General features: G+C 63.5%; 50 protein-coding genes and 3 pseudogenes (1 of these 53 cut by a window edge). 23 read left to right on the top strand and 30 right to left on the bottom strand.

Translation table 11 applies throughout. From position 1 onward, the window contains the following. Both NCT32_RS27045 and NCT32_RS27040 read left to right on the top strand, forming a co-directional pair. Positions 1 to 357: the 3' portion of a 3-isopropylmalate dehydratase gene (locus NCT32_RS27045; RefSeq protein ID WP_061118633.1), read on the top strand. It extends 147 nt beyond the left edge of the window; only the last 357 of its 504 coding nucleotides appear in the window; the start codon falls outside the window, past its left edge; it ends in the stop codon at positions 355 to 357. A 4-nt stretch (positions 358 to 361) separates the two neighbouring features. After that, positions 362 to 1,213 (top strand): oxaloacetate decarboxylase, encoded by an 852-nt coding sequence (locus NCT32_RS27040; protein WP_061118632.1) that lies wholly within the window; start codon positions 362 to 364, stop codon positions 1,211 to 1,213. Between the two features lie 72 nt (positions 1,214 to 1,285). Here NCT32_RS27040 and NCT32_RS27035 read toward each other — a convergent pair whose 3' ends face one another. Genes NCT32_RS27035 through NCT32_RS27020 form a run of 4 tightly spaced genes read right to left on the bottom strand, consistent with a single transcriptional unit; the run spans position 1,286 to position 5,602 of the window. Further along, positions 1,286 to 2,650: a short-chain fatty acid transporter gene (locus NCT32_RS27035; protein ID WP_061118631.1), complete on the bottom strand. Its 1,365-nt coding sequence runs from the start codon at positions 2,648 to 2,650 to the stop codon at positions 1,286 to 1,288. A gap of 27 nt (positions 2,651 to 2,677) precedes the next feature. Beyond that, positions 2,678 to 3,487: an amidohydrolase gene (locus NCT32_RS27030; RefSeq protein ID WP_250490642.1), complete on the bottom strand. Its 810-nt coding sequence runs from the start codon at positions 3,485 to 3,487 to the stop codon at positions 2,678 to 2,680. A 16-nt stretch (positions 3,488 to 3,503) separates the two neighbouring features. Further along, on the bottom strand, positions 3,504 to 4,694 hold the full coding sequence (locus tag NCT32_RS27025) for a CaiB/BaiF CoA-transferase family protein (protein WP_061118629.1): 1,191 nt from the start codon (positions 4,692 to 4,694) through the stop codon (positions 3,504 to 3,506). 14 nt (positions 4,695 to 4,708) lie between these two features. Beyond that, positions 4,709 to 5,602, bottom strand: coding sequence for a CoA ester lyase (locus tag NCT32_RS27020; protein WP_061118628.1), 894 nt, complete (start codon positions 5,600 to 5,602; stop codon positions 4,709 to 4,711). Positions 5,603 to 5,701: 99 nt separating this feature from the next. Here NCT32_RS27020 and NCT32_RS27015 point away from each other — a divergent pair, with 99 nt between their 5' ends. From NCT32_RS27015 to NCT32_RS26990, 6 genes are all read left to right on the top strand, one after another. Further along, a complete protein-coding gene (locus tag NCT32_RS27015; protein WP_250490641.1) occupies positions 5,702 to 6,592 on the top strand; it encodes a LysR substrate-binding domain-containing protein in 891 nt (296 codons plus the stop codon). Between the two features lie 347 nt (positions 6,593 to 6,939). Beyond that, the gene (locus NCT32_RS27010; protein WP_061118626.1) at positions 6,940 to 7,872 is read left to right on the top strand and encodes an MBL fold metallo-hydrolase; all 933 of its coding nucleotides are present in this window, start codon (positions 6,940 to 6,942) and stop codon (positions 7,870 to 7,872) included. A gap of 230 nt (positions 7,873 to 8,102) precedes the next feature. Beyond that, on the top strand, positions 8,103 to 9,548 hold the full coding sequence (locus tag NCT32_RS27005; RefSeq protein ID WP_061118625.1) for a DEAD/DEAH box helicase: 1,446 nt from the start codon (positions 8,103 to 8,105) through the stop codon (positions 9,546 to 9,548). 297 nt (positions 9,549 to 9,845) lie between these two features. Next, positions 9,846 to 10,559, top strand: a complete 714-nt coding sequence (locus NCT32_RS27000; RefSeq protein WP_061118624.1) for a phosphatase PAP2 family protein — start codon at positions 9,846 to 9,848, stop codon at positions 10,557 to 10,559. A 774-nt stretch (positions 10,560 to 11,333) separates the two neighbouring features. After that, complete coding sequence (locus NCT32_RS26995) at positions 11,334 to 17,366, top strand: HAMP domain-containing protein (RefSeq protein WP_250490640.1); 6,033 nt, start codon at positions 11,334 to 11,336, stop codon at positions 17,364 to 17,366. 11 nt (positions 17,367 to 17,377) lie between these two features. Then, positions 17,378 to 19,540 (top strand): response regulator, encoded by a 2,163-nt coding sequence (locus NCT32_RS26990; protein WP_061118623.1) that lies wholly within the window; start codon positions 17,378 to 17,380, stop codon positions 19,538 to 19,540. A gap of 49 nt (positions 19,541 to 19,589) precedes the next feature. Here NCT32_RS26990 and NCT32_RS26985 read toward each other — a convergent pair whose 3' ends face one another. From NCT32_RS26985 to NCT32_RS26940, 10 genes are all read right to left on the bottom strand, one after another. Further along, entirely contained in the window at positions 19,590 to 19,775 is a 186-nt protein-coding gene (locus NCT32_RS26985; protein ID WP_061118622.1) for a hypothetical protein, read from the bottom strand. 83 nt (positions 19,776 to 19,858) lie between these two features. Beyond that, positions 19,859 to 20,890, bottom strand: coding sequence for a LacI family DNA-binding transcriptional regulator (locus NCT32_RS26980; RefSeq protein ID WP_061118621.1), 1,032 nt, complete (start codon positions 20,888 to 20,890; stop codon positions 19,859 to 19,861). Continuing rightward, positions 20,887 to 21,999, bottom strand: a complete 1,113-nt coding sequence (locus NCT32_RS26975; RefSeq protein WP_061118620.1) for a glycerol dehydrogenase — start codon at positions 21,997 to 21,999, stop codon at positions 20,887 to 20,889. The genes NCT32_RS26980 and NCT32_RS26975 overlap by 4 nt, the downstream gene beginning before the upstream one ends. Further along, positions 21,996 to 22,757: an SDR family NAD(P)-dependent oxidoreductase gene (locus NCT32_RS26970; protein WP_061118619.1), complete on the bottom strand. Its 762-nt coding sequence runs from the start codon at positions 22,755 to 22,757 to the stop codon at positions 21,996 to 21,998. Before NCT32_RS26970 ends, NCT32_RS26975 begins: the two co-directional genes overlap by 4 nt. A gap of 1 nt (position 22,758) precedes the next feature. Continuing rightward, positions 22,759 to 23,769, bottom strand: a complete 1,011-nt coding sequence (locus NCT32_RS26965; protein WP_250490639.1) for an NAD(P)H-quinone oxidoreductase — start codon at positions 23,767 to 23,769, stop codon at positions 22,759 to 22,761. Positions 23,770 to 23,774: 5 nt separating this feature from the next. Next, positions 23,775 to 24,311: a 2,4'-dihydroxyacetophenone dioxygenase family protein gene (locus NCT32_RS26960; protein ID WP_061118618.1), complete on the bottom strand. Its 537-nt coding sequence runs from the start codon at positions 24,309 to 24,311 to the stop codon at positions 23,775 to 23,777. A 45-nt stretch (positions 24,312 to 24,356) separates the two neighbouring features. Further along, the gene (locus NCT32_RS26955) at positions 24,357 to 25,061 is read right to left on the bottom strand and encodes an ABC transporter ATP-binding protein (RefSeq protein WP_061118617.1); all 705 of its coding nucleotides are present in this window, start codon (positions 25,059 to 25,061) and stop codon (positions 24,357 to 24,359) included. Continuing rightward, positions 25,045 to 26,829, bottom strand: a complete 1,785-nt coding sequence (locus tag NCT32_RS26950) for a branched-chain amino acid ABC transporter ATP-binding protein/permease (protein ID WP_061118616.1) — start codon at positions 26,827 to 26,829, stop codon at positions 25,045 to 25,047. The genes NCT32_RS26955 and NCT32_RS26950 overlap by 17 nt, the downstream gene beginning before the upstream one ends. 18 nt (positions 26,830 to 26,847) lie before the next feature. Next, entirely contained in the window at positions 26,848 to 27,720 is an 873-nt protein-coding gene (locus tag NCT32_RS26945) for a branched-chain amino acid ABC transporter permease (RefSeq protein ID WP_061118615.1), read from the bottom strand. Between the two features lie 94 nt (positions 27,721 to 27,814). Continuing rightward, positions 27,815 to 29,032 (bottom strand): ABC transporter substrate-binding protein, encoded by a 1,218-nt coding sequence (locus NCT32_RS26940; RefSeq protein WP_061118614.1) that lies wholly within the window; start codon positions 29,030 to 29,032, stop codon positions 27,815 to 27,817. A gap of 361 nt (positions 29,033 to 29,393) precedes the next feature. Between NCT32_RS26940 and NCT32_RS26935 the strand changes: the two genes are divergently transcribed. The 6 genes from NCT32_RS26935 to NCT32_RS26910 all read left to right on the top strand — a co-directional run bounded on the left by NCT32_RS26935 (position 29,394) and on the right by NCT32_RS26910 (position 36,627). Then, positions 29,394 to 30,155 (top strand): enoyl-CoA hydratase/isomerase family protein, encoded by a 762-nt coding sequence (locus NCT32_RS26935; RefSeq protein ID WP_061118613.1) that lies wholly within the window; start codon positions 29,394 to 29,396, stop codon positions 30,153 to 30,155. 68 nt (positions 30,156 to 30,223) lie between these two features. Further along, positions 30,224 to 31,285: an ABC transporter substrate-binding protein gene (locus NCT32_RS26930; RefSeq protein WP_061118612.1), complete on the top strand. Its 1,062-nt coding sequence runs from the start codon at positions 30,224 to 30,226 to the stop codon at positions 31,283 to 31,285. Positions 31,286 to 31,295: 10 nt separating this feature from the next. After that, positions 31,296 to 32,357 (top strand): ABC transporter ATP-binding protein, encoded by a 1,062-nt coding sequence (locus tag NCT32_RS26925; protein WP_061118736.1) that lies wholly within the window; start codon positions 31,296 to 31,298, stop codon positions 32,355 to 32,357. Positions 32,358 to 32,366: 9 nt separating this feature from the next. Continuing rightward, positions 32,367 to 34,148 (top strand): ABC transporter permease subunit, encoded by a 1,782-nt coding sequence (locus NCT32_RS26920; RefSeq protein WP_061118611.1) that lies wholly within the window; start codon positions 32,367 to 32,369, stop codon positions 34,146 to 34,148. Positions 34,149 to 34,175: 27 nt separating this feature from the next. Continuing rightward, positions 34,176 to 35,717 (top strand): AMP-binding protein, encoded by a 1,542-nt coding sequence (locus NCT32_RS26915; protein ID WP_061118610.1) that lies wholly within the window; start codon positions 34,176 to 34,178, stop codon positions 35,715 to 35,717. A gap of 67 nt (positions 35,718 to 35,784) precedes the next feature. Next, positions 35,785 to 36,627, top strand: coding sequence for an IclR family transcriptional regulator (locus NCT32_RS26910; protein WP_061118609.1), 843 nt, complete (start codon positions 35,785 to 35,787; stop codon positions 36,625 to 36,627). 22 nt (positions 36,628 to 36,649) lie between these two features. Here NCT32_RS26910 and NCT32_RS26905 read toward each other — a convergent pair whose 3' ends face one another. From NCT32_RS26905 to NCT32_RS26855, 13 genes and pseudogenes are all read right to left on the bottom strand, one after another. Beyond that, a complete protein-coding gene (locus tag NCT32_RS26905) occupies positions 36,650 to 37,348 on the bottom strand; it encodes a hypothetical protein (protein ID WP_061118608.1) in 699 nt (232 codons plus the stop codon). Positions 37,349 to 37,746: 398 nt separating this feature from the next. After that, positions 37,747 to 38,484, bottom strand: coding sequence for an arsenical resistance protein ArsH (arsH, locus tag NCT32_RS26900; RefSeq protein ID WP_143756347.1), 738 nt, complete (start codon positions 38,482 to 38,484; stop codon positions 37,747 to 37,749). Continuing rightward, positions 38,462 to 38,584: a hypothetical protein gene (locus NCT32_RS37315; RefSeq protein WP_284508558.1), complete on the bottom strand. Its 123-nt coding sequence runs from the start codon at positions 38,582 to 38,584 to the stop codon at positions 38,462 to 38,464. The genes arsH and NCT32_RS37315 overlap by 23 nt, the downstream gene beginning before the upstream one ends. A gap of 19 nt (positions 38,585 to 38,603) precedes the next feature. Further along, positions 38,604 to 39,674, bottom strand: coding sequence for an ACR3 family arsenite efflux transporter (arsB, locus tag NCT32_RS26895; RefSeq protein WP_061118607.1), 1,071 nt, complete (start codon positions 39,672 to 39,674; stop codon positions 38,604 to 38,606). A gap of 23 nt (positions 39,675 to 39,697) precedes the next feature. After that, positions 39,698 to 39,961 (bottom strand): hypothetical protein, encoded by a 264-nt coding sequence (locus tag NCT32_RS26890; protein WP_409241444.1) that lies wholly within the window; start codon positions 39,959 to 39,961, stop codon positions 39,698 to 39,700. Beyond that, positions 39,935 to 40,009 (bottom strand): annotated as a pseudogene (locus tag NCT32_RS37665) (arsenate reductase ArsC); the annotation flags it as partial. The gene NCT32_RS26890 and the pseudogene NCT32_RS37665, both read right to left, overlap by 27 nt. A 28-nt stretch (positions 40,010 to 40,037) precedes the next feature. Next, positions 40,038 to 40,520 (bottom strand): ArsI/CadI family heavy metal resistance metalloenzyme, encoded by a 483-nt coding sequence (locus NCT32_RS26885; RefSeq protein ID WP_061118605.1) that lies wholly within the window; start codon positions 40,518 to 40,520, stop codon positions 40,038 to 40,040. Next, complete coding sequence (locus NCT32_RS26880) at positions 40,517 to 40,852, bottom strand: helix-turn-helix transcriptional regulator (protein ID WP_061118604.1); 336 nt, start codon at positions 40,850 to 40,852, stop codon at positions 40,517 to 40,519. The genes NCT32_RS26885 and NCT32_RS26880 overlap by 4 nt, the downstream gene beginning before the upstream one ends. Before the next feature lie 266 nt (positions 40,853 to 41,118). Next, complete coding sequence (locus tag NCT32_RS26875) at positions 41,119 to 41,529, bottom strand: response regulator (RefSeq protein WP_086961132.1); 411 nt, start codon at positions 41,527 to 41,529, stop codon at positions 41,119 to 41,121. 233 nt (positions 41,530 to 41,762) lie between these two features. Continuing rightward, positions 41,763 to 43,076: an MFS transporter gene (locus tag NCT32_RS26870; RefSeq protein ID WP_061118601.1), complete on the bottom strand. Its 1,314-nt coding sequence runs from the start codon at positions 43,074 to 43,076 to the stop codon at positions 41,763 to 41,765. Further along, the gene (locus tag NCT32_RS26865; protein WP_061118600.1) at positions 43,073 to 43,615 is read right to left on the bottom strand and encodes a GAF domain-containing protein; all 543 of its coding nucleotides are present in this window, start codon (positions 43,613 to 43,615) and stop codon (positions 43,073 to 43,075) included. Before NCT32_RS26865 ends, NCT32_RS26870 begins: the two co-directional genes overlap by 4 nt. Before the next feature lie 23 nt (positions 43,616 to 43,638). Next, the gene (locus NCT32_RS26860) at positions 43,639 to 45,048 is read right to left on the bottom strand and encodes an MFS transporter (RefSeq protein WP_061118599.1); all 1,410 of its coding nucleotides are present in this window, start codon (positions 45,046 to 45,048) and stop codon (positions 43,639 to 43,641) included. A gap of 27 nt (positions 45,049 to 45,075) precedes the next feature. Further along, entirely contained in the window at positions 45,076 to 46,860 is a 1,785-nt protein-coding gene (locus NCT32_RS26855; RefSeq protein ID WP_061118598.1) for a gamma-glutamyltransferase family protein, read from the bottom strand. A gap of 183 nt (positions 46,861 to 47,043) precedes the next feature. On the opposite strand from NCT32_RS26855, the gene NCT32_RS26850 reads away from it, so the two are divergent. Both NCT32_RS26850 and NCT32_RS26845 read left to right on the top strand, forming a co-directional pair. Continuing rightward, on the top strand, positions 47,044 to 47,700 hold the full coding sequence (locus tag NCT32_RS26850) for a FadR/GntR family transcriptional regulator (RefSeq protein WP_061118597.1): 657 nt from the start codon (positions 47,044 to 47,046) through the stop codon (positions 47,698 to 47,700). A 303-nt stretch (positions 47,701 to 48,003) separates the two neighbouring features. Further along, positions 48,004 to 48,216: an integrase core domain-containing protein gene (locus NCT32_RS26845; protein WP_409241543.1), complete on the top strand. Its 213-nt coding sequence runs from the start codon at positions 48,004 to 48,006 to the stop codon at positions 48,214 to 48,216. Between the two features lie 191 nt (positions 48,217 to 48,407). Here the strand turns inward: NCT32_RS26845 and NCT32_RS37660 are convergent. Beyond that, positions 48,408 to 48,510: pseudogene (locus tag NCT32_RS37660) on the bottom strand (transposase); the annotation flags it as partial. 50 nt (positions 48,511 to 48,560) lie between these two features. Then, positions 48,561 to 49,469, bottom strand: a complete 909-nt coding sequence (locus NCT32_RS26840; protein WP_061118595.1) for a LysR substrate-binding domain-containing protein — start codon at positions 49,467 to 49,469, stop codon at positions 48,561 to 48,563. Positions 49,470 to 49,618: 149 nt separating this feature from the next. Here NCT32_RS26840 and NCT32_RS26835 point away from each other — a divergent pair, with 149 nt between their 5' ends. The 7 genes from NCT32_RS26835 (at position 49,619) to NCT32_RS26805 (ending at position 56,358) form a co-directional block, all read left to right on the top strand. Beyond that, positions 49,619 to 50,944: an FAD-binding oxidoreductase gene (locus NCT32_RS26835; protein WP_061118594.1), complete on the top strand. Its 1,326-nt coding sequence runs from the start codon at positions 49,619 to 49,621 to the stop codon at positions 50,942 to 50,944. Between the two features lie 52 nt (positions 50,945 to 50,996). Next, a complete protein-coding gene (locus tag NCT32_RS26830) occupies positions 50,997 to 51,722 on the top strand; it encodes an amino acid ABC transporter ATP-binding protein (RefSeq protein ID WP_061118593.1) in 726 nt (241 codons plus the stop codon). A gap of 33 nt (positions 51,723 to 51,755) precedes the next feature. Further along, positions 51,756 to 52,568, top strand: a complete 813-nt coding sequence (locus NCT32_RS26825; RefSeq protein WP_061118592.1) for an ABC transporter substrate-binding protein — start codon at positions 51,756 to 51,758, stop codon at positions 52,566 to 52,568. 54 nt (positions 52,569 to 52,622) lie between these two features. Beyond that, positions 52,623 to 53,420: an amino acid ABC transporter permease gene (locus NCT32_RS26820; protein WP_061118591.1), complete on the top strand. Its 798-nt coding sequence runs from the start codon at positions 52,623 to 52,625 to the stop codon at positions 53,418 to 53,420. Between the two features lie 23 nt (positions 53,421 to 53,443). Beyond that, entirely contained in the window at positions 53,444 to 54,784 is a 1,341-nt protein-coding gene (locus tag NCT32_RS26815) for an FAD-binding oxidoreductase (protein WP_061118590.1), read from the top strand. Between the two features lie 18 nt (positions 54,785 to 54,802). Beyond that, complete coding sequence (locus tag NCT32_RS26810; RefSeq protein WP_250490638.1) at positions 54,803 to 55,498, top strand: SDR family NAD(P)-dependent oxidoreductase; 696 nt, start codon at positions 54,803 to 54,805, stop codon at positions 55,496 to 55,498. A 602-nt stretch (positions 55,499 to 56,100) separates the two neighbouring features. Next, a complete protein-coding gene (locus NCT32_RS26805; RefSeq protein WP_143756346.1) occupies positions 56,101 to 56,358 on the top strand; it encodes a hypothetical protein in 258 nt (85 codons plus the stop codon). Positions 56,359 to 56,433: 75 nt separating this feature from the next. Here NCT32_RS26805 and NCT32_RS26800 read toward each other — a convergent pair. Then, a pseudogene (locus NCT32_RS26800) lies at positions 56,434 to 57,071 on the bottom strand (DNA-methyltransferase); the annotation flags it as partial. Between the last annotated feature and the right edge of the window lie 170 nt (positions 57,072 to 57,241).

The raw sequence follows: 57,241 nt of genomic DNA, 5'->3' as shown, positions 1-57,241 counted from the left end.
AACGTGCTACCCGGCGACGTCATCGTGGCGGGGCCGAACTTCGGCATCGGTTCGTCGCGCGAGCAGGCGCCGGCCGCGCTCGTGCGGCTCGGCGTGCGCGCGGTGATCGCGCCCGCGTTCAGCGGCTTGTTCTTTCGCAACGCGTTCAACGTGGGACTCGTGCTGCTCACGTGCGCAGAGGCTGAAGCGATGGAAGAGGGTGAGCGCATAGCCATCGATCCGCTGCACGGGCGCATTACGCGCGCCGGCGGCGCAACGCTCGTCTGCGAGCCTTTGCCTTCGTTCCTGCTCGACATGGCCGAGGCAGGCGGGCTTTTCAATTTGCTGAAGCAGCGCTACAGCGTCAAGGAGCGATGAACGCATGACTCTCGCTGAACAACTCGCGCACGGAACCGTCCTCGCGCCCGGCGTCTACGACGCGCTTTCCGCGCTGATCGCCGAGCAGGCCGGTTTCGATGCGCTGTATCTGTCGGGCGCGTCGATCGCCTATACGAAGCTGGGACGCTCCGACGTGGGTCTTACGACCTTCACCGAAGTCGCGGATACGCTCGCGCGCATCACCGAGCGGGTGTCGCTGCCGGTCATCGTGGATGCCGACACGGGCTTTGGGAATGCGCTGAACGTCAAGCGCACGGTTCGTGGCTTCGAACGCGCGGGCGCCGCGATGATTCAGCTTGAAGATCAGACCTTCCCGAAGCGCTGCGGTCATCTGGACGGCAAGAGCGTGATTCCCGTCGCGGAGATGTGCGGCAAACTGCGCGCCGCGCTCGATGCGCGTGAACGCAGCGACACGCTCATTCTGGCTCGCACGGACGCGCTCGCGGTGGAGGGTCTCGATACCGCGCTCGAACGCGCCGAACGTTATCTGGAAACGGGCGTCGATGCGCTATTCATCGAAGCGCTGCGCTCGGCCGAGCAGATGGATGCGGCTTGTGCGCGCTTCGCCTCACGCGTGCCGCTGCTCGCCAATATGGTCGAAGGGGGCAAGACGCCGGTGCAGAGCGCCGATGCGCTGGCGGCACGCGGCTTTCGCATCGTGATCTTTCCGGGCGGCGCGGCGCGCGCGGTCGCGCATGCGCTGCAAGGCTTCTACGGCAGCCTGCGCGAGCATCGCACGAGTGCGCCGTGGAAAGAGCGCATGGCCGACTTCGACGAGATCAACGCGATCATCGGCACGCCGGAACTGATGGACGAAGCGCGGCGCTACGCGTAGTCGAAGCGTTGCGCCGGCGTCAGCGCGAGTCAGCGCAGCCACGCGCCGCCGATGCGCACCGTTCATCGCGCTTCAGACGAAGATCAGCAAGGCCGCGCCGTAGACGATCAGGCCGACGGCGAACGTCATCACCGTGAAGCCGAGTACACGCTGCACGCCGACGCCCGCCATCGCGACGACGGGCGCGGCCCAGAACGGCTGCATCATGTTCGAGACCTGCTCGCCCATCGCGACGGCCATCGTCGTCGCGGGCACCGAGGCGTGCAGCGCGACCGCGGCAGGCACGACGAACGGACCTTGCACGGCCCAGTGTCCGCCGCCGCTCGGAATGAAGAAAGTGACGATGAGCGAGCACACGTAGCTCCAGAACGGCAGCGTGTGCGCGTTGGAAATGGCGATGAAGAAGTGCGAGATCACGTCGGGCAGGCCGGTCGCATCCATCATGCCCATGATGCCGCCGTAGAGCGGGTACTGAAGCATCATCGAGCCGGTCTGCTTCGCCGCGTTCCTGATCGCGTCCGCATAGGCGAGCGGATAGCCGTGAAGGATCACACCGGCGATGAACATCACGAAGATCACTGCATTCACGCCGGAAAACGCGATGTGCTGGAACTGCGTGAGGACGATCAACGCAATGCCCGCAGCGCCGATGAACGCGCTGCCGATCCACGAATGCTCGATCCAGCGCGCGAAGCTCAGCTTGCCGTCGGGACGCTTGCGGATCGGCTCGTCGGGATGCCGGGCGGTGTCGAGCACGACGGCGTCTTCATCGCGCGGCTTGAGCCAGGCGAGCACGAAAGGCATGGCGAAGAGCATCACGAGCGTCGGCACGAGATTGAAGCGCGTGAACACCGTCTCGCCGAAGGGCAGCACGGCGCCCGTCAGCTTTTGCACGACATTCATCGAACTGCCCGGCGTCGATTGCGCGAGCGCGATGGAACTCGAAATGCCGCTCGCCCACACGACCCAGCCGGAGAAGCCCGCCGCGACGATCCACGCGAAGTCGACGCGCATGCGCTTGGCCACTTCGCGCGCCAGCAAGGCGGCGACGACGAGGCCCATGCCCCAGTTGAAGAACGATGTCACCGCGACGAGCACGAAGGTAAGCGCGCCCGCCTGCGCGGGCGTGCGCGCGATCGACACGAGCGCCTTGAACACGCGCTGCACGGGCGGCGCGTGCGCGAACGCATGGCCCGTGACGAGCACGAGCGTGATCTGGAACGCGAACGTGAAAATGTCGAAGAAGCCCTTGTACCAGCCGCCGATCATTTTGGGCACGGAAGCATGTGGCGCGAAGATCAGCGACAGCACCGCGACGATCGCGGTGATCAGTATCGCGAGCACGAAAGGATCGGGGATGACGCGCTCGAAGAGCCGGATGGTCGCTTCGGTGAAGCGTGTCTTGCGCACGGGCGTCGGTGCGGCGGCGGATTTCATGCGGTGTCTCCTGAAGTCTTTGTTCTTTTAGATTGCGAAGCCGTAGAGCACGGCGGGATTCGTGACGAGGATGCGTTCGCGTGCCGCATCGTCTTCGGCCCATTCGGCGAGCAGGTCGAGCAGGAACGCATCGTCGGGCTTGTGGGTCTCCGTCACGTGCGGCCAGTCGCTTCCCCACACGAGGCGCTCGGGCACGGCTTGCACCCATGCGCGGGCCATCGGCGTAATGTCGTCGTAGCGGTTGCCGAGGCCTGCCGCCGAGTCGAGATAAGGACCGGAGAGCTTGATCCAGGCGCGGCCCGCATCGGCGAGACGGCGCACGATGCCGAATGCCGCGTGCCGCACGCCGTCTTTCGACGGCAGGCGCGCGCGATGATCGAAGACCATCTTCGCGGGCAGGCGATGCAGCAGCGCTTCGTGCTCGACGATCTGCTCCGCGGTCCAGTGCAGCTGCACATGCCAGCCGAGTTCCGCGACGCGCCGTGCGAGCGGCTCGACCATGTCGAAGCCGACTGCCGCGTTCTGCGCCGTATAGAGCGTGAAGCGGATGCCGCGAATGCCGCCCTTGTTCAGCGCATCCAGTTCGTCGTCGGTGACGTCGGGATCGAGCACCGCGACGCCGCGCGCATTGTCGATGCCGAGCTGACGGATCGCGTCGACGGTGACGGCATTGTCCGTGCCGTACACACGCGGCGTGACGATCACGACGCGCTGCGTGCCGAGCTTCGACTGCACCTGGCGGTACGCGGCGACATCGGCATGCTCGACGAAGACCTGGGAATCGCCCGGCTTCAGGAACGCGCGGTCATAGATATGAATGTGGGAATCGCATTTCATTACGAAGAGTCTCCGCTCAAAGCACTGCGCGCTTCGTACGCAGCGCTTCGATTGCTGCATCGCTCAAGCCGGCTTCGCGCAGCAGCGCATCGCTGTGCTGGCCGAAAGCGGGCGCGGCGAACGGCTCGGGCAGGGGCGTCGAAGTGAAGCGCACCGGATGCTTGAATCCGCGATACGCGCCCACGCCCGGATAGTCGAAGCGCGCGACCATGTCCTCGGCGAGCACTTGCTGATCGTCGAACATGTCTTCGACGCTGCGCGCGGCCGCGCACGGAACGGCATCGCCGAAAAGCGCTTCCCATTCGAGCGCCGTGCGTTGCGCGAGCGCGGCGTGCAGCTTCGGCACGATCTCATCGCGATGCACCGCGCGCTTGCGCACCGTGTCGTAACGTTCGTCGGCCGCGAGCGCATCGAGACCGGTCAGCGCGCACAGCGACTTCCAGAAATGCGGCGTGTTCGCGGAGAGATAGAGATACCCTTCGCGCGTCGGATGAATGCCGGTGATCCCGCCCGAGCGCATGTCGCGGCCGACGTCCTTCGGCTCGCCGTCCGCCCAGATCATGCGCGCCGATTGCATCGTGAGCGCGCTGCGCAGCAGCGACACGCCGACGTATTGCCCTTCGCCCGTCTTTTCGCGCGCGAACAGCGCCGACGACACCCCCGATGCGACGAGCGCCGCCGCGTAGTAATCGACGACCGAGCCGTAAAGCACTTCGGGAGGACCGCCGGCCGCACCTTGCAGCGTGCACATGCCGGTCATCGTTTGCAGCACCTGGTCGTAGCCCGCCTTGTCCTTGTTCGGACCGGTTTCGCCATAGCCCGTCACCGCGCAATAGACGAGGCGCGGATTGATCGCGCGCAGCTGCTCGTACGCGATGCCGAGCCGCGCGGGCACGCTCGGTCGAAAGTTGTGGACGAGCACGTCGGCCTCTTTCACGAGTGCGATCAGCACGTCGAGCGCGTCCGCCTGCTTGAGGTCGAGCACGAGCCCGCGCTTGCTGCGATTCACGCCGAGAAACGCGCGGCTTTCGCCTTCGAGCGTCGAGGGATACTTGCGCAGGTTATCGCCCGCGGGCGGTTCGATCTTGATGACTTCCGCGCCCTGATCCGCGAGCAGCGTGCAGCCGTAAGGACCGGCGATATAGGCGCTCAGATCGAGCACGCGCACGCCCGCCAGCGGCCCGCCGCGTTCGACGTTCTGTTCCATGAAACCTTCTCCTTTCAGATTCTTGCCGAGGCGCGCTGAGCTTCAGAGAGCAGACCCAGCCGCACGGCATCCGCGACGAGCACGCGTGCCCGCTCGACAAAGGGCGGGTCGATCATCTTTCCGTCGACGAGATACGCGCCGATGCCTTTCGCATCCGCCTCGCGTGCGGCTTCGACCACGCGCACCGCATGCGCGATGTCGTCATCGGATGGACGGAACACGTCGTTCGCCATCGCGATCTGGCTCGGATGAATACAGCTCTTGCCGATGAAACCGAATGCGCGCGCCATCCGCGCCTCGGCGCGAAAGCCGTCGCTGTCCTTGATGTCGGCGAACGCGGTGTCGTAGGCGAAGACGTCGGCTTCGCCTGCCGCGATGCGCAGCGCGAACATCGCCTGCTGGATCGCGGCCGTTTCGCGACGCGCGATCGAAAGCGGCTCGAACAGGTCGCCCAGGCCGAGTTGCAAGCCCGCGACGCGCGGATGCGCGAGCGCCAGTTCCGCGGCAATGTGCAATGCGCGCGGCGACTCGACGTTGAGCAGCAGGCCGATCGGCGTGGTGACGCCGTTCGCGCGCTCGGCGGCTTCGAGGGCCGCGGCGGCCGCCAGCACGTCGTCGGGATGCTCGGGCTTCGGCAGATTGATCAGGGACACGCCGTTGCGCGCGACGGCGTCGATATCGGCGGCGAAGTGCGGCGTCGATAGCGCATTGACGCGCACGATGAGCGTCTTGTCGCTCGCGAGGGCGTCGTCGGTGGCGAGCAGCGCGCGCAAATCGGCGCGCGCCTGCGGTTTGCGCTCGTGCGAAACAGCGTCTTCCAGATCGAACGAGAGGGCGTCGGCGGCGCTCGCGAGCGCCTTGGCGAAGAGTTCCGGGCGCGAGGCCGGCACGAAGAGCTTGCTTCTCATGTGTCTCCCTTCATTTTTCGATATGCCGCCCAGTCTACGGATGCTCACGTTTTAGATAAACTATCTACAGCTATCTTTAAAGATAAGTAAATCTATCCGATGGACACGGCATTTCTCTCCAATCTGCTGCTCGTCGTCGATACGGGATCGATGGCGGAGGCCGCGCGCCGCGTCGGCGTGACGCCGGCGGCGATCGCGCAGCAGATGTCGGCGCTCGAGCGCGAACTGGGCATCGCGCTCTTCGTGCGCTCCGGCCGCACCGTGATGCCGACCGAGGCGGGGCATCGCGTGATCGAGCGGGCGCGGGGTCTCGTCGCGGATTTCGCGGATCTGAAGGCGCATGCGCTCGAAGGCGAGGCGACGGGTGAACTGCGCATCGGCACGATCACGACGGCGCTTCTGAGCCTGCTGCCCGATGTGCTGGCCAATTTCGCGCGCGAATTCCCGCGCGCGAAGTTGCTGATTCGCGCGGGCACCTCGATGGAGCTTTACGACACGCTGCAACGCGGCGATCTCGATGTCGCCATCTGCCTGCATCCCGCGTTCGCGCTGCCCAAGGCATACGACTGGCATCTGCTGCGCGAGGAGCCGCTCGTCGTGCTCGCGCCGGCGCGGCTTGCGCACGAAGACCCGCACGAACTGCTGCGGCGCGAGCCGTTCATCCGCTATGACCGCACGCTCGGCGGCGGCAAGCAGGCGGATCGGTACTTGCAGGCCGCACGCATCGTGCCGCACGAGCTTTTCGAGCTGAACGCGCTGATGGCGATTGCGATGATGGTCGATCGCGGCCTCGGCGTGTCGCTGGTGCCGGACATCGTCTCGCCGGTGACGTCGGCGCTTTCCGTCGCGCGGCTCGCGTTGCCGGTTCGGACGGAACCGCGCCGCTTCGGCATGGTGTGGCAAAGGGCATCGCCGCGAGCGCGCCTGATTCAGGGCTTGTTGCAATGCGCGGATGAGGCGGTCGCGGCGAGCCTTGCGCGCGGCGAGTAGCGAAGCGATCGGCACCCTTTCTCCCATAGAGCGAACCATGCCGATCGCGCGGGCGCTGCACGACGATGGCCCGCACCGGATGCTCGTTGGTGAGGAGGCGAGACTCATGACCGCGTGAGGCCGTCGACAAAGCCGAGGCCGGCGCCGTCGTACCGGTCCTCGTTGATTGTTGCCGGTGGGACAACATCCTGTACGCAATCGCGATGCTACTGGCGATCTTCTCTCGTGAGTAGCATCTGTCACGCGGTCGGTCGAATCACGGGCAAACCGAAGCGTCAGATGCGTGACCGTGCTCGTGAGCCGGCCGCCCAGTGCGGCTTACCCACCGAAGGAAACGGAGTACTGAAATGAGAGAAACAACCCGCAACGTCCGGCCGGTTACCGCCAGCTTTGGCAAGGAAGGTTCTGGCGAACTCGTGCCGTCGCGCTACGCCGTGCGCGTGGGCGACGTCGACGTCGTCATGATCAGCGACGGCATTCTGCCGCTGCCCACCTCCACCATGTCCACTAACGCGAGCGAAGCTGACCGCAATGATTGGTTCGACGGTCGTTTCCTGCAACGTGACACGTTCGACTGGGCGTTGAATATTGCGCTCGTGCGCAGCGGAGAACGCGTAATCCTGATCGACTCAGGCGTGGGTGACGGTTTCGAATACTTCACGCGTGCCGGTCGATCGGTCATGCGCCTGGAATCGGCCGGCATCGACCTGGCAGCGATCACCGATATCGTGATTACGCATATGCACATGGATCACGTCGGTGGGCTGAACGTCGACGGAGTCAAGGCCAGGCTGAACCCCGAAGTGCGCATCCACGTGTCGGCTGCGGAAGTGGAATTCTGGAAGAATCCGGACTTCACCAGGACAGTGATGCCGGAAACGGTGCCCCCCGCGCTTCGCAAGGCTGCCGCGAAGTTCATGGAGCGATACAGCGAAAACATCGTGCAGTTCAATCAGACCGTCGAGGTCGCGGCGGGCGTGAAGGCGCGCGTGACGGGTGGGCACACACCGGGACACTGCGTCGTGGACGTCGCATCAGGCGGAGAAAGGCTGACTTTCGTAGGCGACGCGATCTTCGAAGTCGGTTTCGACCATCCCGATTGGCAGAATGGCTTCGAGCACGATCCCGAAGTGGCCGCGGACGTACGGGTGGCGCTGCTGGACGAAGCCGCTAAAACGGGCGCTCTGCTGGCTGCTGCACATATCGCGTTCCCGTCCATCGGTCACGTCGCAAAGAACGGTGACGGCTTTCGTTTCATACCGGTGCAGTGGGACTACTGATGCGTGCCGGAATTTCATTAGCGCTGGTATAGATTGCCCTGACGGAAGGATCGTTTCACCGCGCGTGTTTCGGGCCTGGAGAATGGCTTCCTTCCGTCGATGACGAGGTTCAAGTTCAGTTCGAGACAGAGTCTGGCCAAGCAACAGAGGCGTCCCTGGCGTCGATCGGCCTGCGCGGCGCGATCAACGCGGTAACCGCTAAAATTGCGGTTTTATCCCGGAATACGTGCATGTCTTTTGCCTCGCTTGGCCTGATCGATCCGTTGCTGCGCAATTTGCAGCGCCTCAATTACCAGACACCTACGCCGGTGCAGGTCAAGGCGATTCCTCTTGTGCTCAGTGGCAAGGACGTCATGGCGGCGGCACAGACCGGCACTGGCAAGACGGCGGGTTTCGCGTTGCCGCTTTTGCAACGGCTGATGCAACATGGCCCGGCGGTGTCCAGCAACCGCGCGCGCGTTCTGGTTCTGGTGCCCACGCGTGAGCTGGCCGAACAAGTGCTGCAAAGCTTTATCGAGTACGGCAAAGACCTCGACTTACGATTTCTGTCCGCCTACGGCGGTGTGAGTATCAACCCGCAGATGATGAAGTTGCGCAAAGGCGTGGATGTGCTCGTTGCCACGCCGGGCCGTTTGCTAGATCTCAATCGCCAGAACGCCGTGCAGTTTGATGAAGTACAAACGCTGGTGCTGGATGAAGCCGACCGCATGCTAGATTTGGGCTTTGCGCGCGAACTCGACGCCGTCTTTGCTGCCTTGCCCGCTCGGCGACAGACCCTGCTGTTCTCCGCCACGTTTTCCGATGATGTTCGCGCCATCGCGGCGAGCATTCTGCGCAGCCCCGTCAATATCAGCGTCAGCCCGCCCAATGCCGCGGCCGGCAACATCGAGCAATGGGTGGTGCCGGTCGATAAGCGGAACAAACCTGAACTCTTCATGCACCTTGTGGCTGAGAACAAGTGGGAGCACGCGCTGGTGTTCGTCAAAACACGCAATGGCGTGGATTACCTGGCGGCCATGCTGGATGAAGCGGGCTATGCGGTCGACACCATTCACGGCGACAAACCGCAACCCGCGCGCCTGCGTGCCCTGGAGCGCTTCAAGACGGGCGAAGTGAATATGCTGGTCGCCACCGACGTGGCCGCGCGCGGGCTGGATATCGACGACCTGCCGCTGGTGATCAACGTCGATCTGCCGATCGTGGCCCAAGACTATGTGCATCGTATTGGGCGTACTGGCCGTGCGGGCGCAAGCGGCGTGGCGGTGTCCCTCGTGTGTGCCGATGAAGCGCCGCAACTGGCTGCGATTGAAGCGTTGATTCGGCAAACACTGCCGCGCGAAGAAGAGCCGGGCTTTGAAGCCGAACACCGCGTGCCGCAAACCAGCGCGACGGGCCAGATCATCAAGAAACCCAAAAAACCCAAGAAGCCCAAAGTGCCGCAAGCTGCGCCGGGCGCCATGCAAAAGCTCACCAAAAAAACGCGCCCGCAAAGCGGCGAGGACAAACGCAAGCCTGCCGCGCAGCGCGCTGTGGCCGGCGGAACAGGCACAAGCCTGTCCAGCGCTAATCCATTCAGCGCACAAAAGCGACGCAGCAAACCTGCCAGCAAGCCAGTGGCGGGTTCAACTACGCCGGCCGGCAAGCCCGCTTGCGGCCGCAGCAAACGCCAACCTTGATGCGCCGGGATGAGAAACGCCGGCTCTGGGACAACCGACTTGCCGACCTATCCGATGAGCAAGGGCGGTTATCGCCCGTTTGAGCCATCGAATGGGTCCAGTAAGGCGAGACACCGACCCGGTGTAATCCCAACGAAAGGCGCCGTTGCCTGGCGCGCCATTAGAAGCGCTCGGACGCTCGCTTGAACGCATCGCCAGCACAATCCTCTGATTTATGCGAGGTATTCAACGTACGATTGCACCGCCGCAAACGTACGCTTTAATACTAACGACATATTTCTGACGGAGAAGCGAGGCATGACCGCTTTTGATACGGCAGTTCAAACCTGGGTTGTCCATATCGCGGCATCGTCCTTCGTGTTCACTCACACGGTTCACGCGATCGCTGATTTCAACTTCACCAAAGGCGTCGTCCCGCTAGCCATTCTCTGTGCCATGTGGTTCCAGCCGGGAGAAGCACAGCAATGGCGCCGTGAGACTGTCGTCGCGATCCTATGCGCCGGGCTCTTGGCATTCTTGCTCGGCCGCTTGTTCGCGCTGACGCTGCCGTTTCGACTCCGTCCGCTTTACGACCCCTCCATTCATTTGTCGTTTCCGTTGGCCGACAAGACCGGTGAAGGCATGCGCCTGTGGAGTTCGTTTCCCAGCGACCATGCCTCGCTCTGGATGGCAATAGCCGTCGGCATTTTCCTGGTCTGGCGATGGATCGGTGTGCTCGCGATTGTGCATTGCGTGTTCTTCGTGTGTCTGCCTCGCGTTTATCTGGGGTTGCATTATCCGACTGACGTCATCGGAGGGGCGGCCATCGGCGCCGTCTGCGCATGGCTGCTCTCGCGCGCGCCGATACGCACCCGCTTTGCGCCGTTCTTCGTGCGATTCATGGAATATCGGCCGGCCGCGGGTTACATGCTTGCCTTTCTGTTCTTTTTCGAACTCGCGACGATGTTCGATGAACCGCGCTATCTCGCGACGTTGATCATCAAGCAGTTACACCAGGGCGGCTTCCATTGAGCCCGAGCGCGCATGCCGTCTCGTGTCGTCGCAATCACCGCAGAGCAGGAAATCAAAGTATCGATGGCACGATGGCGACGCGTCGCACACGACGCTGATTCTTCTGAGCGGGGCTGAGGACGGCCTATATTCGTCAAAGGGCGTCGTGAACGCCTTTTGCCGATATCTTGATCCGCTCCGACCTGTTTGGCACGTCGCCCATATCCGGGCCCGGACAACCGGCCGCCGACGAGTTTGCCAACGTGCAGCTTTAGAAACGTTAAAGCCCACGACAGAAGTATTCGACCGCTTCTACATCCTCTGTCCAAACGGCTGTCAAGTCAGTCGGTCGTCGCTTCGCATGCGTTAAGGGCGCTGCGAGTAGTTGTGCCTTCAACGGCCGCCGATACAGATATCCTTGCGCGAACGGTACTCCAACCGACTCCGACCCGGCGCACCTGTGATTGGAAAATCGCCGGTCGATCCTCCGATGGTCGAAGGGAAAGCGCGTGAGCGGTTCAAGGTGACTTTTGTCGTGGCCGAGATCATCGATGGCGCCGGCTCCGAAGTAAATGCATACTCTCTTGCGACGTGGTAACTAATACCGTTCCGCCATCGAACTGAGCGCGTTTCGTCTCAGTAATTGGATGCGCCGTCGCTTTCAGCATCGCTTAATGTGTATTGATATAGCATCGCGCGCGAACGCAAACGGGCGACCTGCTGAAGCCGAAACTCGGTTTCCTACAACTCCAGCCTGATGCGCTACAAGAGCAAGCCAGCCTACAAGGGAATCGTATGAACACCATATCGGAAGAGGCAAACACGCTGACGGACCGCGAAGTCCAACTCATGCTGCGGACGGTCGCCGCCTTGCGGGAAGGCGAACCCGTTCAGAAGTTGCCTGCCGATTGGACCGGTGCAAAAGGACAGCTAGCCGTCGAGCTGAACATGCTGGCCGACCAATGTGTGCGTCAAGGGCTGGCGCTCGGACGCGCAACCGGACACACCGCGGCAAGCCTGGGTGCCGCGGGCCGCGTTGATGAAGAAGGGTTGAGCGGTTTCTGGCTGCAACAGGCGCGTGAAGCCAACGCGCTGCTCGAGGCGACCGATACCGCGCACGCACGTACTCGGGACATTCACACGGCGCTCATCGCGCTGAGAAAGGGAGAAGGGGCGTCGCTCGCCGCCGACTGGACCGGCTTGCACGGCAAGCTTGCGGATGTCTTCAATGACGTCGTCGACCAGAACATCCGCATGTCGGATGAGCTCGCGCGACTCAGCCAGGCAGTCGGCAAGGAAGGCCGCATCTACGAGCGCGCCACACTGCCCGATCCCCGGGGCTTCTGGCGCCGATCGATCGACTCGGTGAATTCCCTCATCGTCGATCTCGTTCACCCCACGAGCGAGGTGGCGCGCGTGATCGGCGCCGTAGCGCAAGGCGATCTCAGCAAAAGCATGGCCCTCGAAGCCGACGGACGTGCGCTCGAAGGCGAATTCCTGCGCACGGCGAAGATCATCAACCGGATGGTGGAGCAGCTCGGCACCTTTGCCGCAGAGGTCACGCGTGTGGCGCGAGAGGTCGGCACGGAAGGCAAGCTCGGCGGTCAGGCAGACGTGCAGGACGTGGCCGGGACATGGAAAGACCTGACCGATTCCGTCAATTTCATGGCCGGCAATCTGACGAGCCAGGTCAGAAACATCGCGGAAGTCACGAAGGCGGTCGCCGCCGGCGACTTGTCGAAGAAGATCACCGTGGACGTCAAGGGCGAGATTCTCGAACTGAAGAACACCATCAACACGATGGTCGATCAGTTGCGGTCCTTCGCTTCCGAAGTGACGCGCGTGGCGCGCGAGGTCGGCACCGAAGGGAAGCTCGGCGGTCAGGCGGACGTCAAGGGCGTCGCGGGCACGTGGAAAGACCTGACCGACAACGTCAACTTCATGGCGGGCAATCTGACGAGCCAGGTTCGCAATATTGCAGAAGTCACGACGGCCGTGGCGGCCGGCGACCTGTCGAAGAAGATCACCGTGGACGTCAAGGGCGAAATTCTCGAGCTGAAGAACACCATCAACACGATGGTCGATCAGTTGCGCTCGTTCGCGTCAGAAGTGACGCGCGTGGCGCGCGAAGTGGGCACCGAAGGAAAGCTCGGCGGTCAGGCCGACGTGAAAGGCGTCGCCGGAACGTGGAAGGATCTCACCGATTCGGTGAACTCGATGGGCAGCAACCTGACCGCGCAGGTGCGCAACATTGCGGACGTGACAACGGCAGTCGCGGCCGGCGATCTTTCGAAGAAGATCACCGTCGACGTGAAGGGCGAAATCCTCGAGCTCAAGAACACGATCAACACCATGGTCGATCAATTGAGTTCCTTCGCCTCGGAAGTGACGCGCGTGGCCCGCGAAGTCGGGACCGAAGGCAAGCTGGGCGGCCAGGCCGACGTGCAGGGCGTCGCGGGAACGTGGAAGGACCTGACTGATTCGGTGAATTCGATGGGCGGCAACCTGACGGCACAGGTGCGCAACATCGCAGAGGTGACGACGGCGGTTGCCGCGGGCGATCTCTCGAAGAAAATCACCGTGGACGTCAAGGGCGAGATTCTCGAACTGAAGAACACCATCAACACGATGGTCGATCAGTTGCGTTCGTTCGCCTCGGAGGTCACGCGCGTTGCACGCGAGGTCGGCACCGAAGGCAAGCTGGGCGGCCAGGCCGATGTGCAAGGCGTAGCGGGAACGTGGAAGGATCTGACCGACTCGGTCAACTCGATGGGCAGCAATCTGACCGCGCAGGTGCGCAACATCGCCGATGTGACGACGGCAGTGGCGGCGGGCGATCTTTCCAAGAAGATCACCGTCGATGTGAAGGGCGAAATCCTCGAGCTCAAGAACACGATCAACACCATGGTCGACCAGTTGCGCTCGTTTGCTTCGGAAGTGACGCGAGTGGCTCGCGAGGTCGGCACTGAAGGCAAGCTGGGAGGACAGGCCGACGTGCAGGGCGTCGCCGGAACCTGGAAAGATCTCACCGATAACGTCAATTTCATGGCCGGCAACCTGACCAGTCAGGTCCGCAACATCGCGGACGTGACGAAGGCGGTAGCGGCGGGTGATCTGTCGAAGAAAATCACCGTGGACGTCAAGGGCGAGATTCTCGAACTGAAGAACACGATCAACACCATGGTCGATCAGCTCAGTTCCTTCGCATCCGAAGTGACGCGAGTCGCGCGCGAAGTCGGCACGTTGGGCAAGCTCGGCGGACAGGCGGATGTGCAGGGCGTCGCCGGCACATGGAAGGATTTGACCGATTCCGTCAACTTCATGGCAGGCAATCTGACGAGCCAGGTCCGCAACATCGCCGACGTGACGAAAGCGGTGGCGGCAGGCGATCTGTCCAAGAAGATCACCGTGGACGTCAAGGGCGAGATCCTCGAACTGAAGAACACCATCAACACGATGGTCGATCAGCTGCGTTCGTTTGCGTCCGAGGTGACGCGTGTGGCGCGCGAGGTCGGCACCGAGGGCAAGCTCGGCGGTCAGGCGGACGTGCAGGGCGTCGCGGGCACGTGGAAGGACCTGACAGACAACGTCAACTTCATGGCGGGCAACCTGACGAGCCAGGTTCGCGGCATCGCGCGAGTCGTGACCGCCGTGGCGAACGGCGATTTGGGCCGCAAGCTCACGGTGGAGGCAAAGGGCGAAATCGCGGCGCTCGCCGACACGATCAACAGCATGACGGACACGCTCGCCACGTTCGCCGACCAGGTGACGACCGTCGCGCGCGAAGTGGGTGTCGAAGGCAAGCTCGGCGGACAAGCCAAGGTGCCTGGCGCTGCGGGCACGTGGAAAGGGCTGACGGAAAACGTGAATCAGCTTGCGGCGAATCTGACGACGCAGGTTCGCGCAATCGCCGAGGTGGCGACGGCGGTGACGCAAGGCGACCTGACTCGTTCGATCACCGTCGAGGCGCTTGGCGAAGTCGCGGCGCTCAAGGACACCATCAACGAGATGATTCGCAACCTGAAGGACACGACCGAGCTCAACACGGAGCAGGATTGGCTCAAGACGAATCTGGCGAAGTTCAGCCGCATGCTGCAGGGGCAGAAGGACCTGGTCACCGTCGGCCAGCTCATTTTGTCCGAGCTTGCGCCAGTCGTCGGCGTGCAACAAGCCGAATTCTTCGTATTCGACATGGTCGATGAGGCCGCTTCGCTGAGGCTCGTGGCGAGCTACGCGTCCGAAGGCCATCGCTCGCACGGCAAGCAGGTTCAGCTGGGTGAGGGGCTCGTCGGTCAGTGCGCGTTCGAGAAGCGCAAGATTCTGCTCGCGCCGTCGGCGTCCACCGACTACCGGATCGAATCGGGTCTGCTGAGCGCCGTGCCGCAAAACGTACTGGTGATGCCGATCGTTTTCGAAGGCCAGGTCAAGGGCGTGATCGAACTGGCCTCGCTCGAATGCTTCAATTCGACTCACCTGGCGTTTCTCGATCAGCTGACTGAAAGTATCGGCATCGTCATCAATACGATCGAAGCGAACACGCGTACGGAGGACTTGCTCAAGCAGTCGCAATCGCTTGCACAGGAGCTGCAGAGCCGGCAGGAAGAGCTTCAGCAGACCAACGAGGAACTACAGGAAAAAGCGCGGCTGCTCGCGCATCAGAACCAGGAAGTCGAGCGCAAGAACTCGGAGGTCGAGCAGGCACGCCAGGCGCTCGAGGACAAAGCGAAGCAGCTTGCCCTGACGTCGAAATACAAGTCGGAGTTTCTCGCCAACATGTCGCACGAACTGCGCACGCCGCTCAATAGCCTGCTCATTTTGTCCGATCATCTCTGCAAGAATCCCGACGGCAACCTGTCTACCAGGCAGATCGAATACTCGCGGACCATTCATTCCTCGGGGAACGACCTGCTGATGCTCATCAACGACATTCTCGATCTTTCGAAGATCGAGTCCGGCACGGTCGTTCTGGACGTTGCGGAGCACCGCCTCGCCGACATGACGACATATGTCGAGCGCACCTTCCGGCACGTTGCTGAAGCGCGCCATGTCGAATTCGTCATTCATCTCGGCGACGGTGTACCCGTCTCGATCGTGACGGACCTCAAGCGTCTGCAGCAGATTCTGAAGAATCTCCTCTCCAATGCCTTCAAGTTCACGCATCACGGACACGTATCACTGACGATCGAGCATGCGCGGGGCGGATGGAGCGAGGACAATCAGGCGCTGAACAGCGCAGGTAGTGTGATCGCTTTTTCAGTTCAGGACACCGGCATCGGCATTTCGGCGGACAAGCAGCAGATCGTATTCGAGGCTTTCCAGCAGGCCGATGGCAGCACCAGCCGAAAATACGGCGGCACCGGACTGGGGCTCGCGATCAGCCGCGAACTGTCCAAGCTGCTGGGGGGCGAAATCCGCCTCACCAGCACGCCGAATGAGGGCAGCACGTTCACGCTGTTCTTGCCGCGCACCAACGATCTCGGCAGAAGCGGGCGAAGAAAGCTGATGCGACGGGAAGAGGGACGCGAGCCCGTTCCGGGTGGCTCGCCCCGCGCGAGCTTTGCGGTCGTGGACCTGGCGGCGCAGTCAGAGATGACTATCGAGGTTGCGCACGAGGTATCGGCCGCACACCTTATCGACGACCGTGACAACATCGTTCAGGGCGATCGGGTTGCGCTGATTGTCGAAAACGATCCGGCATTCGCGGGCGTGATGGTCGAAGCGGCGCGGCAGCGCGGATTCAAGGCGCTCACCACTGCATTCGGCGCCTACGCCTTGACGCTGACCGACCAGTTCAAACCGGACCTCATCACGCTGGATCTGTTTCTGCCCGATATGGACGGATGGCAGGTTCTCGCGCGGCTCAAGAACGACATGGCCACCCGGCACATTCCGGTGTGGGTGATCTCGACCGATGAATCGCGCGACCGCGCGCTACGGTCCGGTGCTCTCGCCTTTCTGTCCAAACCGGTCGAGTCCCAGGCGATCCTGGATAACGCGCTCGCTGCGTTGGCCCGATACATCGAAGCAGAGCGACGCGTCGTTCTCGTGGCGCTTTCGTCGCCGAATGAGCGGGAGTTGCTTTCCAGTGCGTTGCAGGCCTTGCCGGCCGCGGTCGTGTCGGCAAGCTCCCGCGAGGAGTTGCTAAAGCAACTCTCGTCTCCAGCCATTGACGCGCTGGTGCTCGCTGACGACATTGCCGGCATTTCACCCGAAGACATCGAAGCGGCAGTTGCCTCGCGCGAAGCCCTTTCGCCATTGCCGGTCATCGTGAGCGCGGCGGGCCCGGTCCCGCCTGCACGCTGGCAGCGCGTCAGGGACGGGTTCGTCGCCCTGCAAGCGGCGAGCCCCGATCAATTGCTCGATCTGAGCGTCGCCGCGCTGCATATCGATGCAAAGCGCCTCGGCCAGGAGCACTGCGCCATGCTGCAGGCGTTGCGGGCGTCACAGAACGCGTTGAAGGGCGTCAAGGCACTGATCGTCGATGACGACATGCGCAACATCTTTGCGCTCGCGACGATCATGGAGGATCTCGGCATGCGTCAGGTCTGGGCCGACAACGGGCGCGATGCGATACGGCAGGTGGAGTCCGATCCCGAGATCCAGATCGTCATGATGGACATCATGATGCCCGAGATGGACGGCCTCGCCACGATGCGGGAAATCCGCAAGCGACCGGTAGGCAAGGCATTGCCGATCATCGCAGTCACGGCCAAAGCGATGAAGGGCGATCGCGAAAAGTGTATCGAGGCAGGCGCGTGGGATTACCTCTCGAAGCCGGTCAACCGCGATGACCTGCTTGCCGTGCTGCACGCGTGGCTGCATCGTTAGGAGCGCCGGCCATGGCCATGTTCGAATCATCTCCGGAGGAGAAGGTGAGCATCCTCGTAGTGGATGACCTGCCGAGCCAGCACGTCGTTCTGCGCACGGTGCTCGAGGGACCGGATCAGGAAGTGGTGACGGTGTCGTCCGGGCGGCAGGCGCTGAAGGCGGTGCTGCAACAGGACTTCGCCGTCATATTGCTCGACGTGAACATGCCCGACATGGATGGCTTCGAGACGGCCAGCATGCTGCGTTCATATCGTCGGACGGCATCGACCCCGATCATCTTCGTCACAGCGTATGTGGACGATGCAGAAATGGCTCGAGGCTATTCGCTGGGGGCGGTGGACTATATCTCGTCGCCCGTCGTGCCGGAGATTCTCAGCGCGAAGGTACGCGTGTTCGTGCAGATGTACAGGATGAACCGCGAGCTGCGCGCGCGGGCCGCGCAGCGCGAGGAACTCGCGCGGGCGGAGGCGCAACGCGCGTCCGCCGATCAGGCTCGCCAGCGCGCCGATTTCCTGGCGCACGTGAGTCATCTATTCACGCGCTCGCTGGATGTGCAGACGACTCTCTCCCGCATCCTCGATACTTCGGTGCCGGCACTGGCTGACGTCGCCTGCGTCTATCTCGAACTGGACGGCGAACAGCTCCCGAGGACGTCGCTGCGCTGGGGGCCGGCTGTCCGCGCGCTGATCGACCCGGCTAGCGGTCGTGCGATCGAGACCATGGCTGCGACGGAGCAATTTTTCGAGCTCGCGAGACAGACCGTTGACAAGGGCGAGAGTCTCGTGTGCCGGGCCGGGGCGGACCGTATCTTCGAGTTTCAAAGCGACAAGGCGCAAGGGAAGAACCCGGCCAAGTTCGAGGAAATCAGATTTCACCCGCTCTTGAGCGGCGCGCAGCGAAAGGCAGCCATCGCATTCGGGACTGTGCACTGCGAGGGAGATCATCAGCGGGCGCCCATCGTCACCGAGTTCGTGAGCCGTGCGTCCATCGCGCTCGAGAACGCGTTCTTGTTCTCCGCCCTGCGTGACGAAGACAGGCGCAAGAATGAATTTCTCGCCATGCTGGCCCATGAACTCCGAAATCCGCTTGCACCCATCTCCAACGCGGTGAGCGTGATGAAGAACACGGAGCCGGGCGATGCAAAGGTCATGTCCTGGGCGACCGGAATCATAGGTACCCAGCTCGATCACATGGTACGCATCGTCGACGATCTGCTCGACGTATCGCGGATCGCGCGCGGCGCGGTGGCGTTGCAGCGCAAGCCGCTTTCGCTGCGAGTCGTGGTCGATCGTGCAATCGAAACCAGCCGGCCGCACTTCGCCGCCCGCTCGCAGGCGTTCTCCTGCGAGACCTGCACGAGCGATCTGATGGTGGAAGGCGATGTCGTTCGTCTCACGCAGGTCATTGCGAATCTGTTGAACAACGCCTCGAAGTTCACCCCGCCCGGCGGGCACATCAATCTTTCGACGGCTTTTTCGAAGGGGAACGCGGTGATCACCGTCACCGACGACGGCGAGGGGATCGATTCGAAGCTGCTCCCGCGCGTCTTCGAGCTCTTTGCGCAAGGCGACAGCGCGCTGGATCGCGCGCAGGGCGGCTTGGGAATCGGGCTTACGCTTGCCCGCCATCTGACGGAGCTGCACGGCGGTTCGATCCGCTGCTGGAGCGCCGGCCGCGGACGGGGCGCCAGGTTCACGGTCGAGTTGCCGGCATCGATTGCAACCGGCATACCGGCTCCTGTCGCCGATATTCTTCCGATGCGTCGCAGAGGTGGCGCACGGGTGCTCGTCGTGGACGATTCCGTCGCGTCCACGGAGAGCCTCAAGGTCTTTCTCGAACTGCATGGATATCAGGTGCAATGCACGCACGATGGTGTCTCCGCGCTTGCGCTCGCCAGCAAATTCGCGCCTCAGGTTGCCGTGCTCGACATCGGCCTTCCAGGCATGAACGGGTACGAAGTTGCAAAGGCCATTCGTGCCGACACCGACCTCGGCGATTGTCTTCTGATTGCGTTGAGCGGTTATGGTCAGGACGAGGACCGTCTCAGGTCGAAGTCGGCCGGCATCGATCATCATCTGATCAAGCCCGCGGATCTGGCCTCGCTGGTCGACCTGATTGCGACGCACGTCATGCGGGGCGGCGCGGATGCCGAAGGCGAAGGGCGGCCAGCCTAGGGTCGAAGATCTCTTCCGTGACCCGGACGCCGGGGCCAAAAACGCATATCTAACCCGCTACCTGATTGGCGCTGTTGAAGAACGGCGCTGCGCCGACTACGGTGCCCTCGATCAATTCGTGATGGCGCGTGCCGAATCCCCTGGCGCGAATTCGTTCGATGTCGTTCGTCACCGCCTCCAGGTCCTGTTCGGAAACGACGAGACAACGCCGCGATTCCTCGGGCGTGAGTCGCATCTGGGAAAGGATGGTGCGGCCGCTCGCGCCACGGCTGCGCGAGCTGGGCGATTCTATGCGACAACATGGGCTGAGCGGTCCGATCAGACTTCCGACTCGCCTTGCGCGGGCTCCGAAAGCGTGCCCCGTTCCACAACGGGCGCTTCGAGCACGAGTTCATTGTCACCGTCCTTGCCGTCGATCAGCGCCATCAGATGCCGTGCCGCGCGAGCGCCGATCTCCAGCGATGGCACGCGCACCGTCGTCAGCGGCGGCTGAGTGAGCCGTGCCTGTTCGATGTCGTCGAACCCGGTCACCGAAAGATCTTCGGGTACGCGAATGCCTTTCGCGCGGCATTCGTCGAGCAGCCCGATGGCCTGCAGATCCGTGCCGCATATCACGACGCTGGGGTGCACTTCGCCGTCCCAGAGTTCGCGCAGCGCCTGCCGTCCGCCTTCGAACGTGAACGGTGCTTCCACGATCCATTCGGGTCTCAGGTCGAGGCCTGCTTCCCTGAGCGCGGCGCGCGTGCCTGCCTGCCGCGCGCGCACGCGTTCATTTCCGAACGTGGAGCCGCCGCACATGGCCACGCGCCGATGCCCGAATCCGACGATGCGCCGTGCCAACTGGTAAGCGGCCTCGAAGTTCGAGAAGCCGACGCAGTGCGGATACTGCGTTTCGTCCACCGACCAGGTAAGCACATAGGGCAAGTCGTATTGACGCGTGAGCGCGAAGACTTCGGGAGGATGATCGGTGCCGACGAGCACGAGCCCGTCCACGCCGCGCTCGAGAATCGCGCGCAGCACCTCGAGTTCGCGCGCCGGCTTGTATTCGTGACTCGCAATCAGCAACTGATATCCATAGCCCCACAGCGTTTGTTGGAGCGCCTGAATGGAATCGGCGTAAATGGGGTTATTGAGCGTCGGATAGATGGCCGCGACCGTGCGCGTCTTGCGTGAGGCGAGCGCCTGCGCCGCGCCGTTTCGCACGTAGCCGAGTTGTTCGACGGCGCGCTGCACGTTCGCAAGCGTCTGCGGCTTGACCTGGTCCGGTACGGACAAGGCCCGCGACGCGCTGCCGAGCGATACGCCCGCGAGCCGCGCGACATCGGCGAGCGTGGCGCGGGTCGGCTTCATGGCGCGCTGCGCGTGCGTCCGTATGCATCGGCGCGAGCGATGCCTTCGATCAGCCTTTGCGCCGTCAATGGCGGCATCATGTGCCGGCTGTAGCGCGTGGCGAGCGTCGCCTCGGCGATGAGCGACAGCTCCACGGATGTGAGCGGGGCGTGCTGCCCCAGTTGCGCGAGCGTGAGCGGCAATCCGACTGCGGTCATAAGCGTGGCCAACGGTTCAATGTCCTCGGGCGATGAATCCTCGACGAACAATTGTACAAGCGTGCCGAACGCGACCAGTTCGCCGTGCATCATCGAGGCCATCGCGGGGATCGCCGTGAGACCGCGAATCAGCGCGTGCGCGAGCGACAGCCCCCCGCTTTCGAAGCCGACGCCGCTCAAAAGCACGGTCGCTTCAACCACGCGTTCGACGGCATCGGTGAGGTCGCCGCGCCCGACATCGGCGTAGGCGCGCGCGCCGTCGTCGAGCAAGGTGGCAAGCGTCGCGCGCGTGAGCAGCAAGGCGCCCGGCAGCGGCGGCGTGCCGTATGAATTCAGACCGGCGGCGCGCTGACATTGCGCGGCTTCGTACTTCTTGCTCAGCGCATCGCCGATGCCGGCCGCGAACAGACGCGCGGGCGCGGCGGCGATCAGCGCGGTATCGACGATCACGGCATCGGGATTGCGCGGCAGCATCTCGATGCCGGCAACACGATGCGCCTCGTCATACAGGATGATGAGGCGGCTCGTCGGCGCATCGCTCGACGCGGCGGACGGCGCGACCACGATCGGCACGTTCAGCGCCCGCGCAACGCCCTTCGCGGTGTCGATGGTCTTGCCGCCGCCGATTGCCACGACGGCATCGGCGTGTGCTTTGCGCGCTTCGTCGCTCAGCTTCGCGATGACCGCCGCCGTGCATTCGCCCGGAAACGCCGCGATGTGCGGGGCGACGCGCGCTTCTTCGAGCGATTGCGTGACGTCAGCCGACACGCGGGCGGCTACCGCGCCATCGACGAGCACGAACGCGCGGCGCGCGCCGAGCTCCGCGAGCGTCGAGCCGAGCGCGGCCAGCGCGCCCGGACCCTGCGTATATCGCCCCGGAAAGCCGATGGTCCGCCAGAGCGCATTCGTCATGTCATCAGCCATCCGCCGGCGACATCGATCACTTGTCCGGTGACGAACGCAGCTTCGTCGGACGTGAGGAAGAGACACGTCGATGCCACTTCGTCAGGCGCGCCGAGGCGTCGCAACGGCGTTTCCTGTGCGACCTTTTCGTTGGCTTCGCGCGCGACGCCGCGCACGAGCGGCGTATCGATGCGCCCCGGCGCGATTGCGTTCACCGTGATGCCGTGCGGTCCGAGCTCGCCCGCGAGATGCCGCGTCATGCCGATCAGCGCGGCCTTCGTCGTGCTGTAATGCGCGGCGACGATGTCGAGATACGCCTTGCCCGCCACCGACGACATCGACACGATGCGCCCGAAGCGCCGCTCCACCATGCCCGGCGCAAGGATGCGGCAGAAGTTGAAGACGCTGTTCACGTTCACGTCCGTCACGCGGCGCCATTCGTCGGGCGCCATCTGCCAGATCGGCATCGGCTTGCCTGCGTGCTTCGGCGAGATGCCCGCGTTGTTGACGAGTGTATCGACCGGACCGAGCGCCGCTTCGATCGCGCGGCATGCGGCCTCGCACGCGGCGAAATCGCCGACGTCGGCGTGCGCGAAATGCACGCGCAGGCCCGCACCGGTGAGACGCTGTGCGAGCGCCGCGCCCGTTTCCTCATTGACGTCGACGATGCCGACCGCCGCGCCATCTCGCGCATAGCGCTCGACGAGCGCCTCGCCGATGCCGCCGCTGCCGCCCGTGATCAGAACCACGCGCTTGTCGTGCCGCATGTCATTGGTCTCCCACTTTCAGCATGATCTTGCCGATATGCTTGCTCGATTCCATCAGCTCGTGCGCGGCCTGCACGTCCGCAAAAGGCAGCACGCGATGAATCACCGGCAGCGCGCGGCCCCTTTCGAGCAGCGGCCACACGTGGGCGTGCAGCGCCTGCGCGATCGCCGCTTTCTGTTCGATGCTGCGCGCGCGCAAGGTGGAGCCCGTGAAGGTGAGGCGGCGCAGCATGATCGGCATGGCATCCAGTTCGATGCGGCTGCCTTCGAGAAAGGCGATCTGCACGAGCCGGCCTTCGAGCGCGAGCGCGCGGATGTTGCGCGCGATGTAGTCGCCGCCGACCATGTCGAGGATGATGTTCACGCCCTCGCCATCGGTGAGCTTCGCGACGGCATCGACGAAATCTTCATCGCGATAGTTGATCGCGTGATCCGCGCCCGCTTCGCGGCACGCCTGCGCTTTTTCCGTGTTGCCGACGGTCGTGATGACGCGCGCGCCGAACGCGTGCGCGAGCTGGATCGCGGTCAGTCCGATGCCGCTCGATCCGCCGTGCACGAGAAACGTCTCGCCCGCCTGCAGGCGGCCGCGCTCGAATACGTTGGTCCACACGGTGAAGTAGGTTTCGGGCAAGGCCGCGGCCTGAAGCAGCGTGAGGCCTTCGGGCACCGGCAGACAATGCGATGCATCCGTGATGCAGTATTGCGCGTAACCGCCGCCTGGCACGAGCGCACAGACTTCATCGCCCGCGCGCCATTGCGTGATGCCCGCGCTTGTCGCGACGACGCGCCCCGACACCTCGAGCCCCAAATGCGGCGATGCGCCCGGCGGCGGCGGATAGGAGCCCGAGCGCTGCAGTACGTCCGGGCGGTTCACGCCCGCGTAGGCGACTTCGATCAGCACGTCGTTCGGGCCCGGCGAGGGCAGCGGTCCTTGCACGAGCCGCATGCAGTCGGGCGCGCCGCCCGTGCCGTGATCGATATATTGCATCGATGCAGGAAGAGTGGATGTCATGACGTTCAACGGATGATCGATTCGATGTAATCGGCGGGCAGACCGATCGACGCGTAGTGCCTGCGCGCCGCTTCGATCTTCGTGAAGACGTCCTCGTAACCTTGCGCGACGCCTTGCGGATCGACATATGTGTAGCCGCCGGTCACGTGGAACCAGGTGATCATCTCGGGCACGTCCTCGGGCACGAAGAGCGTGTGCGTTTCGCCCGCGGGCTCGAACGCATAGCCGCCTTGTTCCGCGACCCAGTCGTGTTCGAGGTAGTACCAGCGGCCCTTGAGCACCATCGCATGAACGGCGCCGCTATGACGATGACGCGACACGACCCCGCTGCCGCGCACGCGCAGCAGATTCACGTAATAGCCCTGGCTCGCGTTGAGGATGAGCGGCTTGAACGACACGGTTTCGGTCGCGGGGACCCACAGCTTGTCGTCTTCGAGCCAGGCGGTCATGACGCCACCGTGCACGAGATCCTTCGACATGTACGGCACTTGCTGCAACTGGTAGGCGATGACCTGTTCGTCGGGCTTCACTTCGGTTTGCATGAGTTTTTCTCCGTGGTTTCTGAATGCGATGCGTCGGATCGGCGATCAATGACCGAGATAGGCGCGCCGCACGTGGGGACTATCGAGCAATTCTGCGCCCGTTCCGGAAAGCGCGATGGCGCCGTTTTCCAGCACGTATCCGCGGTTCGCGAGCTTGAGCGTATGGAACACGTTCTGTTCGACGAGCAGCACCGTCACGCCGCGCGCCGCCACCGTGCCGACCACTTCGAACATCTGCTCGACGAGCAGGGGCGAAAGGCCGAGCGACGGTTCGTCGAAGATCAAGAGCTTTGGCGCGGACATCATGCCGCGCGCAATGGCGACCATTTGCTGCTCGCCGCCCGACAGCGATCCGGCCAGCTGCGTGAGACGCTCGCGCACGCGCGGAAAGAGTTCGAGCACTTCGTCCATGCGTTCGCGCCGCGCGCCGCGTGCGGCGTGACGAAACGCGCCCATCAGCAGGTTCTCTTCGACGCTCAGGAAAGGGAAAAGCTGACGGCCTTCCGGAATCATCGTGACACCCATCGCGACGATGTCGTGCGACGATCTGCCGACGAGCTCCTGTCCCTGAAACGTGATGCTGCCGCCGCGCGCCGCGACGATGCCGCACAGCGTCTTCAGGGTCGTGGTCTTGCCCGCGCCGTTCGCGCCGACGAGCGTGACGATCTCGCCTTCCTGCACATCGAGCGAGACGCCGCGCAGAACTTCGCTCTTGCCGTAGCCGGCCGAGACGTTATGCAGCTTGAGCATCGAGATACCCCTTGCCGAGATAGGCCTGAATCACCTCAGGATCGTTGACGACATCGGACGGCTTCCCTTCCTTCAGCATGCGCCCGGCATTGATGACGATGATGCGGTCCGACAGCGCCATCGTCGCCTGCATCATGTGCTCGATCATCAGCACGGCGATGCCCGATTCGCGGATGCGCCGCACCATGCTGATCGCGCGCGCGATGTCGGCGGGATTGAGGCCGGCCATCACTTCGTCGAGCAGGAGCGCGCGCGGACGCGTGGCGAGCGCGCGCGCCACTTCGAGACGTTTCATGCCGCCGACGGTCAGGCTGCGCGCTTCGGTATCGAGCAACGATGTGAGGTCGGTGATCTCCGCGACTTCGCGTGCGATGGATTCCGCTTCCATGCGCACCCGCGTATGCATGAACGCGCCGAGCATGATGTTCTCCAGCACCGAGAGGCCCGCGAACGGCTGCGCGATCTGGAACGTGCGGCCGATGCCGTCCTTCGCGAAAGCATCGGGCGTGCGCGGCTCGGCCCAGGTGCCATCGGCGAGTCGGATCTTGACGATGCCTTCGTTCGGGCGAATGAAGCCCGAGAGCTGATTGAAGACGGTGGTCTTGCCCGCGCCGTTCGGGCCGATCACGCCGAGAATCTCCCCGGCATGCAGCGTGAGGGACACGTCGTCGGTGGCGACGAGGCCGCCGAAGCGCTTCTTCAGATGCTCCGCCTTCAGCAAGGGCGTGCCGAGCGGCAGGGCATCGGCGGGCGCGATCGACTTCGCCGGTTCGGGCGCCGGCGTGCGCGCGCCGGGCAGACGGTCGATGAAGCGCAGCACGTAAGCGCCCAGATGCCCGACGAGCCCGCGCGGAATGAACAGTACGACGAGCACCAGCACGACGCCGTAGACGAAGCCGTGCGTGCCGCTGCCGAACGAGCTGAGCCAGCCGCGCGCGAGTTCGGCGATCGGCAGCACGAGCACGGCGCCCGCAAGCGGTCCGGCCACGCTGCCGAGCCCGCCGATGAGCGCGAACATCGCGATCTGGACCGACAGTTCCAGCGAGAACGCGGCGGACGGATCGATGAAGGTGAGATACATCGCATGAAAGGAACCGATCATGCTCGTCAGCACGGCCGAGATCACCGCCGCGCCGATCTTCACCTTGACCGCGTTCACGCCGACGGCGCGCGCCGCATCCTCGCGCTCGCGCACGGCGATCAGATAGAAGCCGAAGCGCGAGCGGCGGATGAGCCACGCGGCCCACAGCGTCACCAGCAGAAAGCCGAACGCGATCAGCAGATACGCCCACTTTTCGCGGAATACCATCCATTGGAGGCCGATATTGAGCGGCACGTTCAGGCCCGCCGATCCGCCCGTCCAGCTTTCCTCGTGCACGGTGAGCAGCCGGCACACTTCCAGAAACGCGATGGTGGCGAGCGCGAAGAACGGCCCGCGCAGACGCAGCGTCGGATAGGCGATGACGATCGCCGCCGCCGCCGAAATCGCGGCGCCCGCGAACATGCCGAGCCACGGCGTGATGCCGAAGTCGATGACGAGCAGCGTCGCCGCATACGAGCCGATGCCGTAGAACACCGCGTGTCCGAGCGAAAGCTGCCCGGCGAAGCCGCCGACGATGTTCCACGCCGTCGCGAGCGCACCGAAGATGCATACGAGCACGGCAAGATGAAAGGCGAACGGCGATTGCAGCGCGAACGGTACCGCGAGCAGCGCGAGGAGCGCCAGCGCGCCCATGTAGCCGCGCGGATGCAGGAGATTGGGAAACATCGGATGCCTCGCTGAACGTTATTCGGAGCCGCGTCCGAGGCCGAAGAGGCCGGTCGGGCGAACCACGAGAATGACGAGGAAGATCGCGAAGTAGACGACTTCCTTCATGTCGGGCGAGATGTAATAGCCCGCGAGACTGTCGATGAGCCCGATCGCGATCGACCCGACGAGCGCGCCCGGCAGGCTGCCGAGCCCGCCCAGCACGACGATGACGAAGGCGGTCAGCACGAAGTACTGGCCGACGGTCGGGAACACCGGATACTGCGCGACGAGCAGGCCCGACGCGAGCCCGACCAGCGCCGCGCCGATGCCGAACGCGAGCACATACGTGGTCTTCACGTTGACGCCCATCAGCGAGGCCGCGTAGCGATGCTGCGCCACCGCGCGAAACGCGCGTCCCGTGTAGGTGCGCTGCAGGAACAGATGCACGCCGCCCGCGACCGCCAGCGCCGCGGCGAAAGTGATCAGCTGCCCGCTCACAATGTTGATATCGCCGAATTGCAGATGCTCGGTGCCGAAGCTCACGTCGACGGGATGCACGTCCGCGCCGAAGATCATGAGCGCGAGATTGACGAGCGCGGTCGATACGCCGACGGTCGCGAAGATCTGGATGTGCGCGTCGGCCGAGAGCAGCGGCTGGATGATGAAGCGCTGGATGAGCACGCCGAGGGCGAACAGAAGCAAGGCGACCGGCACCGCGGATACATACGGGTGCCAGCCGAGCTTCGCGGCGAGCAGCCACACGGCGTACATGCCGACCATCAGCAGTTCGCCGTGCGCGAAGTTGACCACCCGCACGACGCCGAAGATCAGCGTCAGGCCGATGCTGATGATCGCGTACGCGCCGCCCAGCAACAGGCCGTTGACGAGAAGTTGCAGAAGAATGGACATGCCCGTTTCCTGGAGACCGCGCAGCGCGTCGGCGCCACGCGGTTCGAGTGAAAGAGAAACGCGGATTGACTGCGGCGGAGCGAGTGCGGCGGATTTACTGCGCCGTGACCGGCTTGGCGATCGCGACCGCTTCCGGATACACGGTCACGAGCTTGCCGCCTTGCCACTGCATCACGTTGGTGGTTGCGAGCTGGTTCTGGCCGTTGTCGGCAAACTGGAAGCCCCAGCCGGCCGCGGTCGTGCCGGCCGCTTTCTTGTAGGCGAGCACGGCCGCGCGAATCTTGTCCTTGTCGGTGGATTTCGCGTTGGCGAGAACGTCGAGGAAAGCCTTCGCGCCGACATAGTTCACGAGACTGTGACCCGAGCGCGGGGCCATCCCGAAATGCTTCTGATATTCGGCGGTGAACGTGTCCAGGCCGGGCGCGCCTTTTTCGTTCATCGCGACTTGCGGGAAATCGATGTCGTATACGCCGTTCATCTGCGCGCCGACGGCCTTGGCCGTATCCGCGAGCGAGTAGCCGCCGCCCGCGCCGATCACCGCCTTCGGCTTGAAGCCTGCTTGCGCGGCCTGGCGGAAGAACAGGATCGAGTCGTTCTGGTAAGAGGTTTGCAGCACGACATCGACATCCGCGCCCTTGAGACGCAGGATCAGCGACGACAGATCGACGCTCTTCGCCGAGTACGGCAGCACCTGCACGACGTTCAGACCGAGCTTCTTCGCGCCTTCCTTCTGAAAGCCGGATACGAGTGTGCCGTACGGCCCGTCTTCCGCAATGATGGCGATCTTCAGCGTCTTCGGATCCACCTTCAACTGCGGCGCGACGACCTTGGTGAGTGCTTCCAGCGTGCCGTCCGCGAAGGTCTTCGTGGTCGAGTTGCTGCGATACAGATACTTGAAGCCGCGGCTCGTGATGGTGTCCGCGGTCGCACCGAGTTCGAAGAAGGGCACGCCGGCGAGCTCGGTTACTTGAGTCGCCGCCGACGACACCGCCGACGAGTAGCTCCCGAACACCGCCGACACGTTCTCCACCGAAGTCAGACGCCGTGCTTCGCCGACGGCCTGGTTTGCATCGACGGCATCGGCTTTGACGAGCACCACTTTTTCGCCGTTGATGCCGCCCGCGGCGTTGCGTTCATCGACGGCGAGCTGCACGCCGCGATAGCTCTCGTCGCCCAGCAACGCGAGTCCGCCGCTAAAAGGAAAGAGGGCGCCGATCTTGATGTCCGCGGCCTGCGCCGCGGTGAGGCTCGATGCAGCGATGCACGCGGCGGCGAGTGAGCGAAAGATCGTGCGGGGAAGGCGCGTCGGCATGCGGTGTCTCCATGTATTGTTTGAAATTGAAGCGCTTCAAATTCTGGGCGCGAAACTGTTGTTATTTTAAGAATTGCGTGTTATCGATCTGATTCACGGTCGCCACACACGGCGCGTCCTGTCTCATTCGAGCCGGATTTGAAGCGCTTCAAGTTTGCGTCCAGGTTCGTAGCTGCGTCAACCAAGGGTTTCCACGTAAGGAGAGCAAGGGGGCAATGCTTGCCCGCGCCGCATCGCGTGGCGAATGTCGGGGAGGGCAACTTTTCATCGATTCGCACTGCTTTCGCGTAAACCCGCTTGCACCGTATTTTTGATGGTTCTATATTGCATTACACCACTAACTATTGCTATGCGATAAACCATGAGCCAAGACGTCCTGTTTTCAAATCACGGCCGCGTCGCGGTCATCACGTTGAATCGTCCCGATCGCCTGAACGCGTGGACCACGCCGATGCGCGAAATGATCATCGCGGCGCTCGAGCGCTTCAATGCCGACGACGATGTTGCCGCGATCATCATGACGGGCGCTGGCGACCGCGCGTTTTCGGCGGGGCAGGATCTGTCGGAAGCGCACGACTTCGACGGCGAACGCGCCGTGGCGTGGGTCAAGGAGTGGCAGCGCTATTACGCGGCGTTGCGTGGCCTGAGCAAGCCGCTCGTCATGGCCCTCAACGGCACGGCCGCCGGCTCGGCGTTTCAGGTCGCGTTGCTCGGAGATATCCGCGTGGGTCATCCGGGCGTGCGAATGGGCCAGCCGGAGATCAATGCGGGCATCGCCAGCACGACCGGCCCGTGGATCATGAATTCGATGCTCGGCATGTCGCGCACCATCGAACTCACGCTCACCGGCCGTCTGATGGATGCCGACGAGTGCTATCGCATCGGGCTGATTCATCACGTCGTCGAGCAGGACAAGGTCTTCGAGAAGGCGCTGGAAATCGCCACCGAGCTTGCCGCGAAGCCGCCTGTCGCGATGCGTCTGGACAAACAGCGTTTCCGCGAGATGACCGAGCCGGGTTTCGTCGACTGTATCGAGGCGGGCATGCGCATCCAGCGCGAGGCCTACGACTCCGGCGAGCCCGCTCGCATGATGGAAGAGTTCTTCAAAAAGCGCGCCAAATGAATCGGGCCAATTAAACCGGGCTGAAGTCGAGCCGCTTCTTCTTAACCGCAGTGCGGGAGACCTGAACCATGACGCAAGACTTCAACCCGGCGCGCCGCCGCATTTTGCACGGCGCGGGCGCGCTCGCCGTGGCTGGCGCGATGCCGCTGGCCGCACGCGCTCAAACGAAGCAGATCGTCGTATCGGACCCGGGCGGCCCGTACACGACCGCATATCGCGAAGCCTTCTATGACCCGTTCGAGAAGGCGACCGGCATCAAGGTCGTCAGCGTCGCGCGCGAGTCTCAACCGGTCGCGCAGTTCGCGGCGATGGTGCAAACGAAGAACTATGTGTGGGACGTCACGACGCTGACCCTCTCGGCCGACATTCCGTATCTCGAAGCGAAAGGCCTGCTGGAGCCGATCGGCCTCAAAGCGAGCGACTATCCGGACATCATGCCCGAAGCCATTACGCCCAACTGGCTCGGCGTCGACGTCTATTCGACCGTGCTCGCGTACCGGGCGGACAAGTTCAAGGACAACGGCCCGAAGTCATGGGCGGACTTCTGGGACGTGAAGAAATTCCCGGGCCGCCGCTGCCTGCGCCGCAGTCCGCTCGACACGCTCGAACAGGCGCTGCTCGCGGACGGCGTGCCGCTCGACAAGCTCTATCCGCTCGACGTCGACCGCGCGTTCAAGAGCCTCGACAAGATCAAGCCGCACATCAACATCTGGTGGACGTCCGGTGCGCAGGCGATGCAGGCGATCCAGAGTGGCGACGTCGACATGATCTCGACCTGGAACGGCCGCGCGCAAGCCGCGAAGGACAACGGCGCGCCGGTGACGATCGTGTGGAATCAGGGCCTCTATTCGATCGAAGGCTGGGGCATTCCGAAGGGCACGCCTCGCGCCGAGGAGGCCAGACAGTTCGTGCGTTTTTGCGCCGATGCGAAACGTCAGGCCTTGCTCACGCGCACGCTGGCCTACGGCCCGACCAACAGGAAGTCCTTCGAGACCATCAGCAAGGAGCGCGCGGCCCTGCTGCCGACGGCCCCGGACAACATCAGGAACATGAAGCTGCCGAGCCCGCAATGGTGGGAAGAGAACCGCCAGAAGGTCACCGAACGGTTCAATTCCTGGATCATTTCGTAAGGAGCGGATGATGAGCTCTAAACTCGAGGCGATCGGCATCGCGAAGCGCTACGGCGATTCAGTCGCGCTGGAACCGACGGACCTCGTCGTGCAGGCGGGCGAATTCCTGACACTGCTCGGTCCCTCGGGTTCGGGCAAGACGACCTTGTTGCAGATGATTTCCGGCCTCGTCGCGCCGAGCGCGGGGCGCATCGAAATCGACGGGCGCGACGTCACGCATGTCGAGCCAGGCAAGCGCGGCATCGGCATGGTGTTTCAGAGCTACGCGTTGTTCCCGCACATGAGCGTGTGGGACAACGTGGCATACGGTCTGCGCATGCGCCGCAAGTCACGCGATGAAGTGCGAGCCGCAGTCGACGACGCGCTCGCCATGGTGCGCATGAGCGAGTACGCGAAGCGCTTTCCCAAGGAGCTGTCGGGCGGGCAGCAGCAGCGCATTGCGCTCGCGCGATGCTTCGCGTACCGGCCTTCGGTGATCCTGCTCGACGAGCCGCTCGGCGCGCTCGACAAGAAGCTGCGCGAACACATGCAGGCCGAAATTCGAAGCCTGCACAAGGAACTCGGCGCGACTTTCGTCTACGTGACGCACGATCAGGACGAAGCGCTCACGCTCTCCGATCGCATCTGTCTCATGAACCAGGCGCGCATCGAACAGGTGGGCACGCCTGCGGATCTCTACGATCGTCCGGCCACTCGCTTCGCGGCGGGCTTCATCGGCCATTCGAATCTGCTGGAAGGCGAACTCGACGCGACACGCGGCGCCAGCGGCGAACCGATCCTGCTCGCGGCGGGCGGCCGCATCCCTCTGCCGACCGGCGCGTCGGGCGCGCACGCGACGCGTCACACGCTGCTCCTGCGTCCCGAGGCGCCGCGCATCGTCGAACCGCAGAGCGGCTTTGTCGACGGCACGATTTCGGATGTCGTGTTCTTCGGCAGCGACACGCGCGTGCATCTCTCGATGAGCGACGGCAGCGAGCTGACCGTACGCTGCGGGCGCAGCGTGAGCCCGCGCGTCGGCGACCGAGTCGGCCTCACGTGGGACCCGCATCGCACGACGCTGCTACACGCCTGAGGAACCGTCATGACCATCGCTCTTCATGCGCACCGCGAAAACGAGGCCGCGCGGCGCGGCCGGTCCGTCGTGCTGGCGCGCTTCATGCGCTTTTTGCCGATCGTGCCCACGCTCTTGTTCCTGCTGGTGTTCTTCGTCGTGCCGGTCGGCGAAATCCTGCAAGGCGGCCTCGTTGGCCCCGATGGCAATATCGGCTTCGCGCAGTTCGAGCGCATCGCGCGCACGCCCGTCTACGCCAAGGTGTTGTGGATCACCTTCGCGATATCGTTCCTGACGGCGGCGCTGTCCATCCTGCTCGGGTATCCGGTCGCATACATGCTGAGCCGGCTGTCGGAGCGCGTGCGCGAACGCTGGCTCCTCTGGATCATGCTGCCTTTCTGGACCAGCTATCTCGTCAAGACTTACGCGTGGATGCTGCTGCTTTCGAAGACCGGCGTGCTCTCGACCATCGCGCTTTCGCTCGGGCTCGTGCGCGAGACGAGCGGCACGATACCGTCGCTGACCGGCGTGCTCATCGGCATGGTGCATTCGATGCTGCCGCTCGCCGTCATGACGATGCTTCCCGTGATGCGCGGCATCGACGACCGTCTCGCGCAGGCGGCGGAGACGCTCGGCGCTGAACGCAGCACGAGCTTCTTCACGGTGTTTCTGCCGCTCTCGTCGCCGGGCGTGGCGGCGGCGGGGCTGCTCGTGTTCATCTCCAGCCTCGGGTTCTTCATCGTGCCGGCGCTGCTCGGTTCGCCGAAGGAAACGATGATCGCGCAACTCGTGATCTCGTCCGTGCTCGAACTCTTCGACATGCGCTTCGCCGGCGCGCTCTCGACGGTGCTTCTCGTCTGCTCGATCGTCATCTTTTTCGTCTACGACCGCATGGTCGGCCTGACCTCGCTGACGGGCGAAGTGACGGAACGTTCGCGCGGCTCGCGCGCACAGGGTTTCAAGCTCGCGCTGCTGATGACGGCGGGCCGCGTCTGCGCGCCGCTGATGATGCGCCGCAAGGTTCGCGCCGACACGACCGCGCGCGCGGCAAGCCCGCTCGGACTCTATACGTGCGTCATCATGGCGATGCTCGTCGCGCCGGTGCTTTCGGTGATTCCATATGCGTTCACGAAGAGCGACTACATCGCGTTTCCGCCGAAGTTCTTCAGCACGCGATGGTTCGGCACCTTCATGGATTCGCCGGTGTGGCACAGCGCCATCATCCGTTCATTCGAAGTCGGTCTGGGCACCGCGCTGCTGTCGCTTCTGCTCGGCTTCGGCGCGACGCTCGCGATGACGCGCATGCCGCGCCGCGTGAGCAAGCCCGTGTTCGCGCTGCTCGTCGCGCCGCTGATCGTGCCGCGCATCGTCGTCGCGGTGGGGCTCCTGTATCTCTTCGGCCGCTTCGGGCTTACGGGCACGAATCTCGGCCTTGTGCTCGGGCATACGGTTCTCGCGATTCCTTATGTGGTCGTCACCCTCGCGGCCGGCTTCCAGCGCTTCGACTGGCGGCTGGACGACGCAGCCCGCGTGATGGGCGCGTCGCCGCTGCGGCGCATCACGTCGATCGTGCTGCCGCTACTCATGGCGAGCGTGACGGCGGCGTTCCTGTTCGCATTCCTCGTTTCCTTCGACGATCTGACCATCGCGATCTTCGTGAGCGGCGGAATCAATTCGACGCTGCCGAAGCAGATGTGGGACGACATCCAGCTTGCGATCACGCCGACGCTCGCGGCTGTGTCGACCACGCTCGTCATTCTCATCGCGCTCGTCGTGGCGGTTTCTTCCTGGCTCAAGCGCCGCGCGCGCTGAGTCACGGGCTTCTCAATCGGTAACCCTATGCATCGCTATACGGAATACTTCGCTCATCGCCACGCAGACGACGAACTCGACTGCGTGCCACTGCTCGCGGCCGGATTGCGCCGCGACCCGGCGCGCACCGTCGCGCACTTCGACGATGAGGCGATTACCTGCGACGACATCGCGCGGCACGTCGCGCATCTACAGTGCTGGTTCGCGGAAGAGGGACTCGCTCCGGGCGATCGCGTCGCCGTCATGCTCGGCAACAGCGCGGCGCACGTGCATCTGATCTATGCACTCGTGCTGAGCGGGCTCGTGTGGGTACCGGTGAATACGAAGTTGCGCGCCGCGGGCGTCGAATATCTGGTGCAGCACGCCGAACCGAAGCTCCTCATCATCGAGGACGAGTTCGACGCCGCTTCTGCGACGATCGACTGCGGGACCACACGGCGCGTGCGTTTGCCCGCGTTCGACACGCGAAAATCAAGTGGTGCATTCACGAGCCCGGATATCGGTGTGCACGATCCGCTGTGCATCATCTATACATCAGGCACGACGGGCGCGCCGAAGGGCGTGATCTTCACGCACCGGATGATGCGCATTGCGGGTGAGGCCGCGCTGCGCGTCGCCGATGTGCGCGAAGGCGACCGAATGTTCCTGTGGGAGCCGCTGTGCCATATCGGCGGCGCGCAGATGCTGTTGCTGCCGTTTCTCGAAACGGTGAGCCTGCACGCGGTGCCGCGCTTCTCGGCCTCGCAGTTCTGGCCGCAGATCGAGCGCGCGGGCGCCACGCAACTGCACTATCTCGGGGGCGTGCTCGATATCCTCATGCAGTTGCCGCCGGACGCCCAGCCCGAGAGGCACACGTTGCGCGTCGCGTGGGGCGCGGGTGTAAGCGCCTCGGCCTGGGCGCCGGTGCAGGAGCGGCTCAACGTGCGCTTGCGAGAGTGCTACGGCATGACCGAATGCTCCAGTTTTGCGACTGCGAACGCAACGGGCAAGCCGGGGTCGATCGGTCGCGCGCTGCCATGGATGGAGATCGAACTGCTCGATGAAAACGGCCAGCCGGTGAAGGAGGGCGAAGCGGGCGAGATCGTGCTGTCGAGCAAGGTGGAAGGCACGTTCCTGCCGGCATACCTCAAGAATCCCGACGCGACGAGCGCCGCCCTGCGCAGCGGCCGCTTGCACACGGGCGATCGCGCGCGGCGCGACGCCGACGGCGATTTATTCTTCATCGGCCGGCAAACGGACAGCATGCGCGTGCGCGGCGAGAACGTTTCGGCGTGGGAGATCGAGCGCATCTTCGCGGCGCATCCGGCCATTCGCGCGAGCGCTGCGATCGGCGTGGCGTCACCGATCGGCGAACAGGATATCCTGCTCAACGTGCAGTTCAAGGAAGAACCGGTGGACTGGAAAATCCTGCACGCGTGGGCGCGCGAGCGGCTCGCCAGTTTCCAGTTGCCGCGTTATTACCGGGCGGTGGCGAGCTTCGAACTCACGGCCAGCGAGCGTATAAGGAAGCATCTGCTGCCGCGCAGCGTCGACGACGCATGGGACCGAATGGGCGAAGCGCGGGTCTGATATCGGCAAACGATAGGGTGTTAGGGCCATGCGATAATCCGCCAACAATCGAAAAGACGAACCTGTGATGATCGAAGCGCCCAAAGCCCCGCGCAAACGCAAGAGTCCAGCGACGAAGCCGCGGGCCGAGGCGGCGGATCCGAGTGCATCGTCCCTGTACGTGCAGTCCGTCGAAAAGGCGATGAAAGTGCTCACCGCCTTCGACGGCAGCAAGCGTCAGTTGTCGCTGTCGGAGATTTCGTCGCTCACCGGCTTCGACATGAGCGCGACGCAACGCTTCACCTTCACGCTCGCCGCCCTCGGTTATCTTTTCAAGGATCCGGACAGCCGCAAGTATGAACTGTCGCCCCGGCTGCTCGACTTCACCTACCACTATCTGACATCGAACGAGCTCGTGAGCCGGGCCACGCCTTATCTCCAGCAACTCGGCTCGGAGACGGAGGAGGCCACCAATCTCACCGTGCTGGACGACACGGACATCGTGTTCGTGCTGCGGATCGTGAGCCGCAACGTGTTCAACGCCCATGTGATTACCGGTTCGCGCCTGCCTGCGTACTGCACGGCGCCGGGACTCGCGATCCTGGCAACGCTTCCTGACGGGGAGATCGACGACCTCCTGTCCCGCACGAATCTCGTGCCGTACACGTCGTCGACCGTGTATCAGCCACGCAAGATCAAAGACCGGATCGCGCAAATCCGCAGGCAGGGGTACGCCCATACAGAAGACGAGTACTTCGTCAGCGACATTTCAACTGCGGCGGCCATCACCAATGCGCACGGGCGAGGGATCGGCGCGGTGAATATCGCGGTGGCGAGATCGCGGTGGCATGCCGACCGCGACGAAAGGCGCTTCGCCGATCTGGTCATTTCCACAGCCTCGGCTATTTCAACGCGGCGTCGCGTCGAATAGCTCGAAGCGAGCGATGAGCAGCCTAAGTACGCTGACGTTCCTTCTGCGGCCGGTCGCGCAGCAGCAGCGGCATTAAACGCCGGTTGGCTGTCTGCGCAGCCCACTCGCAATACGCGGCGCTGCCGAGCACCCAGCCCTCGAGGGTCGACTGCATCAGGTTATCGACCTCGCGTTCGTCAGCAGGATGTGCGCCCAGATCGCGGTATGCCCGGTAGCGCTCGAGCGGCGTATTGCCGAGCGCCCCGTAAAGTGGATGGTCCTTGATAAAGCTATCGACACGCAGCCCGATATGGTGCGCGTAGCTCGACCACCGGTAGCTTCCCGGGTCGGCTACAAGGCGGTTGCGCACCGGCGCCTGATCGATGATCTGGCTTGCGAGCAGGAAGTACCGGTCGGGCTCAATCACTGCGGCTCGGTACCCGCCACGCCATACCGCACCGCGGCGTCCATGGCGGCGATTGAAAGTCTCGACATACCGACGGCCGACGGCCTGCAACGTAATGGCCACGCTCGACTCATACGAAGGGGTGACAAGGAACTGTACCGCCTCGGGCATGAGTACCCACGCGTGGACGGCCAGATCGGCGACGCGCGCTGCGTCTGCCAGGCAGGCGAGGAAGTACAGATAGTCTCCTTCGTCCAGGAAGGCGGGGCCCGTGAACCCCTGCAAGATAACGTGCTGCGGTTGTTCTGGGACGTAGTGCCGTGCGAGCCGTGTCATGCTGGATGAACCGGAAATCCGATGTGAGAGAGCGATCCGACAGATATCGGATGCGTGACAGTGCGTAACGTCGATATAGGACGAAATTCTATCGATCACGTGCTTGCGCTGGCGTCACGAACAGACCTTTGTTCTGGCCTCTTTTCGCTGATTTGTCGGTCGCAACCAGTGTCGAATTACAGGATGCGCGGAGGATAAGGCGATGCGTTTCGCAGCCTGAAGGCGGTCGATGTCGGGGACGTGGAGAAGCGCCGGGTCCACCCCCAGGTGCTTCAAGATCGCGGCGACGTGCAGACGCTGCTGAACACGGCAAGCAGGCTCGCCGGCATCGCGTGCAAGTTCGACTTGCAGCTTCTTCACTGTGAACTACGACGATCAGGAGCGGCGGGCGACACTGATCAGATGCTCGACTGGTTCACCCGCTTCATCAGTTCAGCGGCGCTTTCCTTTCGTTCGCTATAACGGTCGACCAGATACGGACCAATATCCCGGGTGAGCAGCGTAAACTTCACCAACTCTTCCATTACATCCACGACTCGATCGAAGTAGGCCGAGGGTTTCATGCGGCCGGTTTCATCGAACTCCATGAACGCCTTGGCCACCGACGACTGGTTGGGGATCGTCAGCATGCGCATCCAGCGCCCGAGCACGCGCATCTGGTTGACCGCGTTGAACGACTGCGAGCCGCCGCTCACCTGCATCACCGCGAGCGTCTTGCCCTGCGTCGGCCGGACCGCGCCGAGCGAAAGCGGAATCCAGTCGATCTGCGATTTCATGATGCCGGTCATCGCACCGTGGCGCTCCGGCGAGCACCAGACCATGCCTTCCGACCACAGCACCAGGTCCCGCAGCTCGGCCACCTTGGGATGAGTGTCCGGCGCATCGTCCGGCAGCGGCAGGCCGCTCGGATTGAACGTCCGCACATCGGCGCCCATCGCCGCAAGGAGGCGCGCGGCTTCTTCGCTGAGCAGTCGGCTGAAGGAGCGTTCGCGTAGCGAGCCATAGAGCAGCAGGATGCGCGGGGGGTGCGGCGAAGCCTTCGCGGCCTGCAGGCGGTCGATGTCCGGAACGCGGAACAGCGCCGGGTCAACCTGCGGCAGTTCGGTCGCAAGATCAGACACGTTTTCCCTCCGCATGTATGATGGTCGTGGGTTCGTTGTTCGCGCGGTGAATCACCGCGAGCGTGTCACGCGGGGCTCCGAACCCAGGGTTGTGATAGATGATGACGTCGTTCATGTGCTCGTTTCCAAAGCCTTCAGGCGGACTCGTACCAGTTCTTCGAACGATTGACGATGCGTACGACGAGCAGCATGACCGGCACCTCGATCAGCACGCCCACGACGGTCGCGAGCGCAGCGCCGGAGTTGAACCCGAACAGGCCGATTGCCGTGGCAACGGCCAGTTCGAAGAAGTTCGACGCGCCGATCAGGGCAGACGGGCAGGCAATGTTGTGCTTCTCGCCGACCGCGCGATTAAGCCAGTACGCGAGCGCCGAATTGAAGAACACCTGGATCAGGATCGGCACGGCGAGCAGCACGATGACGAGTGGCTGCTTCAGGATGGCTTCGCCCTGGAAAGCGAACAGCAGCACCAGCGTCGCGAGCAGCGCCGTGATCGACCAGGGACCGATCTTCGCCATTGCTGCGTCAAACGCGGCTTCTCCCTGGACGAGCAGCGCTTTGCGCAGGATCTGCGCGAGAATCACCGGAATGACGATGTAGAGCGCGACCGAGGTGAGCAGCGTCGCCCAGGGCACCGTAATCGCGGAAATGCCGAGCAGCAGGCCCACGAGCGGCGCAAACGCGACCACCATGATGCTGTCGTTGAGCGCGACCTGCGAGAGCGTGAAGAGCGGGTCGCCGCCGGTGAGACGACTCCACACGAACACCATTGCCGTACAGGGCGCGGCCGCCAGCAGGATGAGGCCGGCCACATAGCTGTCGAGCTGCGCTGCGGGCAGCATCGGCGCCAACAGGTGCTTGATGAACAGCCAGGCGAGGAACGCCATCGTAAAAGGCTTGACCAGCCAGTTCACGAAGAGCGTGACGCCGATGCCCCGGATGTGCTGACGCACTTCATGCAGCGAACCGAAATCGACCTTGACCAGCATGGGGATGATCATCACCCAGATCAGCAGCCCGACCGGGAGGTTGACCTGCGCGTACTCCATCCGGCCAATTGCCTGAAAGACGCCGGGCATGACCTGGCCGAGCAGGATGCCTGCGAGAATGCACAGTGCGACCCAGACGGTCAGGTACCGCTCGAAGAAGCTGATGGCTGGCTTCGATGCGGTCCTGCGCGAAGCGGCGACGTTGGGCGTGTTCATGAGACGACTCGATGGAGATGGGTTCAGCTTTGCAGGATGTCATTGAGCGCCTGCTGAAGCTCGGCATCGCCCAGACGGTCCAGGGGAAGTTCAAGCAACTGCAGCATGCGATAGCCGATCGCCTGGCGGGTCAGCTCGAACGCCTGACGCTTGACGTCATCGCCGCCCGGTGCGTTCGACCCGTCGGCATCGCCCCGATGCACCCTGACCGGACTACCCGGCCAGAACGCACATGCTTCGGCGGCGGCGCTGTCGCAGTAGTGATTCAGCATGGCATCGCCGAGCACGCTGCGCGCCGAGTTGTGCGTGCACAGGATCGATACGTTGGTTGTCATACGCTCGTCATTGAATTGCGCGTCGGACTCAGCAGCATGACGAGGATTTGACCGGAACACCGACCGACTTGCCCGACGTCGGAGCGCAGCACGCTGCGACTTCAGAAGCAGGTGCACCTTTCGGCGAATTGCGTGACTCGCCGAATACCGGAATGTCGTTCAGCGTGTGATACGACTCCCATGCGATGCCTTGCGGATCGACGGTCCAGTACTTGTTCGAGTTGGCATAGCAGCAGACGGTATCCGTCTGGGTGTCGACCGGCAACGCGGCGCCTTGGAGTCGATCGTGCATCTCGGCCAGTTCGGCCTCGTTTTCGACCTGCACGCCCAGATGGTCAACGCCCGGCGTGGCTTCGCGTTGCGAGATCGCGAAATTGACGCGCGGGTCGTCGAGCATCCACTTCGCGTAATCGCTCTTGATGACCGTCGGTTCAGCCGCGAACAACGCCGAGTAGAAACGGATGCTCGCTGTGAGATCGGTGACGGCGACGTGCACATGAAAGCGCTTCATGACTGCTTCTCCCGAGAGGGAGAACATGCCGATGCTGGCGAACAGGGGTTGCCGCCACAGCAGTTCTCGGTGAGATAGGCCAGCAGGCCGTTCATCGTTTCGAAGTTGGCGCAGTAGTAGATGAACCGGCCTTCCTGACGGCTGGTGACGAGCTGCGCGCGAGACAGTTCCTTCAGGTGGAAGGACAGCGACGACGGCGCGACATCCAGCAGCGTGGCGATCTGGCCTGCGGGCATGCCTTCGGGGCCCGCCTGTACCAGGGCGCGAAAGACTGCGAGCCGCGACTCATGCGCGAGCGCCGCCAGCGCGGCAATGGTTTCATTCGTTTCCATGATTCGATAATAGTCGAAATATGAAACTAATGACAAGACCTATTCGGTCGACCGGACGTCCTGGCAGATCTCGGCTCTTCGCAATCCGGCAGTGCACACCAGACTAGAGAGGGGCGCGAGAACTAGAACCATCCCTGTTGCTGCGCGTAGAGGGTTCTCGGCGCGTTGCTATCTCATGCCCGGCAGCGCCGGGCCTGATCGCAAGCAAATGCTTCTATCCCCGGTTGTTGCCGCTGCGAAGCCCGTTGCGATTTGCGGAGCGCGCGCTATCGCGCTTCGACGACTTTGGAGGGTTCAGGGGCGGTCGTCACGCGGTCAAGGCCGGCAGCAAGCCGCCATTCCTCGAGCACGCGCTCGAGCAAGTCGTAGGTGACCGGCTTGCGTACATAACCATCGAACGAGGGAAAGTCGTCATCGCCGAGATCGGTCTTGCCCGTCACGGCAATCATGTACGCTCCCTGCGAAGCGCCCTCGGCCCTCAACCCGTCGCAAACGTGTCTTCCATCACCGTCCGGAAGGTCAACATCGGCAAGAATGACGTCGAAGTCGCGATCATGAGCGAACGTGCGAGCTGCGGCGCAGTTGTGTGCGATCGCTACGCCATGGCCCATCCGTGCGATAAGTGCCGCGAGCCCGTTCGCGAAATCTTGATCGTCGTCCAGGATAAGGATCTGCATGGCGCTTCTCCATAGTTTCAAGCGGGTACCGTTGCCCGCAATGGACGCCTATGCAAGGAAGGTGCCAGCCGATGGCAGCCTCATGCCGTCTCGAAGAGTCCCGCGCGCAAGTAGTGAGTCGCTTGTATTCTGTTCCCAGGACGCCGCCGAAATTTCCATGCGCAATGAGCGAAGGCGCTCGGCCAGGCGACGGCTTCACGACGTTCCGGTATCGCATGCCCGAAACGGGAACATCAACGCGGCGTCAACGCTTGCGCTGCGCCTTGATCGGAATTCGCGTTGCGCGCGGGCGTCGCTGGGCCGGGATCTCCCGGTTCCGGTGCGCTCGTGTCATAGAGGCGGTCGGGAATGAAAAACGCGCAGATGCCGCTCAGGAAGAACACTGCGCTGACCAGCAGAAAGCTCACACCGAACGAAAATTGCGTGGCGATATAGCCGATCACGACCGGCGCCGCACCGGAGCAGAAGCGACCCACGTTATATGAACCGCCGACGGCCGTGCCGCGAATGCGCGTGGCGAAGCTCTCGGACATGAACGCACCCATCGTTCCCAGTGGCACGCCGTAGAGAAAGCCGAAAAACAGCATTAGCCAGACGATATTCTCGCGTGTGTGAAGAAAGACGATGACCGGCAGAAACAAGGCCGCGCCAATGCAGCCGAGCACATACACGCCGCGCCGGCTCCACAGATCGCCGACCCAGCCCGCGACGATCTTGCCCACGAATGCGACGACGTACGTGCCGATCATATAGCCCGCCATCGAGCCGAAGCGCACGTGCAGTTCTTTCTCCAGATAGGTCGGCAGCCAGTTGTTCAGCCCGTAGAAGCCCGAAAGCGCAAACACGGAGGCGAGCGCCCACAGAATGAACATCTTGCGTGCCTCGCGATCCGAGAAGATCAGGTAATAGCGGTTTTCGCGCCATGCGCGACGCACGCGCGGGGCGCTTTGCCGCATCGCCACGCTTGCGCGCCAGCCGGGCGGTTCGGGCACGAACAAGTGAATCGCCAGCGCCAGCACGACGGGAATCGTCGCGACGTAAAAGAGCATGCGCCAGCCGTAGAGCGGCAAGATCCAGTTGGCGAGCGAGATCACGACGATATAGCCCGCCGATACGCCCGTCTGCAACATACCGAGAATCAGCGAGCGCCGCTCGGTCGGTACGTATTCGGCGACGAGCGTGCTCACGAGGACCATGCAGCCGATTCCGAGCGAACTGATGAAGCGCACGAGGGCGAACTGCGCGAACGTATGCGTGAGTCCGAGCAGGCCCGCGCCGAGCGAGAAGAGCGCGAGCGCCCACACCACCACTCGCACGCGCCCGAGCGCATCGCTCGCCCATCCGCCGAGACTGCCGCCCACCGCCATCCCGACGAGCGTGAGGCTACCCAGGGCGCCGGCCTCGACGTTGGTGAGGCCGAATTCGCTTTTGATGCGCGTGAGCGTGAGGCCGTACATCATGACGTCGGCGCCGTCGACGAGCAGTGCGAGATAGCCGAGCGCGAACACCATCAGCCAGCGCCCGGTTTCAGGAGAGGCGCGATTCATGGGCGCGGTGCCTCGTCGGCGTATATTGGCATGCGGGAGACGAGCGCGGGCGCGAGAAACGAGCCGAGCAGCACGCCCGTGTCTTCGTGCTCGCGCTTGTACCAGTGCTCGACGTGCGTGAGATTCATCGTGCCGATGCATTCGCCGTCATAGGCGATCGGGATGTTGAGGATCGAGCCCAGGCCCATGTTCGCCATTGTCATGTGGTCGTCGAACGCGCGGCGGATGTCGTGTGCGGTCTCGCCGCGGAACGGCCGCAAATCATGGAGGATTTGCGTCGCCCACGCGGTGCCGCGCTTCTTCTTGCGGCCCCCGGCCGGATAGACCTCGGGCATGTTGGTGAAGACGCGCTCCACCTCGTGATTGCGCGCGTCGTAAGCCATGATGGTGAAAAGCCGGAAGCCGATCGTCTCGGCGGCGACTGCGGCGAGCGCGTCGAAGAGCGTCGCGGGCTGGGTGGGCTCGCGCATCGCGCGTGCGAGCCGTTGCAGGTCGTTCAGTGTCAGTGGGCGCGTCGTATCTGCTTCTGTGTCCCGCATGATGTCGTTATCGGTGTAGGCGCTCAGCCGCGCAGATTGGTGGAGGCAAGACGGTCGCGCGCATCGTCCTCGATCGCGCCGTTGATTTCGATGTCTTCGAGCGAGCGATTGCGCGTCTCGATGCCGAGGAAGAACACGACGCACGCGCCCGCAAGCAGCACGGCGGTCGTCATCGCGAAAACACCGAAGAAGCCGAACGACGGATACACGATGCCGACGAGAATCGGAGCGCTCACCGAGCCGATGCGCCCGAACGAGGACGACGATCCCGTGCCTGTCGTGCGCACCGCGGTCGGGAAAATTTCCGGCGTGTACGCGTAGACGCCCGCGAATGCGCCGTTCATGAAGAACGACAGGCAGATGCCCGCCGCCATGATCTGCATGCCGGTATGCGACAGCGACAGCATGATCGCCGCGATGCCGCCGAGCGTCATGTACGAGGCCACCACGCCCTTGCGCCCGATCTTCTCGTTGAGCCACGCCGCCGAGAAATAGCCCGGAATCTGCGCGCCGTAGATGGCAATGGAGAAGCCGAAGCTCTTCGTGATCGTGAGCCCTTCCTTGACGAGCAGGCTCGGGATCCATGAGAAGAACGAGTAGTACGCGAAGGCGACGGCGAACCACATCAGCCAGCTCACGGCTGTCGTGCCCGCGAGGCGCTTGGACCACAGCGTCTTCACGTTTTGCCAGGCGCTTCCGCTGCCCTTTGCGGCGGCCGGAATCGCGCCCACGACAAACAGCGGTGCGAGCGCGATGCCGCGTTGCGCATACCACGCCTCGATGTCGTCGACGATGCTGCCGGCCTCGGCGACGCGGCCCTGGCTTTCCATCCAGCGCGGCGATTCGGGCAGCGTGCGCCGCCACCACAGGAGCATGACGACGGGCAGGGCTGTAATGACCGCGAGATAGCGCCAGCCGTCCGGAAAATTGCGCACGACGGTATAGCCGAGAATCGACGAGCTCAGATATCCGAACGACATGAAGCCCACCAACGCGCCGCAAAACATGCCGCGATAACGGCGCGGCACGAATTCGGCGAGAAACGGCGCGATCACGACGGTTTCGGCACCTGAACCGAAACCCGCGACGATGCGCAACACAAAGAACGTGTGCCAGTCGTTGGCGGTGGCGCTCGCAAGCGACGCGACGCAATAGATCGCGAGCGCGCTCATCATGATGCGGCGCCGGCCGATGATGTCCGCGAGCACGCCCGACAGGAACGCGCCGAAGAAATAGCCGATATACGTGCTGCTCGCGACGAGCCCGGTCTGCGCGCTCGTCAGGCTCCACAGCTTGCTGACGACCGGAAGCAGGAAGGCGAGCGACGACGAATCGAGGCCGTCGAACATATAGCCGAGTCCCCCGATGATCAGCAGCTTGCGATGAAAGCCGGATAGCGGCAGCCGTTCGAGGCGGGCGGCGACAGCGGACATGATCGATGTTCTCCGATGGATGCTGCGTCAGCGCCCGATGGCGTAAGCCTGCATCTGCCGCGGCGTGGCGGCTCCGCGCATCAGGCCATGACGGATCCCCACGGCGCACACGCGCCCGAGCGACCAGGGTTCGGCGACCGTGAGTTCGTGGCCGCGCGCGCGCAGTTCATCGAGCGTAGCTTGCGCAAAGGTGCCTTCCGCCGACATCTTGCCGAGCTGAATGTCGCGCGGATAGAACGAGCCGGGGAAGTGTGTGGTCTGGAATGAGGGCGAATCCACGGCGGCTTGCAGGTTCAGGCCGAAGTGCACGTGCCGTAACAGCAGTTGCAGCGACCATTGATCCTGCTGATCGCCGCCCGGTGTGCCGAGCGCGGCATACGGCTTGCCGTCGCGCGTGACGAGCGTCGGCGAGAGCGTCGTGCGCGGACGGCGTCCCGGCCCGAGCGACGAGGGCAGTCCTTCTTCCATCCAGAACATCTGGCCGCGCGTCGTCACATTGAAGCCCAGTCCGGGCACCGCAGGCGATGCCTGCAACCAGCCGCCCGACGGCGTTGCCGATACCATGTTGCCCCAGCGGTCGACGACATCGAGATGTACCGTGTCGCCCCGCAACTCGGGCAGTGGCGCGAAAGTGGGTTCGCCCTGACCGAAACCGCCGGGTTGCTGGCGGCCCGCGTTGGCCAGGATTTTTGCGGCGCGCGCCGCGCTGTCGAGCAGATTGCCCGGACGGAACTCGAATGATGCGCGACGCGGGTCGATCTGCTGGCGGCGCGCGTCGTTGTAGGCGTCGCTCAGAAGCGTGTCCATCGGCACGTCGGAGAAATTCGGGTCGCCGTAGAAGACGTCCCGGTCGGCGAACGCGAGCTTCGCGCATTCAATGACCGTGTGGACGAAGTCGGGCCCCAGCGGGCCCATGCTCGCGAGATCGAAGCCCTTCAGCAAGGCGAGCTGCTGCAGAAACATCGGACCCTGGCCCCAAGGTCCCGTCTTGTGGACCATGAAGCCTTCGTATTCGTACGAGACGGCGTCTTCGTACGTCGCTTCCCAGCTCGCGAGATCCGATGCATCCAGCAGGCCGCGATTGCGCTGGCCCGATGTATCCAGCACGTCCGTCGAGCGAAAGTACTGATCGATCGCGTCCGCGACGAAACCGCGGTAGAAGGCAAGGCGCGCGCGTTCGCACTGCTCCGCGCGGTCGCCGCGCGTTTTCGCCTCGCGCAGAATGCGCTTGTAGGTTTCCGCAATGGCCGGATTTGCGAAAAGATGATTGGGACGCGGCGCTTCGCCGTCGCGCAGCCATTGCTCGGCGGACGTGCGCCATTCGCGCTTGAAGAAATCCTGAATCGCGAGAATCGACGACGCCATGCGCGGCAGCACGGGATAGCCGTGCTCCGCATAGCCGATGGCATAGCTCAGCACGTCTTCCAGCGGCAACTGCCCGTAGTCGCGCAGCAAAGTCATCCAGCCGCCGAATGCGCCCGGCACGACGGCGGGCAACAAACCGGTGCCTGGCATCACCGTGAGGCCCAGGTCCTTCATGCGATCGATGGTCATGGCAGCGGGCGTCACGCCCTGGCCGCACAGCACGCGCACGCGGTCGTCCTTCGCGCTGTAAAACACGGCGGGCAACTCGCCACCGGGCCCGTTCAGATGTGGCTCGACGATCTGCAGCACGAAGCCGGCGGCCGCGGCCGCGTCGAACGCGTTGCCGCCTTTTTCGAGGACCGCCATCGCGGACGCGCTGGCTAGCCAGTGCGTCGACGCCACCATGCCGAAAGTGCCGATCAGTTCGGGTCGTGTCGTGAAACTCATTACTGTTGTCCCTATCTCGAACCATTGGTTATTGGTCCAGACTGCATCGATGCCTACGACTTCGTGTGAAATCGAAAGCTGTTCGCGTAGGGTATGCGAACAGAAAAAGTAAAGCAATCCATCGCGGTGCCGCCGGCAATCTGCTACATTGAACCAATGTTTATTGGTTCAATGTAGCAGACCATGGAAAATCCCACGCTTGAGAGCCTGCTCGACTATGTCGCGCAACACAATCTGAAGGATGGCGATGCGTTGCCGTCGGAGCGCAGCCTCGCCGAGGCGCTCGGCGTGAGCCGGCGCGATCTGCGCGGGGCGCTGGCATCGCTGGAAGCGGCGGGGCGAGTCTGGCGCGGTGTCGGGCGCGGCACGTATTTAGGCGCGCGTCCGCTGAAGTTTTCGGCGTCGTTCAGCAGTCTGCGCGCGGGGTCGAGCCCGGCGGACATCGCGGAGATGCGGCTCGTGCTCGAACCGGCGTTCGTGGAGCTGGCGACGAGCAAGGCGAGCCCGGACGATCTCGCGGAGCTGGAGAAATGCGCACGGCGCAACGCCATGGCCAAGGACGACGACGAGTGGCAGCAGTGGGATCATCGCTTTCATTTGCTCATTGCACAGGCCACGCGCAATCCGGCGATCATCGCGCTGATGGAGGTCGTGAACGGCATGCGCATGAAGCCGACCGCGCGCGAAAAAACCGCTGATCAGGAAACGCGGCGGCATTTCGCGGAGCAGCATCAGGCTGTCGTGAAAGCGATGATCGAGCGCGACGGCGCGACCGCCGCTGCGCGCATGCGCGACCATCTGCTGAACGTGCAATGGCGGATACCGTCTCATCGAGGGTGAGCGTGCTGGCAGCCCCCGGATCATGGGTCGGATCAAGCGGCCGATTCAGCTCCACTGGGCGCGGCAGCCGCTGCGTGGCGCCCGATGCGCGCACGAAGCCGAACCGGACGTGCTGATCGCCGGAACGACCGTCCTGATGGCAGGCGCAATTTGCAAATAACGGCAGCTAGACAACTGAAGGTCGCTCGAAGCCGACCTGATACGTCGTCAACCGCGGAGTTTTGCGCCTTCTGCCGTTTATCTGCTTCATGTCTCCGACATGGCCACGAAGATGCGCGCGTCGATGCGGGCTGAATTAACCATTTGCAAAAGCACAAGAAACCCTGGCGCATCGGGGGCGTTCATATAAATCAAGGTGAGTTGCCGAGCCGCTTGCAGTCGGTCAGCCTTGCCCGGCGCTCCATCGGCGACTACATCCAGCTGTACAACCGGAAACGGCCACATTCGAGCCTGGCGGATCAGACGCCGGATGAGGCATACTTCGCGACGCTGCCTGTCATCAATTCGGCAGCATGATTGCCTCGGACGTTCCAGCCTTTCCTAACCAAAACTGAGTGGACCGGGGCGAAGCAGCTCCGGTGACGCACCGTATTTAGCCTCGATCCATAGCCTGGCAGCATCGATATTGCTACCAAAACCTGTTATTTGACAGGATAGGTTGCAGCTTTATATGCATACATGGACTCCCGCCTATGAGCAAGATTGTGCCGGTCATCTCGCCGCCCGACGAAGCGCATCACCGCTCGCGCTCCCCGAACGAGAAGGGTGCGGAGATAGGTGTCGCCGTGTTTTTGTAATACGACCCAGCTTTGAAGAGTGCTCCTCATGTGTGGCCTACGCAACCGGCGAAAACGACTGACTTATCTCACCGTATGCGCGCCCGGCTTAAACGCGGCCATCTCTTCATGGACGAGTTCGAGAAATTCGCCGGCCACCGGACTGCCTCGCGGCGTCTGCGGATAAAGGGTGAAGCCGCGAAACCATATCTCCGGCGCGAACGGCCGGAACACGATGCGCGCCGGATCGGTACCCACCGTCGCGAGCGGATTGACGATGCCCACGCCCGCGCCGCGCGTCACGAGCGCGCAGATGGTCGCGCCATACGGCGTCTCGATGGCAGGCACCTGGTCCACCCCCGCCGGACGCAGCGCGCGGTCGAGCGCGGCGCGCGTATCGTCAGCATAGGAGGGCAGGATGAGCCGCTCGCCACGCAAGTCGGCCGCGCGAATCTGAGTGCGCGCAGCAAGCGCATGGCGCGCGGGCAACGCGCATAGCCCGGCCAGCTCATAGAGTTCCACGCTCGTCACGCCGAACGCATCTGGTGTGGTGGTCGCGAAGCCCACGTCGCAGTGTCCCGACGACACCCAACGCTGGATAGTGCTCTCGCTGCGCATTTCGAGCGATACCGCGACGCGCGGATGGGCGTCCCCGAAGCGCGCGATCACGGCCGGCAGAAATGACAGTGCGAGCACCGGCGCCGCCACGACGCGTAGCCGTCCACTGCCGAGCTCGAGAATCTCGCGCGCCGAATGCTGCAGCTTCTCGAGGCCGACGAAGCTGCGATCCACCTCGCGATAGAACGCGCTGCCTGCATCGGTGGCGTGAATGCGTCCGCCATTGCGCACGAACAGCGTCAATCCCGTCGTGGCTTCCAGTTCCGCGATCAACCGGCTGATGCTCGGTTGCGATGTGCCGAGTTCTTCGGCGGCGGCCGTCATCGAACCGCGTAGCATGACCAGCCGAAACGCCTCGACCTGCCTGAGATTCATCGCTTTCCCCGGGCGTGGGCCGTGGAGACACCGGCCGAAGCCGTCAGCTTGCCATATCAGAAATGAATGGAAGCCGTTTTTGGCGCTATTTGACCGGATGATTTGCGAGGACGACACTGGGCTCGAATCAAGCGAACAGGGTTGAGTCCATGCGTCCCGATGCGTTGCTGTTTCACGAAACCTTCCGCTGCACCCCGTACTGGTGGGATGCGGCACCGCCCGAGGCCGCGCCCGAGCCATTGCCGGCGAACGTGGACCTGGCGATTGTCGGCAGCGGATATTGCGGGCTATCGGCGGCGGCGGAGGCCGCGAAGCATGGCGCGCGCGTCGCGGTGCTGGATGCCGCCGAGATCGGCGCGGGCGGCAGCACGCGCAGCGGGGGCATGGTTTCTAGCGGCCAGAAGCTCGCGCTGACCAACGCCATTCGCGGCGCGTCCGCCGAACGTCTCACGCGTCTGATGCAGGAGTCGATGGCCAGCTTCGACTATCTCAAAGGCATCATCGCCGACGAATCGCTCGACGCAGACCTAAGTATCACCGGCCGCTTCTTCGGCGCCTATACGCCCGCGCATTTCCACGTCCTGCGTCGCCAAGGCCAGTTGTTGCGCGACAAGACCTGCGTCACGGTGCATGTGATCGAGCGCGATGCGCAGCGCGGCGTCATCGGTTCCGACTATTACTACGGCGGTATTCTCGTCGACGAATACGGCGGGCTGCATACCGCCAAATATCATCGAGCGCTGCGCGGTCTCGCACGTCGGCGCGGCGCGACGCTGCACTCGCACGCAGCGGTGCAGCGGATCGAACGCACGGGAAATGCACGCTTTCGCGTGCACACCGCGCGCGGCGCGTTCGATGCGCGGCAGGTCCTGGTAGCCACCAACGGCTATACCGGTCCGCTGCTGCCGTTCTTTTCGCGCCGCGTGTTGCCGGTCGCGAGTTATCAGATCGCCACCGAGCCGCTGCCCGAAGGTCTCATGAACGTGCTCAATCCGGGCCGCCGCATGATCAGCGATTCGAAGCGCAATCTCTTCTACACGCGCCCGTCGCCGGACGGCACGCGCATGATCTTCGGGTCGCGGCCCGCCATCCGCGAGATCGACGAACGCGAGGCCGCGCGTCGGCTGTACGCGAAGCTCGTGCAATTGTGGCCAGCGCTGCGTGATGTACGCGTCACGCATGCGTGGAAGGGCTTCGTCGCGATGACCGGGGACAGGCTCGCGCACATCGGCCAGCACGACGGCGTGCACTATGCGCTCGGCTGCAACGGCAATGGCGTCGCGCTGATGAGCTATCTCGGGCATCGCATCGGCAAACATATGGTCGGCGTCGAGCAGGATGTCGGTGCGTTCGGCGAGGGCGGTTTTCCTCTCGCAGGTGCGGGAATGGCCAGCACGTTCGCGGTGCCCGTCGGCAGTGCGCTGTACCGGATCGGCGATATGTGGCACGGCCGCGTGCGAGCAGCGCTTTCTTGAAGCGAAGACAAACCGAATCAATAAGGATGCCGAGGTATCTAAAGGATTCCCAATGATCGAGTTGAGCAAGGTTTCGAAATGGTATGGCGGCAATCGCGTATTGAACGACTGCACGGCGAACGTTGCGCGCGGTGAAGTGGTCGTGATTTGCGGACCGTCCGGCTCCGGCAAGTCCACGCTCATCAAGTCCGTGAACGGGCTGGAAACGGTGCAGAGCGGCCAGATCGTCGTGGACGGAATCGACGTGACGGCGGAGCGCGCGAATTTATCGCGGCTACGGGCGCGCGTCGGCATGGTGTTTCAGCATTTCGAACTCTTTCCTCATCTTTCGGTGCAGCGCAACCTGATGCTCGCGCAGATGAACGTGCTCGGCCGCGCCCGCGACGAAGCCGCTGAGCGCGCACGCTCGCTGTTGCGCCGCGTGGGCCTGACCGGTCACGAGGACAAATATCCGGCGCAATTGTCGGGCGGCCAGCAGCAGCGCGTGGCGATCGCGCGAGCGCTTTCGATGGACCCCGTCGCCATGCTGTTCGACGAGCCCACTTCCGCGCTCGATCCCGAGATGGTGAACGAAGTGCTCGATGTGATGACCACGCTCGCGCAGGACGGCATGACCATGCTGTGCGTCACGCACGAGATGGGCTTCGCGAAACGCGTGGCCGACCGCGTGTTGTTCATGGACCGCGGCGTCATCGTGGAAGACGATACGCGCGAAGCCTTCTTCGAGCGCCCGCGCTCCGAACGCGCGCGAGACTTCCTCTCGCGCATCCTGCATTGAACCAACCGCTGTCCAATCCAAGGGAGCCTCACCATGCGATTACTTCGCCTCGCACGCCACTTCGCCCTGGCCGCATCGTTCCTGGTCGGCGCGACGACTGCCGCCCACGCCGCCGATGATGTCGGCACATTGACGCCGGGCAAGATCGTCGCGGGTGTCGATGCGAACAACAAGCCGTACTCGTACATCGACAACGGCAAGATGACGGGCTTCGACGTGGAACTGGTGCGCGCCATCGCCGCGAAGCTGGGGCTCACGGCCGATTTCCGCGCGCAGGACTTCGCGGGTCTCTTACCGAGCGTGGCGAATCAGCAGGTCGATCTAGCTGCGGGCTCGATCTCGATCACCAAGGAGCGCCTCAAGATGGTCGATTTCTCGGAAGGCTATCTGACGGGTCTTCTGAGCGTCGGCACGCTGCCGGACAGCACGATCGGCGCGGACGTGGCATCGGTGAAGGACAAGCGCATCGGGGTGGTGCAGGGGACGATCGAAGACACGTATTCGCAGAGCTATCTGCCGGGCGCGCAGATCGTCCGCTTTCCGAATATCAACGCGGGCTTTCTTGCGCTGCGCAACAAGTATATCGCCGGCTACTTCATCGACAAAACCTTGCTTGAAGGCCTGCAAGGGAAGTATCCGGACCTGAAGTTGGCCGACAAGCTCGATATCTCGGCTTCGAATCTCCCCGCCGGTTTCCCTATCCGCAAGGGCAACGTGAAGCTCGAAGCGGCGGTCAACAAGGCCATCGGCGAACTGGTGGCGGACGGCACATGGCTCAAGCTATATCAGCAGTTCAATCCCGGCTATCCGAAGCCTGACCCGATGCCGCCGTATGCCATGAAGTAACCGTCCGCCATCGTTGCTTCTTCGCGAAGCGTTAAGCGCATGGAGAGAGTCCTCATGAATGCATTTCTGCAGAACTTCCTGGATTGGCCGCTGCTCGTCGAGTCGCTGCCGACGCTGATCGGCACGGGTCTCGTCAACACGCTGATCCTGTCGGTAATCTCGACTGCGCTCGGCATCGTGGCAGGCATGGCGCTAGCGCTCTGCGCCGTATCACATACGCGCTGGCTGACGTGGCCCGTGCGCGTCTTCGTGGATGTCTTTCGCGGGCTGCCCGCCGCGCTGGTCATCCTCGTGGTCGGGCAAGGGCTGGCGCCCGTCGGACTCTCGCTGTTCGGGCCGAATCCGTATCCGCTTGCGATCGTTGCGCTGGCGCTGGTGTCCTCGGCGTATATCGCGGAGATTTTCCGCTCCGGCATTCAGAGCGTCGGACGCGGACAGATGTCGGCGTGCCAGGCGCTCGGCATGACGTACTGGAGCGGCATGCGTCATGTGATCGTGCCGCAGGGCGTGCGGCGCATTCTGCCCGCGCTTGCCAATCAGTTCATCTCCATCGTCAAGGACTCGAGCCTCGTGTACTTCCTCGGGCTGCTCACTTCGCAGCGCGATCTGTTCACTATCGGGCAAAACGCGGCGGTCAATACGGCCAACCTGTCGCCGCTCGTCGCGGCAGGCGCCGTGTATCTGCTCATCACCGTGCCGCTCACGCACGCAATCAATCATCTGGACCGCTGGACCAATCGCTTCATCAATCCCGCAACGCGCCAGCAAAAGGCATCGCGCGCCGCGCGCAACGTGCGCGCCGAGGAAGCGCTGCAATCGCAGGCGGCGGCCGTGGCCGAGCGTCGTCCGTAACTCTCACTTCGACACAAGAAACCATGGGTCCTAAAGTCGACACCGTCGCCGACGATATCACGCTGCCCGAACGCGCCGATGTCGTTGTGATCGGCGGCGGCATCATCGGCGTATCAACGGCGCTTTCGCTCCACGAAAAAGGGCTGTCCGTCGCGCTTTGCGAGAAGGGGCACATCGCGGGCGAGCAGTCGAGCCGCAACTGGGGCTGGGTGCGTGTGACGAGGCGCGATCCCCGCGAACTTCTGCTCAGCATCGAAAGCCTCAAGATCTGGCGCACGCTCGACAGAACGCTTGGCATCGACACGGGCTTCAACCCGTGCGGCATCCTGTACGTATCGAACGATGATGCCGTGCTCGAACGTCACCGTGACTGGTTGAAGCGCGGTCGCGAGATAGCCGGCGACGATGCCTTCGACACGCGCGAAGTGGACACGCATGACGTCGCACGCCTGCTGCCCGGCGCGACGCAGACGTACAAGGGCGGCATCTTCACGCCGGGCGATGCGCGCGCCGAACCGCAAAAGGCCGCGCCCGCCATCGCCAACGCGCTGCGACGCAAAGGCGTCAGCATTCTCACGCCCTGCGCGGTGCGAGGCATTGAGACGAGCGGCGGCCGCGCGAGCGCGGTCGTCACCGAGCACGGGACGATCCGCTGCAATGCGGTCGTCGTGGCGGGCGGCGCATGGACGCGCTATTTCTGCGGCAATCTCGGCGTGGATCTGCCGCAGTTGCTCACGCGTGCATCCGTGCTGCGCACCGAACCGCTCGAAGGCGGTCCCACGTGCAGCGCCAATAACGAGGAATTCGCGTTTCGCAAGCGTGCGGATGGCGGCTACACGGTCGCGTATGGCTTGCGCACGCACGCCGATCTGACGCCGGATTCGTTCCGCCTCTTCTTCAAATACATCGAAGCATTGAAGAGCCAGATGGGCGCGCTGCAGATTCAGATCGGCAAGCGTTTCTTCGACGAACTGAAGCGGCCGCGCCGCTGGGCGCTCAACGAATCCACGGTTTTCGAGCACGTTCGCACGCTCGATCCGGACCCGGTGGTGCCTTACGTTGACAAGGGTCTAAAGGCCTTTACCGAAGCGTTTCCGCAGTTGTCGGGTGCGCGCATTGCACAGCGGTGGGCTGGTTATATCGACGTGACGCCGGACGCGATTCCCGTCATCTCCGGAGTGGCGCGCGTGCCGGGCATGTTCATCGGCACCGGATTCTCGGGACACGGCTTCGGTATCGGGCCGGGCGCGGGCAGGCTGATGGCGGACCTCGTCAACGGCGACGCACCGCTCGTCGATCCACACGCATTCCGTCTCGAGCGCTTCAGCGACGGATCGAAGATCACCATCGACGCGGGCTTTTGATACGCGAGAACCGACAGCATGGAGTTACATCTGGACAAGGTGGCGATGGTGTCGGGCGCGAGCCGCGGCATCGGACGTGAGATTGCTCTGGAACTGGCGAGGCGCGGTTACAGGCTGTCGCTCGGCCTGCGCGATACGCAAGCCTACGATGGCGTGCCGGACGCGTTCCTCCATCCCTACGAGGCGCGCGATCCCGAAGCCGCCCGCGCCTGGGTGGATGCGACGATTGCGCGCTTCGGCGGCATCAACGTGCTGGTGAGCAACGCGGGCATCTGCCGCATGATCGACTTCGATACCGGCACTGATGCGCACCTAAATGAGACCTTCGAGATCAATGTGAACGCGCCTTTCCGGCTCGTGCAGGCGGCGCTGCCGCATTTGCGCCGCGCGGGAGCCGGACGCTTCGTGCAGCTTGCGTCGCTCTCCGGCAAACGCGTGAAGAACCTGAACGTCGGTTATCAAATGTCGAAGCACGCGATGGTGGCGCTCACTCATGCCGTGCGCCGCGCGGGCTGGGATGATGGTGTGCGCGCGACCGCGGTGTGCCCGGGCTTCGTGAATACTGACATGGCCGCCGGCATCGCCGATATCGAACCGATGGCGATGACGCAGCCGCAAGACCTGGCGCTTCTGGTGGTGAATACCATCGAGTTGCCGAATACGACGAGCGTGGCGGAACTGCTCGTTAACTGCCAATATGAGGAGACGCTTTAGCGGACGCCTGCGCTTTCTCGAGCTAGGGCAAGGTCAGCTGTCGGGTGGCGAAGCCGGCATCGCATGCCGTTCGACACGGACCGCGGTGCGGATGAGCGATTGTGAGTTTGAATGGTCATGGATAGTCCTTCTGTACGCGACCGAGTCGTCTCGTTAAGCGCCGCAGGGTCACGGAGATCGTAATCGGCAATGGCGGCGTCGATGGTGGGAGTAGTCGGCCCTCTCTCTTGCGGTTGACGCACACGGCGCTTGCTCTTTCGAAATGTCGTTACGAAGAGCGGGCGCGATGGAACCTAATTTCATAACGGAGGCTTGGTTAGTCAACGAGCGAACAAACGGCGACTGGGTGCGGATTGCCGTCCGCGTTGGTGGTCGAGTGCAGTCCGGGACCATTACCTACGCGGCCTTGGCAGAATTAGCGCTCGCCGCGGGCAACACGAACGAGGATGCGATGGGCGCTGTGCTCCTACGCGTCGTACGGATTTTCGCGCGCATGAATCCGGGTGCCCTCGTTCCAGTCATTCGGGCACCTGTTATCTGGGAGTAAAAGCTCGTTTCAAGCTACCCGTAAAGTTTGTGAGGTCTTTGCCGAAAACCCGGGAATGAATAACGAACCATTTCAACGACTGGGTAACGACGATCCGCTCGGCGCGGAAGCGCGTTCTCTGGCGGCGAGCATCGAAGCTATCCGTCGGGCCCGTGGGAAAAGGAATCCCCGGGACTTTGCGGTTGACACGCCCGAGTGGGAAACCACCTGCGTCGAGTTCGTTCGTGATCTGCGTTGGGCGCTAGGCATGAGCGGTGACGATTTGACCGACGTGCCTTCCATTGAAAGCCAAGTCAGGCGTCTGTCTCGTTGAATAGCCGCAGCTAGTGCGTGGCGTCGAACGTCTCAGTTTGTCGAAGGAGCGCGCGGAAGGTAATGATGGTGCGTGTCATGCGTGCTCGAGCATCAGGCCAGGCTGCCGCAAGCGATCGCGCTGAAGCTGCTCGTATTCCGGATCCAGTTCCCATCCGATGAAGCGGCGGCCGAGGCGCTGTGCAACCTCGTCCGTCGTGCCGCTGCCGAAGGACGGATCGAACACGACATCGCTGGCGCGGGATCCTGCCAGGGTGCATGGCTCGACGAGTGCTTCAGGGAACGTTGCGAAGTGCGCGCCTTTATACGGCGTCGTCGCTACCGTCCAGGCGGAGCGCTTGTTCGCTCGGCCGCTTTCGCCTTTCCACTCGTTGCCGCTTTTCGTCCGGGACTCTTCGCGATCGTCGTCGCCGTACTTGTTGCCGCCGAAGCGCGGGCCAACGGCTTTCATGCTGCCGCTCGTCTTGCCGGGCAATCGGTCATTGCCTGCTCGATCTTCGATATTCGGCTGCGAGAGGCGCTCAATACCCGCCTCCGACAACGACTGAGCGATTGCCTCAGCATCGTAGTGATAGCGTTCGCGCTTCGTGAGCAAGAAGAGGTATTCATGCGCCTTCCTGTAGCGATCGGGCACCCTCTCGCGCTAGGGTCTTGCTTGTGCCACACAATGTCCTGCCGCAGATACCAGCCGGCATCCTGCATCGCGAAGGCGAGGTAGAGAGCGAGGCGGAGACTCGTGGTCGGAGCGCGGCGAAGGGAGGGCGAGCCATCCGGCTCAGTTCGGCCATCTCCGGACGTCAAGTCCGCCCCTTCACCGGGAATCAAGTGTCGGCTCCGCACCAGACAGCGGTCCTTCGTGCGCAGAACATTTCAGTCGCGCTTCC

It is taken from the genome of Caballeronia sp. INML2 (assembly GCF_023631365.1).
GTDB classification, from domain to species: Bacteria; Pseudomonadota; Gammaproteobacteria; order Burkholderiales; family Burkholderiaceae; genus Caballeronia; species Caballeronia turbans.
This window is presented reverse-complemented; position numbering and strand designations above follow the sequence as displayed.

Excerpts from the sequence above, each read along its gene's own strand:
- NCT32_RS26830 (WP_061118593.1), top strand. The coding sequence starts at position 50,997 with ATGATCGAGTTGAGCAAGGTTTCGAAATGGTATGGCGGCAATCGCGTA.
- NCT32_RS26905 (WP_061118608.1), bottom strand. The coding sequence starts at position 37,348 with ATGACACGGCTCGCACGGCACTACGTCCCAGAACAACCGCAGCACGTT.
- NCT32_RS26940 (WP_061118614.1), bottom strand. The coding sequence starts at position 29,032 with ATGCCGACGCGCCTTCCCCGCACGATCTTTCGCTCACTCGCCGCCGCG.
- NCT32_RS26880 (WP_061118604.1), bottom strand. The coding sequence starts at position 40,852 with ATGGAAACGAATGAAACCATTGCCGCGCTGGCGGCGCTCGCGCATGAG.
- NCT32_RS27040 (WP_061118632.1), top strand. The coding sequence starts at position 362 with ATGACTCTCGCTGAACAACTCGCGCACGGAACCGTCCTCGCGCCCGGC.
- NCT32_RS26960 (WP_061118618.1), bottom strand. The coding sequence starts at position 24,311 with ATGCAAACCGAAGTGAAGCCCGACGAACAGGTCATCGCCTACCAGTTG.
- NCT32_RS26825 (WP_061118592.1), top strand. The coding sequence starts at position 51,756 with ATGCGATTACTTCGCCTCGCACGCCACTTCGCCCTGGCCGCATCGTTC.
- NCT32_RS26855 (WP_061118598.1), bottom strand. The coding sequence starts at position 46,860 with ATGAGTTTCACGACACGACCCGAACTGATCGGCACTTTCGGCATGGTG.
- NCT32_RS26810 (WP_250490638.1), top strand. The coding sequence starts at position 54,803 with ATGGAGTTACATCTGGACAAGGTGGCGATGGTGTCGGGCGCGAGCCGC.
- NCT32_RS37315 (WP_284508558.1), bottom strand. The coding sequence starts at position 38,584 with ATGAACGACGTCATCATCTATCACAACCCTGGGTTCGGAGCCCCGCGT.
- NCT32_RS26985 (WP_061118622.1), bottom strand. The coding sequence starts at position 19,775 with ATGCGACTCACGCCCGAGGAATCGCGGCGTTGTCTCGTCGTTTCCGAA.
- NCT32_RS26870 (WP_061118601.1), bottom strand. The coding sequence starts at position 43,076 with ATGAATCGCGCCTCTCCTGAAACCGGGCGCTGGCTGATGGTGTTCGCG.
- NCT32_RS26805 (WP_143756346.1), top strand. The coding sequence starts at position 56,101 with ATGAATAACGAACCATTTCAACGACTGGGTAACGACGATCCGCTCGGC.
- NCT32_RS27005 (WP_061118625.1), top strand. The coding sequence starts at position 8,103 with ATGTCTTTTGCCTCGCTTGGCCTGATCGATCCGTTGCTGCGCAATTTG.
- NCT32_RS26860 (WP_061118599.1), bottom strand. The coding sequence starts at position 45,048 with ATGTCCGCTGTCGCCGCCCGCCTCGAACGGCTGCCGCTATCCGGCTTT.
- arsH (WP_143756347.1), bottom strand. The coding sequence starts at position 38,484 with ATGCGGAGGGAAAACGTGTCTGATCTTGCGACCGAACTGCCGCAGGTT.
- NCT32_RS27025 (WP_061118629.1), bottom strand. The coding sequence starts at position 4,694 with ATGGAACAGAACGTCGAACGCGGCGGGCCGCTGGCGGGCGTGCGCGTG.
- NCT32_RS26920 (WP_061118611.1), top strand. The coding sequence starts at position 32,367 with ATGACCATCGCTCTTCATGCGCACCGCGAAAACGAGGCCGCGCGGCGC.
- NCT32_RS26840 (WP_061118595.1), bottom strand. The coding sequence starts at position 49,469 with ATGAATCTCAGGCAGGTCGAGGCGTTTCGGCTGGTCATGCTACGCGGT.
- NCT32_RS26875 (WP_086961132.1), bottom strand. The coding sequence starts at position 41,529 with ATGCAGATCCTTATCCTGGACGACGATCAAGATTTCGCGAACGGGCTC.
- NCT32_RS26930 (WP_061118612.1), top strand. The coding sequence starts at position 30,224 with ATGACGCAAGACTTCAACCCGGCGCGCCGCCGCATTTTGCACGGCGCG.
- NCT32_RS26915 (WP_061118610.1), top strand. The coding sequence starts at position 34,176 with ATGCATCGCTATACGGAATACTTCGCTCATCGCCACGCAGACGACGAA.
- NCT32_RS26815 (WP_061118590.1), top strand. The coding sequence starts at position 53,444 with ATGGGTCCTAAAGTCGACACCGTCGCCGACGATATCACGCTGCCCGAA.
- NCT32_RS26885 (WP_061118605.1), bottom strand. The coding sequence starts at position 40,520 with ATGAAGCGCTTTCATGTGCACGTCGCCGTCACCGATCTCACAGCGAGC.
- NCT32_RS27035 (WP_061118631.1), bottom strand. The coding sequence starts at position 2,650 with ATGAAATCCGCCGCCGCACCGACGCCCGTGCGCAAGACACGCTTCACC.
- NCT32_RS27030 (WP_250490642.1), bottom strand. The coding sequence starts at position 3,487 with ATGAAATGCGATTCCCACATTCATATCTATGACCGCGCGTTCCTGAAG.
- NCT32_RS26970 (WP_061118619.1), bottom strand. The coding sequence starts at position 22,757 with ATGCGGCACGACAAGCGCGTGGTTCTGATCACGGGCGGCAGCGGCGGC.
- NCT32_RS26820 (WP_061118591.1), top strand. The coding sequence starts at position 52,623 with ATGAATGCATTTCTGCAGAACTTCCTGGATTGGCCGCTGCTCGTCGAG.
- NCT32_RS26910 (WP_061118609.1), top strand. The coding sequence starts at position 35,785 with ATGATCGAAGCGCCCAAAGCCCCGCGCAAACGCAAGAGTCCAGCGACG.
- NCT32_RS26950 (WP_061118616.1), bottom strand. The coding sequence starts at position 26,829 with ATGTTTCCCAATCTCCTGCATCCGCGCGGCTACATGGGCGCGCTGGCG.
- NCT32_RS27015 (WP_250490641.1), top strand. The coding sequence starts at position 5,702 with ATGGACACGGCATTTCTCTCCAATCTGCTGCTCGTCGTCGATACGGGA.
- NCT32_RS26995 (WP_250490640.1), top strand. The coding sequence starts at position 11,334 with ATGAACACCATATCGGAAGAGGCAAACACGCTGACGGACCGCGAAGTC.
- NCT32_RS27010 (WP_061118626.1), top strand. The coding sequence starts at position 6,940 with ATGAGAGAAACAACCCGCAACGTCCGGCCGGTTACCGCCAGCTTTGGC.
- NCT32_RS26955 (WP_061118617.1), bottom strand. The coding sequence starts at position 25,061 with ATGCTCAAGCTGCATAACGTCTCGGCCGGCTACGGCAAGAGCGAAGTT.
- NCT32_RS26925 (WP_061118736.1), top strand. The coding sequence starts at position 31,296 with ATGAGCTCTAAACTCGAGGCGATCGGCATCGCGAAGCGCTACGGCGAT.
- NCT32_RS26975 (WP_061118620.1), bottom strand. The coding sequence starts at position 21,999 with ATGACGAATGCGCTCTGGCGGACCATCGGCTTTCCGGGGCGATATACG.
- NCT32_RS26990 (WP_061118623.1), top strand. The coding sequence starts at position 17,378 with ATGGCCATGTTCGAATCATCTCCGGAGGAGAAGGTGAGCATCCTCGTA.
- NCT32_RS27020 (WP_061118628.1), bottom strand. The coding sequence starts at position 5,602 with ATGAGAAGCAAGCTCTTCGTGCCGGCCTCGCGCCCGGAACTCTTCGCC.
- NCT32_RS26935 (WP_061118613.1), top strand. The coding sequence starts at position 29,394 with ATGAGCCAAGACGTCCTGTTTTCAAATCACGGCCGCGTCGCGGTCATC.
- NCT32_RS26945 (WP_061118615.1), bottom strand. The coding sequence starts at position 27,720 with ATGTCCATTCTTCTGCAACTTCTCGTCAACGGCCTGTTGCTGGGCGGC.
- NCT32_RS26980 (WP_061118621.1), bottom strand. The coding sequence starts at position 20,890 with ATGAAGCCGACCCGCGCCACGCTCGCCGATGTCGCGCGGCTCGCGGGC.
- NCT32_RS26865 (WP_061118600.1), bottom strand. The coding sequence starts at position 43,615 with ATGCGGGACACAGAAGCAGATACGACGCGCCCACTGACACTGAACGAC.
- NCT32_RS26965 (WP_250490639.1), bottom strand. The coding sequence starts at position 23,769 with ATGACATCCACTCTTCCTGCATCGATGCAATATATCGATCACGGCACG.
- NCT32_RS27000 (WP_061118624.1), top strand. The coding sequence starts at position 9,846 with ATGACCGCTTTTGATACGGCAGTTCAAACCTGGGTTGTCCATATCGCG.
- arsB (WP_061118607.1), bottom strand. The coding sequence starts at position 39,674 with ATGAACACGCCCAACGTCGCCGCTTCGCGCAGGACCGCATCGAAGCCA.
- NCT32_RS26850 (WP_061118597.1), top strand. The coding sequence starts at position 47,044 with ATGGAAAATCCCACGCTTGAGAGCCTGCTCGACTATGTCGCGCAACAC.
- NCT32_RS26835 (WP_061118594.1), top strand. The coding sequence starts at position 49,619 with ATGCGTCCCGATGCGTTGCTGTTTCACGAAACCTTCCGCTGCACCCCG.